This window comes from Burkholderia sp. HI4860 (assembly GCF_002223045.2).
Lineage (GTDB): Bacteria > Pseudomonadota > Gammaproteobacteria > Burkholderiales > Burkholderiaceae > Burkholderia.
The window spans coordinates 1122039-1179709 of sequence record NZ_NKFO02000003.1; the positions used below are offsets into that span (position 1 = coordinate 1122039).

General features: G+C 65.8%; 45 protein-coding genes (2 of these 45 cut by a window edge). 21 read left to right on the forward strand and 24 right to left on the reverse strand.

Going from position 1 to position 57671, the window contains the following annotated elements; translation table 11 throughout:
* The 4 genes in view from CFB34_RS20530 to CFB34_RS20545 are tightly spaced (at most 3 nt apart) and all read right to left on the reverse strand, a layout consistent with a single transcriptional unit that may run on beyond the window.
* Positions 1-1350 carry the 5' portion of a type I polyketide synthase gene (locus CFB34_RS20530; RefSeq protein WP_089439304.1) on the reverse strand. It extends 6264 nt beyond the left edge of the window, so only the first 1350 of its 7614 coding nucleotides appear in the window; it begins with the start codon at positions 1348-1350; its stop codon lies beyond the left edge, outside the window.
* Between the two features lie 3 nt (positions 1351-1353).
* Entirely contained in the window at positions 1354-2886 is a 1533-nt protein-coding gene (locus CFB34_RS20535; RefSeq protein ID WP_089439303.1) for an LTA synthase family protein, read from the reverse strand.
* Complete coding sequence (locus tag CFB34_RS20540; protein ID WP_089439302.1) at positions 2883-3674, reverse strand: SDR family NAD(P)-dependent oxidoreductase; 792 nt, start codon at positions 3672-3674, stop codon at positions 2883-2885. Before CFB34_RS20540 ends, CFB34_RS20535 begins: the two co-directional genes overlap by 4 nt.
* Positions 3667-4872 (reverse strand): capsular biosynthesis protein, encoded by a 1206-nt coding sequence (locus tag CFB34_RS20545; protein WP_089439301.1) that lies wholly within the window; start codon positions 4870-4872, stop codon positions 3667-3669. The genes CFB34_RS20540 and CFB34_RS20545 overlap by 8 nt, the downstream gene beginning before the upstream one ends.
* Positions 4873-5302: 430 nt before the next feature.
* Here CFB34_RS20545 and CFB34_RS20550 point away from each other — a divergent pair, with 430 nt between their 5' ends.
* From CFB34_RS20550 to CFB34_RS20565, 4 genes are all read left to right on the forward strand, one after another.
* Positions 5303-6454: a hypothetical protein gene (locus tag CFB34_RS20550; RefSeq protein ID WP_089440355.1), complete on the forward strand. Its 1152-nt coding sequence runs from the start codon at positions 5303-5305 to the stop codon at positions 6452-6454.
* A 12-nt stretch (positions 6455-6466) separates the two neighbouring features.
* Positions 6467-7258, forward strand: a complete 792-nt coding sequence (locus tag CFB34_RS20555) for an ABC transporter permease (RefSeq protein ID WP_071334883.1) — start codon at positions 6467-6469, stop codon at positions 7256-7258.
* Positions 7255-7911, forward strand: coding sequence for an ABC transporter ATP-binding protein (locus CFB34_RS20560; protein WP_089439300.1), 657 nt, complete (start codon positions 7255-7257; stop codon positions 7909-7911). Before CFB34_RS20555 ends, CFB34_RS20560 begins: the two co-directional genes overlap by 4 nt.
* Positions 7912-8086: 175 nt before the next feature.
* Positions 8087-9232 carry a glycosyltransferase family 1 protein gene (locus CFB34_RS20565; protein ID WP_089439299.1) on the forward strand — a complete coding sequence of 382 codons (1146 nt, stop codon included), beginning with the start codon at positions 8087-8089 and terminating at the stop codon, positions 9230-9232.
* Positions 9233-9253: 21 nt separating this feature from the next.
* On the opposite strand, the gene CFB34_RS20570 is transcribed toward CFB34_RS20565, so the two are convergent.
* The 6 genes from CFB34_RS20570 to CFB34_RS20595 form a co-directional block, all read right to left on the reverse strand.
* Positions 9254-11209, reverse strand: a complete 1956-nt coding sequence (locus CFB34_RS20570) for a GSCFA domain-containing protein (protein ID WP_179243616.1) — start codon at positions 11207-11209, stop codon at positions 9254-9256.
* 87 nt (positions 11210-11296) lie between these two features.
* Positions 11297-12196, reverse strand: a complete 900-nt coding sequence (locus CFB34_RS20575; RefSeq protein ID WP_089439298.1) for an NAD-dependent epimerase/dehydratase family protein — start codon at positions 12194-12196, stop codon at positions 11297-11299.
* 23 nt (positions 12197-12219) lie between these two features.
* Positions 12220-15240 (reverse strand): glycosyltransferase, encoded by a 3021-nt coding sequence (locus tag CFB34_RS20580; protein WP_179243615.1) that lies wholly within the window; start codon positions 15238-15240, stop codon positions 12220-12222.
* Between the two features lie 61 nt (positions 15241-15301).
* Positions 15302-16423: a glycosyltransferase family 1 protein gene (locus tag CFB34_RS20585; protein WP_089439296.1), complete on the reverse strand. Its 1122-nt coding sequence runs from the start codon at positions 16421-16423 to the stop codon at positions 15302-15304.
* A 106-nt stretch (positions 16424-16529) separates the two neighbouring features.
* Positions 16530-17567 carry a GDP-mannose 4,6-dehydratase gene (gmd, locus tag CFB34_RS20590; RefSeq protein ID WP_071333965.1) on the reverse strand — a complete coding sequence of 346 codons (1038 nt, stop codon included), beginning with the start codon at positions 17565-17567 and terminating at the stop codon, positions 16530-16532.
* Positions 17568-17778: 211 nt separating this feature from the next.
* The gene (locus CFB34_RS20595; protein ID WP_089439295.1) at positions 17779-18945 is read right to left on the reverse strand and encodes a polysaccharide biosynthesis/export family protein; all 1167 of its coding nucleotides are present in this window, start codon (positions 18943-18945) and stop codon (positions 17779-17781) included.
* 531 nt (positions 18946-19476) lie between these two features.
* Here CFB34_RS20595 and CFB34_RS20600 point away from each other — a divergent pair.
* The 4 genes from CFB34_RS20600 to CFB34_RS20615 all read left to right on the forward strand — a co-directional run bounded on the left by CFB34_RS20600 (position 19477) and on the right by CFB34_RS20615 (position 25119).
* A complete protein-coding gene (locus CFB34_RS20600; protein WP_089439294.1) occupies positions 19477-20625 on the forward strand; it encodes a glycosyltransferase family 1 protein in 1149 nt (382 codons plus the stop codon).
* The gene (locus CFB34_RS20605; protein ID WP_089439293.1) at positions 20626-22596 is read left to right on the forward strand and encodes a capsular biosynthesis protein; all 1971 of its coding nucleotides are present in this window, start codon (positions 20626-20628) and stop codon (positions 22594-22596) included. It abuts the gene before it with no gap.
* An 83-nt stretch (positions 22597-22679) separates the two neighbouring features.
* Positions 22680-24107, forward strand: a complete 1428-nt coding sequence (locus tag CFB34_RS20610; protein ID WP_089439292.1) for a mannose-1-phosphate guanylyltransferase/mannose-6-phosphate isomerase — start codon at positions 22680-22682, stop codon at positions 24105-24107.
* A gap of 199 nt (positions 24108-24306) precedes the next feature.
* Positions 24307-25119 (forward strand): mechanosensitive ion channel family protein, encoded by an 813-nt coding sequence (locus CFB34_RS20615; protein ID WP_089439291.1) that lies wholly within the window; start codon positions 24307-24309, stop codon positions 25117-25119.
* A gap of 80 nt (positions 25120-25199) precedes the next feature.
* Here the strand turns inward: CFB34_RS20615 and CFB34_RS20620 are convergent, their stop codons facing one another.
* Positions 25200-25883, reverse strand: coding sequence for a DedA family protein (locus CFB34_RS20620; protein ID WP_006484968.1), 684 nt, complete (start codon positions 25881-25883; stop codon positions 25200-25202).
* Between the two features lie 174 nt (positions 25884-26057).
* Between CFB34_RS20620 and mutL the strand changes: the two genes are divergently transcribed.
* Both mutL and miaA read left to right on the forward strand, forming a co-directional pair.
* On the forward strand, positions 26058-28049 hold the full coding sequence (mutL, locus tag CFB34_RS20625; RefSeq protein WP_089439290.1) for a DNA mismatch repair endonuclease MutL: 1992 nt from the start codon (positions 26058-26060) through the stop codon (positions 28047-28049).
* Positions 28046-29026: a tRNA (adenosine(37)-N6)-dimethylallyltransferase MiaA gene (miaA, locus tag CFB34_RS20630; protein WP_089439289.1), complete on the forward strand. Its 981-nt coding sequence runs from the start codon at positions 28046-28048 to the stop codon at positions 29024-29026. Before mutL ends, miaA begins: the two co-directional genes overlap by 4 nt.
* Before the next feature lie 5 nt (positions 29027-29031).
* On the opposite strand, the gene tetR is transcribed toward miaA, so the two are convergent.
* Positions 29032-29664: a tetracycline resistance transcriptional repressor TetR gene (gene tetR, locus CFB34_RS20635; protein WP_089439288.1), complete on the reverse strand. Its 633-nt coding sequence runs from the start codon at positions 29662-29664 to the stop codon at positions 29032-29034.
* A gap of 63 nt (positions 29665-29727) precedes the next feature.
* Here tetR and tet point away from each other — a divergent pair, with 63 nt between their 5' ends.
* A complete protein-coding gene (gene tet, locus CFB34_RS20640; RefSeq protein WP_089439287.1) occupies positions 29728-30921 on the forward strand; it encodes a Tet(A)/Tet(B)/Tet(C) family tetracycline efflux MFS transporter in 1194 nt (397 codons plus the stop codon).
* Between the two features lie 22 nt (positions 30922-30943).
* Here tet and CFB34_RS20645 read toward each other — a convergent pair whose 3' ends face one another.
* Together CFB34_RS20645 and purM are read right to left on the reverse strand one after the other, a co-directional pair.
* A complete protein-coding gene (locus CFB34_RS20645) occupies positions 30944-31339 on the reverse strand; it encodes an SgcJ/EcaC family oxidoreductase (RefSeq protein ID WP_089439286.1) in 396 nt (131 codons plus the stop codon).
* Positions 31340-31451: 112 nt separating this feature from the next.
* Positions 31452-32507, reverse strand: coding sequence for a phosphoribosylformylglycinamidine cyclo-ligase (gene purM / locus CFB34_RS20650; protein ID WP_089439285.1), 1056 nt, complete (start codon positions 32505-32507; stop codon positions 31452-31454).
* 250 nt (positions 32508-32757) lie between these two features.
* On the opposite strand from purM, the gene hda reads away from it, so the two are divergent.
* The 6 genes from hda to panB are packed head-to-tail and all read left to right on the forward strand — an operon-like array spanning position 32758 to position 37844.
* Positions 32758-33492, forward strand: a complete 735-nt coding sequence (gene hda, locus CFB34_RS20655) for a DnaA regulatory inactivator Hda (protein ID WP_218828625.1) — start codon at positions 32758-32760, stop codon at positions 33490-33492.
* Positions 33493-33503: 11 nt separating this feature from the next.
* The gene (locus CFB34_RS20660) at positions 33504-34181 is read left to right on the forward strand and encodes an HAD family hydrolase (protein WP_089424564.1); all 678 of its coding nucleotides are present in this window, start codon (positions 33504-33506) and stop codon (positions 34179-34181) included.
* A 5-nt stretch (positions 34182-34186) separates the two neighbouring features.
* Positions 34187-35722 (forward strand): polynucleotide adenylyltransferase PcnB, encoded by a 1536-nt coding sequence (pcnB, locus tag CFB34_RS20665; protein ID WP_089439283.1) that lies wholly within the window; start codon positions 34187-34189, stop codon positions 35720-35722.
* A gap of 35 nt (positions 35723-35757) precedes the next feature.
* A complete protein-coding gene (gene folK, locus CFB34_RS20670) occupies positions 35758-36300 on the forward strand; it encodes a 2-amino-4-hydroxy-6-hydroxymethyldihydropteridine diphosphokinase (RefSeq protein WP_089439282.1) in 543 nt (180 codons plus the stop codon).
* A complete protein-coding gene (locus tag CFB34_RS20675) occupies positions 36297-36983 on the forward strand; it encodes a deoxynucleoside kinase (protein ID WP_089424561.1) in 687 nt (228 codons plus the stop codon). Before folK ends, CFB34_RS20675 begins: the two co-directional genes overlap by 4 nt.
* A gap of 45 nt (positions 36984-37028) precedes the next feature.
* Positions 37029-37844: a 3-methyl-2-oxobutanoate hydroxymethyltransferase gene (gene panB, locus CFB34_RS20680; protein ID WP_089439281.1), complete on the forward strand. Its 816-nt coding sequence runs from the start codon at positions 37029-37031 to the stop codon at positions 37842-37844.
* A gap of 120 nt (positions 37845-37964) precedes the next feature.
* Here panB and CFB34_RS20685 read toward each other — a convergent pair whose 3' ends face one another.
* From CFB34_RS20685 to grpE, 5 genes are all read right to left on the reverse strand, one after another.
* Complete coding sequence (locus CFB34_RS20685) at positions 37965-39908, reverse strand: bifunctional anthranilate synthase component I family protein/class IV aminotransferase (protein ID WP_089439280.1); 1944 nt, start codon at positions 39906-39908, stop codon at positions 37965-37967.
* Positions 39909-39921: 13 nt separating this feature from the next.
* Positions 39922-41058 (reverse strand): molecular chaperone DnaJ, encoded by a 1137-nt coding sequence (dnaJ, locus tag CFB34_RS20690; protein WP_089430628.1) that lies wholly within the window; start codon positions 41056-41058, stop codon positions 39922-39924.
* Positions 41059-41323: 265 nt separating this feature from the next.
* On the reverse strand, positions 41324-43276 hold the full coding sequence (gene dnaK / locus CFB34_RS20695; RefSeq protein ID WP_089439279.1) for a molecular chaperone DnaK: 1953 nt from the start codon (positions 43274-43276) through the stop codon (positions 41324-41326).
* 147 nt (positions 43277-43423) lie between these two features.
* Positions 43424-43834, reverse strand: a complete 411-nt coding sequence (locus CFB34_RS20700; protein ID WP_089439278.1) for a thioredoxin family protein — start codon at positions 43832-43834, stop codon at positions 43424-43426.
* A gap of 10 nt (positions 43835-43844) precedes the next feature.
* A complete protein-coding gene (grpE, locus tag CFB34_RS20705; protein ID WP_089424554.1) occupies positions 43845-44390 on the reverse strand; it encodes a nucleotide exchange factor GrpE in 546 nt (181 codons plus the stop codon).
* Between the two features lie 355 nt (positions 44391-44745).
* Between grpE and CFB34_RS20710 the strand changes: the two genes are divergently transcribed.
* Positions 44746-44907: a hypothetical protein gene (locus CFB34_RS20710; protein WP_006476841.1), complete on the forward strand. Its 162-nt coding sequence runs from the start codon at positions 44746-44748 to the stop codon at positions 44905-44907.
* Here the strand turns inward: CFB34_RS20710 and CFB34_RS20715 are convergent.
* From CFB34_RS20715 to hrcA, 3 genes are all read right to left on the reverse strand, one after another.
* Positions 44879-45286, reverse strand: coding sequence for an RNA-binding S4 domain-containing protein (locus CFB34_RS20715; RefSeq protein WP_089440353.1), 408 nt, complete (start codon positions 45284-45286; stop codon positions 44879-44881). The two genes, CFB34_RS20710 and CFB34_RS20715, sit on opposite strands and share 29 nt — an antisense overlap.
* A gap of 5 nt (positions 45287-45291) precedes the next feature.
* Positions 45292-46356, reverse strand: a complete 1065-nt coding sequence (hemH, locus tag CFB34_RS20720; protein ID WP_089439277.1) for a ferrochelatase — start codon at positions 46354-46356, stop codon at positions 45292-45294.
* A gap of 147 nt (positions 46357-46503) precedes the next feature.
* On the reverse strand, positions 46504-47526 hold the full coding sequence (gene hrcA, locus CFB34_RS20725) for a heat-inducible transcriptional repressor HrcA (RefSeq protein ID WP_031399637.1): 1023 nt from the start codon (positions 47524-47526) through the stop codon (positions 46504-46506).
* Between the two features lie 131 nt (positions 47527-47657).
* On the opposite strand from hrcA, the gene CFB34_RS20730 reads away from it, so the two are divergent.
* Positions 47658-48560 carry an NAD kinase gene (locus CFB34_RS20730; RefSeq protein ID WP_039361361.1) on the forward strand — a complete coding sequence of 301 codons (903 nt, stop codon included), beginning with the start codon at positions 47658-47660 and terminating at the stop codon, positions 48558-48560.
* Positions 48561-48579: 19 nt separating this feature from the next.
* A complete protein-coding gene (gene recN, locus CFB34_RS20735; RefSeq protein ID WP_089439276.1) occupies positions 48580-50229 on the forward strand; it encodes a DNA repair protein RecN in 1650 nt (549 codons plus the stop codon).
* A gap of 200 nt (positions 50230-50429) precedes the next feature.
* Here the strand turns inward: recN and CFB34_RS20740 are convergent, their stop codons facing one another.
* Positions 50430-52673 carry a carbohydrate-binding protein gene (locus CFB34_RS20740; protein WP_242808689.1) on the reverse strand — a complete coding sequence of 748 codons (2244 nt, stop codon included), beginning with the start codon at positions 52671-52673 and terminating at the stop codon, positions 50430-50432.
* A gap of 137 nt (positions 52674-52810) precedes the next feature.
* Positions 52811-55597 (reverse strand): bifunctional [glutamate--ammonia ligase]-adenylyl-L-tyrosine phosphorylase/[glutamate--ammonia-ligase] adenylyltransferase, encoded by a 2787-nt coding sequence (glnE, locus tag CFB34_RS20745; RefSeq protein ID WP_089440351.1) that lies wholly within the window; start codon positions 55595-55597, stop codon positions 52811-52813.
* A gap of 226 nt (positions 55598-55823) precedes the next feature.
* Between glnE and CFB34_RS20750 the strand changes: the two genes are divergently transcribed.
* Positions 55824-57671: the beginning of an AsmA-like C-terminal region-containing protein gene (locus CFB34_RS20750; RefSeq protein ID WP_089439275.1), read on the forward strand. 2352 nt of this gene lie beyond the right edge of the window; only the first 1848 of its 4200 coding nucleotides appear in the window; its start codon is at positions 55824-55826; its stop codon lies off the right edge, out of view.

Here is a 57671-nt window from a genome sequence, read left to right on the forward strand (position 1 = left end):
GAGCGGAGACAGTTGCGCTTGCGTCGGCTCGGGCGTGGCCGTCGACGCCTCGTTTGCGGCCGGCGCCTCGGTCAGCACGACGTGCGCGTTCGTTCCACCGAAGCCGAACGAGTTGACGCCGACTGTCAGCGGCGCGTCGCCCGCGTCAAGCGGCATGTAGCGATCGACGACGCGCAGACGCCCGCCGTCGAAATCGATCCCGGGATTGGGCGTAACGAAATGCAGCGAGCGCGGCACTGCGCGATGCTTCAGGCACAGCACCGCCTTCAACAGCCCGGCCATGCCGGATGCCGTTTCGAGATGGCCGATGTTGGTCTTGACCGAACCAATGAGCAACGGACGATCCGCCGGGCGCTCGCCCGACACGACGTCGATCAGCGCGCGCGCCTCGATCGGATCGCCGACTGCCGTGCCGGTGCCATGCGCCTCGAGATACGCGAGCGACTGCGGATCGATGCCGGCGCGCGCGTACACGCTGCGCAGCAGCGACGCCTGCGCGGCCGCGCCCGGCACACTGATGCCGCCCGGCGAATGACCGACCGAATTCACGCCGGAGCCGGCGATCACCGCATGGATCGTGTCGCCATCGGCGAGCGCGCGATCGAGCGGCTTGAGCAGCACGAATGCGCCGCCTTCCGAGCGGACATAGCCGTCGCCGGTCGCATCGAACGCGCGGCAACGGCCGCGCGGCGACAGCATCGACGCCTTGGAGAAGCTGACGAAACCGAATGGGTGCAGCAGCAGGTTGACGCCGCCCGCGAGCGCCGTCTCGGCTTCGCCGGATTGCAGCGCCTTGACAGCCTGGTGGAGCGCGACGAGCGATGACGAGCAGGCCGTGTCGACGGACATGCTGGGGCCGCGCAGATCGAACAGGTAGGACACGCGGTTCGACGCGATGCTCAGGGTGTTGCCGGTTGCCGAATATGGATCGATCACGTTCAGATCGTCCATGTTGCGGTTGCCGTAGTCCATGCTGGCGGCACCGACGAAGACGCCGCAGTTGCTGCCGCGCATGTCGGCCGGGCGCACGCCCGCGTCTTCGAATGCTTCCCACGCGAGTTCGAGCAGGAGGCGCTGCTGGGGGTCCATCTGGGCCGCTTCGCGCGGCGAAATGCCGAAGAACGCGGCGTCGAAGCCGGCGACGTTGTCCAGGACGCCGGCCGAGAACGTGTAGCTCTTGCCCGGGTCGCGCTTGGACGGGTGCTGGTAGAAATCGGTGCCGAAACGGTCGGCGGGGATTTCGGTCACTGCGTCGCGTTCGTCGCGCAGCAGTTGCCAGAAGTCGCCAAGGTTGTTGGCGCTCCCGGGAAACCGACAAGCTATCCCAACTATTGCAATCTTACTGTTCATCTTTTATGTCGCTTTCTCGGATGCGCACGGCTGTTGCGTGCGGTTTCCGTCGTCTTGTACCACGCGCAACAGTGCCGGCCCCAGCTCTTCGGCGGCCAAGTTCCGGCATTCGGGAGTAACTGTGCCGTAATTTCGCCAAATAAAGTAATCGCTGCGTTGCGGCGTAACGCCCAACTTCCGGAAAACATGGGGCAGAGCGGGAACGTGATCGCCGTAAAAACAAACGACCGTTTCACGCTTGCTGGTGCGCAGATAATCAATCAGGCGCCCGATCATCGCGTCCGCATTTTCAATGTGCCGCAGATACGCGGTCAGGTCGCGCCAGGATGCGTCCTCGCCGAGAGTATGCCGTGAAGACGATTCTCCAGGCAAAACCTGCTCCAGATGCAGCGGCCCGTGGTTTTCCATGGTCATCGCGAAAATGAAGCGCGGGCGGACATCGTCCGCCGCCTCGAGTTCTGTGATGATCGATTCCGACACCGCGGTGTCCGCCACGTACGGGCCGGCACGGGACGCCGACGCAAAATGGCGGATATCGAGAAAACGCGTGAAGCCGAGTAACGGAAATACCCGGTGGCGCCCGAAGAAATCGGCGTAATAGGGATGAATCGCGACTGTGTCGTAACCGCAACGGTCGAACCAGGATGCGAGTGAAGCGACTTTATTTCTTACGAATGCGTAAGGATAGAAGCGCGCATACCCGAGCGAAAAGGATTCCGTGCCGGTCAGTACCGCGAATTCCGTTCGCATGGTGTTTGCCCCCCACGCAGGCACCGTCATCTCGCCTTGCCAGGCCGCCTCGCGACGCACGTCGTCGAAGCGCCTGAAGAGCCGCGGGTCGACCGCCTTTCCGAGCCGGCGCGCGTCGAAGAACGATTCGCTCTGGATCACGATCACGTCAGGGTATCGCGCAGGCTTGCCCGTTGCGAACGGCCCCGCCGCCACGACCTCGCGGAACCGCCGGAACGTCGCGGGACGCATGCCGTTGAGCAGATAGCCAACGAACACGGCAAAGAAGCCGTGTCGACGCTGGTCGGCGTCGGGATCGAGTGTCAGCGGCACACGGGCAGCCACGAGCACGGCCAGCATGAACGACAGTCCGGCCGTGAGCCAGACCAGCACACGGGAGCCGGCTAGCACGGGGCGCTCGACGACGAAGCCCGCGATCACGAGCACGATGCCGGCACCGATCGCGACAACCTTGCCTGCGCTCAGGAACGGCAGGTAAAGACGGGGATGCGAGAACAACTGGCTGAAAAGGCTCAGATCGGTAAATACGAATGGCTCCCGCAGCGACTCGTACTTCGCATTGCTGACCGCGGCGACCAGGCCAACAAGCGCGAGCGCCGCGCAGGCCGAAAATAGTGGCCGCGACGTCACGGCGAACACAAAGTCGAACAGGAAGACTACGGAAAGAATGTGAAGCACTGACGACAGCAGCGGCCGCCGCAGCGGCGCGCGCGGGACGGCGATCGCATCGACTGCAAACGACAGCGCAACGGCGGCCGCCAGAGTCACGGCAAGACGCGCGCTCAATTGACCCGGTCCTTCGACGGCAGATAGGACAGGCGGTCGAGGATCGCGTCGGCGAGTGCGACAGGCAGCAACGGCAGGAGGCGCATGCCGAACGCGAGCAACCCGGGAAATGCGATCTCGTTTCGGCCCGCATCGAGCCGTCGGCGGATGTAAGCGGCCGAACGCTCGGCGCTCCAGAGGAACGGCTTGTCTCCGGGAAACACGTCGCTCATCGCCGTCTTCACGAAACCGGGCAGAATGACCGTGACACCCACACCATCACGCGCGAGCAGCGGGCGCACGGAATCGCCATAGGCCTTGATCGCTGCCTTGCTCGCGCAATAGGCCGGCGAGATCGCCATGCCGCGCAACGCGGCGATCGAACTGACCATCGCGATCCGACCGCGCTTGCGCGCGCGCATCCGGTCGACAACCGGCAGGACGGTATGCAATGCGCCGTAGAGATTGGTGTCGATGACGCGGGCCGTTCGTTCCAGGCCTTCCCAGTCGCTCACATCGGAGATCGTGCTGGCCACGCCGGCGTTCGCGATCAAGAGGTCGATCGGGTGACGGGTGTCGAAATCGGTCAACCAGGCGGCAATCGACGCCGCATCGCGTACGTCGATCGTGCCCGTGTGGACCCTGGCGCCGCGCGCCCGGCAGGCGGACGCCGTTACATCGACCTCGGTGGGGTTGCGGCCAACGATACCGAGCGTTGTGCCGGGCTGCGCATAGGCGAGCGCCAGCGCACGGCCGAGGCCGGCACTCGCGCCGGTGATGACGATGCTGGACGGCAGTTGATCAGGCATCCGCGCGATCCAGGCGCTCGACCGCTCCCGCGACCGCCATCTCGATGCCGGTTCGGGTGTAGAAATCGCCGTTGATTTGCGTGTGATGCATCACGTAGTCGAGGAAAGCCTGGTACAGCACGCTGTCAGGCGGCCCGGCGTCGCGCCAGAATGCGTCGAGCCCGCCCTGCCACGTCAGCCCCGGCATATCGTAGATCGCCGTGCCAAGGGCGATCAGAGGCCGCCGATGGTGCAGCGCGGACAGCCCAACCGTACTGTTGACCACGACGACGCCACGCGCGTGCTCGAGCAGCGTCGGCAGATGACCTGCGTCGACAAACCTCAGACGGGCTTCGATCCCGAGTTCCGCTGCACGTTGACGCACATGACGACGATAGTCGATCAGCCCCGTATCGAGCGGGTGATTCTTGATGACGAGATGCATGTCCTCCCGTGCATTCCGGGTGAATGACGCGAGTACCTGGTCAATTGCGGCCAGCACGCCATCGAATGGCGAGTGAGCGACGATCTGGGCATCGGAATTCAATTGTAGTGGGAACAGGTAGTACGGATGCCTTGCCACCAGCAATTCGTCCGTGACCTGCGCCGCTTCGCTCGCGTAGCGCCGCTTGCTCAGCATGCGGCTCGCCAGCCCCAAGTATTCGACCAGCCCATTGCGCGGCCGATGGCTGCGGTAATGCGGGAAGCGGGCCGCATAAAGCGTATTGGCGACGCGATAGCTGATATCGTGAAACGCGCGCTCGTAGAGGTTGTAGCCGGTCGGCTGACCCGGCTCGCTCGACGGCGTGCTGACGCGCCGGTCGAGATACCACGACGGATCACGCGGCAACCGGGAGCGGCCGTTGACACCATGTCGCTCGAGCGTCAGCCAGTGCGGCCGGATATAGCCTTCTTCGAACACGTGCACGTTCAGCCCGCCGGCCTGCGCTATGTCATGCATGGGTCGATGAATGTCGCGGCAGTCTCCAAACATGATGACGTCCGAAATATCCTTTGAACGCACGATCTGCGCGTACCAGTCAGGCAAGCCCGCCGGCTCGCCACGGTAATCCAGCGCCGCGTTCGCGCCGCCATACAGGAGATCGCCGCCGCAGAAATTGACCCGGTGCGTCGCATGCCCACGCCCGCGCAGCGCGCCGGACAAACGACTGAAAAAAGGTGAAGCCGTGCCCTGCAATACAAGAAACGAGCGAGACATCGAATGTCGACCGACAAAACGAGCCCCGCCGAGCATGTCGACGGGTCGACTCGAACTCGGCCCAGGCTCTCCATTGAATAACAGCGGGCACTGTCAGCCGCTCCGGGAGACGCGAATATAGCATTGAGGACGCAATAAATACAGACCGTGCCAAATAGCCACAAGTTGGCGGATTTCGCATCGGATCGTTATAATCAGCGGCCCCGGGCACTTTAAGCCGCCCGACGGAATCCTGCCGGCGCGATGCGCGCCAATTCCTAACTAATTCCTTACCCGGTGGGCCGTGCAGCCTCCCCACGAAGGCTGCAAAAAATACTGCCGTGGAATAATTGCTTGTCATGCTTGACCGACATTCTGCTCTTTTGTCATAAATTCGCCACAGTATTTTTGTGGAGTTCAAAGAGCCAATCAGTCTGGATGAGAGAAGTTGGTGGAAAACGTATCAGGTAGCACGGCGACATCGCCCGCGCAGCGGCCTGGAAAACTCGGTGCGCGGATCAAGAAGATCAATCGGCTGTTCGCCGCGACGGTTATCCTCCCGACGGCCATTGCAACACTTTACTTCGGCCTGATTGCATCCGACGTCTACGTTTCGGAATCGCGCTTCGTCGTCCGTTCCGCGTCGCGCCAGACGCAGACGAGCATGGTCAGTGCGCTCCTGCAAGGCACGACCTTCGGGAAGGCGCAGGACGACACCTATTCCGTAATCGACTACATCCAGTCCCGCGACGCGTTGCGGGAACTGAACCAGCACAACTACATCGTCGACGCATACTCACAGCGCGGCGATTTCGTCAGTCGCTTCCACAGCTGGATCGACAACAGCTTCGAATCGCTGTGGAAATACTACGGCCAGCACGTCGTGACGGTCGACTTCGATTCGGCATCGGCGATCACGACGCTACAGGTGCGCGCCTACACGGCGCAGGACGCGGCCAGAATCAACTCGACGCTGCTCGACATCAGCGAACACCTGGTGAACCGTATGAACGAGCGGGCGGCCACCGACACCGTTCAGTTCGCGCAGGCCCAGGTCGAACTCGCCACCGCGAAGGCCAAGGACGCGGCAGCGGCGATGGCGACCTATCGCAATTCGCACACGGTCTTCGATCCCGACAAGCAGTCGGCGCTGCAGTTGCAACAGGTCACCTTGCTGCAGAACCAGATGCTCGCGGCGCGTTCGCAACTGCTGCAGCTCCTCGCGATCTCGCCGCAGAACCCGCAGATTCCGGTCCTGAAGACCAACATCGCGGCGCTCGAAGCACAAATCAAGGATGCCACCGGCAATGTCGCGGGCGGCAAGGGCTCGCTGTCCGACAAGGCTGCCGCATACGCACGCCTGCAACTGGATTCGCAATTCGCCGACAAGCAGCTCGGGTCCGCCATGTCGGCCCTCGAGAATGCGCGCGCGGAAGCCCAGCGGAAGCAGTTGTATCTCGAGCGGCTCGTCCAGCCGAACACGCCCGACGTGGCGATCGAACCGAAACGCCTCAAGCGGATTTTCGAGGTATTCGCTGTCGGCATGATTGTCTGGGGTGTGCTGAGCCTGCTGCTGGCAGGCGTACGCGAGCACCACGACTGATCGGAGCGCACGGTGACACACGACACACCGCTCTACCGCTCGTTCCAGATTCAATGTCGCGTGGTTGGCGCGTTGCTGATGCGCGAGATTCTGACGCGCTATGGCCGACACAATCTCGGGTTCCTGTGGGTTTTTCTGGAGCCGATGTCATTTACGCTGGGCGTGACCGCGCTTTGGACGGCAACCAAGGCCACCCACGGCCTCGATCTGCCGATCACGGCATTCGCGGTCACCGGCTATTCGACCATCCTGCTTTGGCGGAACTGCGCGAACCGCTGCGCCCTTGCCATCGAACCGAATCAGAGCCTGCTCTACCACCGCAACGTGCGGGTAATCGATTTCTTCATCGCGCGCCTGCTGGTCGAGATATCCGGTGCGACGATGTCGTTTCTGTTCCTGTCGATCTTTTTCATCATGTTCGGCATGATGGATCCGCCTCACGACATCTCGCTAGTGTTGGGCGGGTGGATCTTCCTCGTCATACTGGGCTCGGGTCTCGGCCTCACGATCGGCGCACTCAGCGAGCGCAGCGAAACGATCGACCGTCTCTGGCATACCGTCGCCTACCTGCTGTTTCCGCTGTCCGGCGCGGCCTTCATGGTCCAATGGTTGCCTCCCGCCGCGCAGAAGATCGTGCTGTGGATTCCGATGGTGCACGGCTCGGAAATGCTTCGTGCAGGTTACTTCGGCTCACTCGTGAAACCCCATTACGATGTCACGTACATGGTGATCTCGGATCTTGTCCTGCTGCTGATCGGGCTGTGGCTCGTGCGTGATACCAGCCTGCGAGTGGAACCAGAATGATCGAACTCACTAACGTCATCAAGACTTACCACACGCGCCAAGGCAGACGCACGGTCCTGGATCGTATCAACCTGCGGGTCGACAAGGGTCAGAAGCTGGGGATCCTCGGCCGCAACGGCGCCGGCAAATCGACGATGATCCGCATGATCAGCGGTGCCGAGTTGCCGACGTCCGGCCGGGTGGCGCGCGCCATGAGCGTGTCCTGGCCGCTCGCATTCGGCGGCGCATTCCAGGGCAGCCTGACCGGCATGGACAATCTGCGCTTCATCTGCCGCGTCTATGGCGCCGACGCGGCGCAGGCGGAACCATTCGTTCAGGAGTTCTCGGAATTGGGCTACTACCTGCGCGAGCCCGTCAAAACCTACTCGGCGGGGATGCGCGCGCGGCTGGCTTTCGCGATCTCGATGGCCATCGAATTTGATTGTTTCCTGATCGACGAGATCATCGCCGTCGGGGACAGTCGGTTCCACGAGAAATGCCACCACGAACTGTTCGAGCGACGCCGCGACCGCTCGCTGATCATCGTCAGCCACGATGCAGGCTACATCCGGCAGCACTGCGATCATGCGGCGGTCCTCGTAGAGGGCAAGCTGCATACTTTCGACGCGATCGACGACGCCTACTCGTTTTACCAGAATACGATTCATCAATGACGGTCGGATCGCTCCGATAACGCAAGACGTGCGCGCAATTCGCCCCTCCCTGCTGGTTCGCCTGCAATGCAACCTGGCGACGAAACTTCCGTCGCTGCTGATGGCCATAACGCGTCGCTACCTGCGAGGGCGCGCAGTACATAGGGCTGCACCGGATGCACATCGCACACGCCAGTTGCTGATCGATGTCTCGATCATTGCGCGACATGATGCAGGCACGGGTATCCAGCGCGCCGTACGCTCGCTATCACAGGAACTCCTGAAAGCGCCGCCGCCCGGATTCGACGTGCGTTTCATTCATGCGACGCGCAAGCGCTCCTATCGCTACGCGCATGCGTACACGGCAGCACTGACCGGTGCGGCAGTAGCCGATACATCCGACGAGTTGGACGCCCGGCCGGGCGATCTATTCATCGGCCTGGATCTCGCGAGCCGCATCCTGCCGGCGCGGCGCACCGATCTCGTCGCGCTGCAATTACGCGGCGTGCGGTGCGCATTCGTCGTCTACGACCTACTGCCCGCCACACATCCGTCCTGGTTCACCAAACGCTCATCGACGGCCTTCCGCAAATGGCTCGCAAGCCTTGCGTTGCACGCCGATGCGCTGTTCTGCATTTCCGACGCCGTCGCCCAAAGCACCCGTACGTGGTTTCGCACCCACTACCGGCTGCCGGCCGGCACGCCCGCCGTCGATTGGTTTCATCTTGGCGCCAATTTCGATGCATGCCCTGACGAACCGGCACGGCCAGCGCGCGCGATATCGCCCGCTGAGCCCGTGACATTGCTGATGGTGGGAACGATCGAGCCACGCAAGGGGCACGCACTCGCGCTCGGCGCACTCGAGATCCTGTGGGCGCGCGGGATACCCGTCAGGCTGGTTGTCGTGGGCAGAGAGGGCTGGCGTGCAGATGACATCGTCGAGCGCCTGCATCATTGCGAGCAGATCGGTCGTCCGCTGACCTGGCTGCGAGACAGCAACGACGCGATGCTGGAACAACAATATCGTGACGCGCACGGTGTGCTGATGGCATCCGAAGCCGAGGGATTCGGCCTGCCGCTCGTCGAGGCCGCTCGTTACGGACTGCCCGTACTGGCGCGCAATCTCCCGGTCTTTCGAGAGATCGCGGGATTGAACGTCGAATATTTCGATTCGGTAACCGCGACCGCGTTCGCGGACGAGTTGGCGGGATGGGTGGAAAAGGTTCGGGCCGGCATTGCGCCCGACAGCCGGCAGATCCGGCCGCTGACGTGGCGCGAAAGCGCCGCATGCTTTAGTGAGCTGATCAGCGGCCTCGATCACATGGAACCGCTCACGCACTGAGCGCGCGAGCGGTTCCATGTGTCAGCCAACCTGGAAGTTGGCAATCGCCTCCTCGTCGCACACGATGTTTGCGAGCTCGCGATGCGCGCGAATCGCTGCGTCGGATTTCGCATCGTCGGACGTCATGTAGTGACTCAGGAAGAGGCGCATGACATGCGCCACGCCCGTCTCCGTCACTGAGCGGAGATCCTCCTCGAAGTAAGCGCCCCGCGTGTACGCCCCCGTAATGATCTCGTAGGACGGGAAATACTCAACGTGCGCATTCGCCGCACGGATCTCATCGGCCGCCACCCGCAACACGGACTTGCTGTAGGTGGTCGACGTCAGCACATGTCGCGGCTCGAAAGTTGCGATCAAAGGAACTGGAGATACCGTCAGGATCACCTTGGCGGCCGGATTGATCACCCGCAGCAGATCGAGGAACGCCTGCACGTCCGCAACCACTTCGCCAGCGGTGAAGTTGACAAACTCGTAGCGTTCGGGATCCATGCTGCCGCCCGCAACGCCTGGCGCAAGCGGATAAACCGCGCCGTCCTCTTTCGAGCGCCAGCCTTCAGTCAGGCCGAGCGTGAAGACGAGCACATCCATCTGTTCGAACATCGCCCTGACAGCCGCGAAGTGCACGTCCCTCGCACGCACCAATTCATCGAGGTCGGCGAATCCGTCCGGCTCGATTTGCGGTCGGAAGGGATCGACCAGACGCCCATCGTCGCGAGTCCAGTAATGCTCCGCCGGAACGAAATCGCCGTTGATACGCTGGATCAACTGCAGAAGCTGACGCGCAGTATAGACATTCCCATAGCGCGCGGAGAATACGCCGAAATTGCGTGCATGGGCCTGCGAAGCGTCGAGCTCCGGCGGCGCCGTCTCACTGACAAGATAATTGAAGCCGTTCGCGCTCAGGGTTCGCGCGATGTGCTGGGCAAAGCAGCTGCCGGCGGTTGCCACCTTCTGCTCACGCGCAACCGTGAAGCGCGGAAGCGAAACCGGATCGACATCCTGCATCGCCGGCTCGGCGACCGCACGTTTCCAGAAATGGAAGTCCGGCAGGCCGCGATAAGGATTACCCTTCCCCGCTGCGTGCTTGACGCGCCCCTGCGGTTCGATCCGCTCCCCGCTCGCGGTGAAGCCGAGCAGGCGGTCGTACTCTTCGAGACGGAAATTCAGCGGCTCGAGCGTATCGCGCTGGAACTCCGCGTAATGGGCCACCGATCCCTCAACGAACTGCCGCAGGCTGATCGTGCCGTGCGGCTCATGGCGCTTGAACGCATAGTCACCCGACAAACCCAGCGACTCGGCAATCTCGGGATATATCGGCCAGACAGGCATCGTGCGCAAGTCGTCGACCACATAGCGCGCGGCGTTGCGACTTTGAATCTCGATGCCGAGCTTGGTGAGCAGATCCGCGGAGACATCCGCAATCACATGAATCGACGGATGGTTGAACGAGTACATGAAACAACCGGACTTGGACCAGTTGTCGATGCGCTCCGAGAGCGGCAGGCCAATTTCGTCGGCCTCCTGAAGAAAGGCCGCCTTCGCCGTAGGCCATGCATCCAGATAGCCGAGCCGCGAGAACGTCTCGTGCCCGAACGATGCAACGATCTCGTCGACCGACAACCCGCGCACATAGCCATGCAGCACGATCGCCGAATTGTAGTGAGCCATCGGCGTGTAGACCGTATCGACCTTGCCGTCGTGCCGGATTCCGCGAACGTACGTCATGTCCGGATGAAAAGCCGGGAACGCGAAGCTCGGGAAATAGTGAACCTTGTGCGCATATTCGGGTGCGATATGCGGCTCGATCATTTTCTGCGCCAGCACGACATCGTAGTCACGCAGAAGATCGCTCAGTTGCACACTACCGTCCCAGAGCTTGGTGATCACGACAAACTCGATGTCCAGCGTCGCATTCATCGCCATCAGGCACTTCGACAGACCTTCACCCTGGCAATTCGAAACAATCGCGATTTTCATATCGGAAATTCACTTGTCATGTGTTCAGAATTCGCGTGTCACGCGAGCGCCCGTGTCGCCACGCGCCACCCGCAACTGCACATGCCATTAGCGCAAACCTTCCTCGGTTGCCGCAACGAGCATCTCGCGCATCACGTCCGTAATCGGCTGCAACGGCCGGCGATCCGGCAGCAGACGATCGAGCTTCTCAGTGCTACCGAGCAGGCGGAACACCTCGTTGGCACGCATGAATTCCGGCGCGGCAACGACTTCGATCTTGTGTCCGCAGATGTCCGCAATCACGTCGAGCAATTCCTGCACCGACGTCCCGCGCCCCGAACAGATATTGACCACTTCACCGTACGACGCGTCCTGCCCGATCAGGCTGGCCAGTATGTCACAACATGAATGAACGTCGATGTAGTCGCGCACCGGCTCGAGACGGCCGAGCCGGATCGACGGCTCGCGCCGCGCGAAATGCCGGACCAGCTTCGGTACGATGAAGGAGCTGCTCTGCCCGACGCCGATCAGGTTGAATGGGCGCGCGATCGTGATGTCGTGCCGATCGCCGAAATTGCTGACGACCCGCTCGCACGCGAACTTGCTGATGCCGTAGTGACTGACCGGTAAAGGCGCCAGATCTTCCGACAGCAGGCTGGTCTTCTGATTGCCGTAGACACCCGCCGTGCTGACGAATATGAACCGGCGCCGGCTGCCGAGCGAATCGACCGCCTGCATCAGGTTCTCCGTACCGACGAGATTGGTCTCGTAGTATTCGAGCGTTGCGCCCTGCGTCACCGATGACAGTGCCGCGAGATGAATCACGACATCCGGATCGGCCGCGCGCACCACTTCGTGCACCCGATCGCGATCGCGCAGGTCGCATACCTCGGCACCGTCGCCGCCACGCGTCGTGGTTCCGACGACCGTGTGCCCCAGTTCCCTTAGTTGATGGACGAGATGCCGTCCGACGAAACCTGTTGCGCCCGTCACCAAAATTGAAGCCATCGTGACCCTCTCTCTCCGATTCGTTATGCCGACCGCGTCAGCGTCGATGCCGCCGCCGATCGTGCTTCATTGGCCCGCACCTTTTCGGCGTGGGCTTCGTACAACGCGTCGAGCAGCATTTCTGTCGACTGTTTCCAGGTGCGCGGCTTCCAGTCGCGCCTGATGTGCATTTCCCGCTTCGCCACGGCTTCGGGATGCGTGATGTAGTAACCAATACGATCCGCCCACGCGAACGTATCCAGCGGGTCGACATACTCGACTAGGTCGCGCCCCGTCTCGCGCAACGGATCGACGTCCGCCGTCAGGCAGAACTTGCCGTAGCTGAGGCTCTCGGGCAACGTCAGGCTCCATCCCTCGTAGAACGACGGAAGCAGCGTGAATCGGCAATGCCGGTACAGCACATCGAGCTCCTCGTCGGTCGGGCTGATCAGCAGGATACGGTCCTTCATCCGCGCATCCGCGCGGAGAATCGTCAGGAAATCAGTGGATTTCCAGCCCTCCTTGCCGATGAACACGAGTTTCGGCAGATTGGTCTGGCCACGCGCATACAGCGTCACGTAGGCCTTGTACAACGTCTCGTGATTCTTGCGCGGCTGAATGGTTCCGACAGTCATGATGAAATCGCGGCCCACGCCAAGCCGGTCGAGCACTGCCTGATCCTCCACGTTCGTGCCGCGATGCTCAACATTGATGTCCGAGCCGAACTCCATGTAGTCGCTTCGCGGCGTCTTCCAGCCGTTCTGCTTCTGGATCGCGATGCCATCGCGCCGGGCGGTCTGGCCACCGTAGACGATGTGGTCGAAGTTCTGCGACGCGAATTCCACGAAGCGGTGATAGCCCTCGCAGGTCTCGGGCTGGTGCAGGTGCGGTACGAGCAGCGGCGTCAGGTCGTAGATCAGTTGGGAGGCGACGACCGCATTTCCTTGCCGGCTGGCGCGCGCCGCGGCGCTCATCAGCTTCTGCTCCCATTCGATGCCGGCGAAGAACACGATCGAGTTGTCCGGGAATTCGTGAATGATCGCCGGGTGACCTTCATATGCGCCATGCGACGCCCGGAACGGGCTGCGATAACCAGTGCCGTCAGCCTCGTGCTTGTGCCAGAAATCGTGGAAGCTCTTGTACGCGACCGTCAGATCCGAATCGTTGAACAGCCACAGCAGCATGTCGTGCGGAATCTCGAACATGTGGCCATGATCGTGCGCGAAGAAGTGCGTATTCGGTGCCAATTCACGCAGATAGCGAGCGAACGTGAGCTCGGCGCGAATGATGCCGTTGACGCCCCCCTGCCAATGGAGATACGTCAGCGTCAGATCCATCCAGATTTCGGGCTCCCGACGCGTCGGCACGGCAGTCGCCACGAAGCGCTTCACGTGCTGGTGAATCGCCTGCGCGGTGTCCTTCCACGTCGTGATGGTCCAGTCTTCCGCGATACGACGCTCGTAGCGATGCAGCGCAGCGTCGTCGGTGGCGTAATGCAGGATCTTGTCGGCCCACGAGCGCGCATCCCACGGCGATGCGTAATCGATCAGGTCGCGACCGATTTCCCGCAGCGGCGGCGTATCGGCGGACAGGCAGAACTTGCCCTGGCTCAGGCTTTCCGGCAGCGTCAGGCTCCAGCCCTCATAGAGGCTCGGCAGGACAGTGAAGCGGCAATGCTTGTAGAGCGCCGCGAGTTGGCTATCGGTCGGAGACAGTCGCAGCACCTTGCCCACCAGACGGGGATCGCGGTCGATCGAATCGACGAGATCAGCCACCTGCCCAAGCTGCCGCCCGCAGATGACCAGTTGCGGGGTGTCTTCCGGCCGCTCGGCGAGCGCCATCAGATAAGCACGGTACAGCGTATCGTGGTTCTTGCGCGGCTCGATCGAACCCACCGTGATGATGAACGGACCGGTAATGCCGACTTCCTCGAGGAGCTTGGCGTCCTGCGACGAATCGGTCGACTTCATGATGTCCGAACCGAACTTGACGGCCTCGCCAGGCGGCGACGGCCAATTCATTTCCGCCTGAAGCGCACGCGTGTCCTTCTTCGCCGTTTCACCGCCGAACAGCGTGAAGTCGGCGGTCTCCGAGATCCACTTGATGTAGCCCTCGAACTTGTTCTGGCCGATCTCCGAGTACAGATGGCGCGTCTCCGGACGCAACAGGATGATGTCGTATATCAGGTAGACCACGAAGATGTGCGGGAACGCCGCCTTCACCTTCGAGAAATAGGCTTCCTTCTGGCTGTCCATCCAGCCCACGCTGACCACGACGTCTCCTGCGCAATACGGATGGTGGAGCGTGCGCGGGTCGGGCAGGTCAACCTGCACGCTGCGCGCTGTCGACGGCTGGCCGGCTGCCTTGCCGGACTGATAGCGGTCGAAGAACTTCATGTACGCGTCAATGACGTTCGGAGCATCGAATAGCCACGCAAGCTGCTCGTCCGGAATCTCGACGAACCCGTTACCCTTTTGCATCGAGAAGCGCACGTTCGGGTCGGTCTTCTTCAGGCCCCAGGCAATTTCAAGTTCGGCGCGCACGATGCCGACCACGCCGCCCGTCCATTCCATCGACGTCGTCAGGTCGAACCAGAACACCGGCTGGTTGCGCGGCGTCGCGCGCGTGGGGCCGCGACGGCCGGAATCAACGACCGCGGGGGGCGGGGCGACCGGCGCAGCAGGGGCAGGCGTCTGCACCGGAGAAGCCGCGAGAGCAGGCGATGCGACGCCCGTTCTTGCCGGTGCCGGACGCGAGCGAAACAGTCGCAGCAGGGACTTCATCGGCGCGCGAGCCGCCAGATAGCGCGCGACGAACGCGTCGAGCCCTTCCATTTGCACGCGGTGCTGCTGCCCCTCCGCCGACAGATGCAGATCCGCGATCACGCGCGCCTTGCCGTCTGCGCGACCGAGCAGCCCGAGGTAATGCTGGCGGCCGCCCGCATCCGGCGCGCGCCCCAGCAAGGTCCGATAGGCGCGATCGACGAATGCTTCTCCGTCGAGAGCAAGGAGTTGCTCAACAGTCGCCCAGTTCGGCGTGTGGATGTCGTGGTGGTGATTGCTCATGTTGTAATTGAAAATGTCTGTTCCGGAAGCGGCTCTGCCGCGCCCGCATGTCGACGCGCATTCACTGCGCCAGTTTCCTACAAAGCGCCAACGTCCGATCTCCGCACGTGGACCAGCGATGCCGCGAAGCGACTTCGAGCCCTCGGCCGATCGCATCGGCACGCCACTCATCGTCGATCAGCACGCGCTCGATGCCGTCCAGCAGTTCGTCGTCGTGATCGGGTTCGACGAGCCATGCGGCCCCGCCCGCCACTTCCGGTAGCGACGTGCTGTTCGACGTCAGCACCGGCGTTCCGCTCGCGAGGGCCTCGAGAACAGGCAAGCCGAAGCCTTCGTAGACCGAAGGAAAGAAGAATGCGTGTGCACCGGCGTAGAGCGCCGGCAACGACGCTTCCGGAACAAAACCGAGGTAACGCAGCCACCCGGCCTGCTCCGCCTGCTCGATCTGGGCGAGCAACGCATCGTTGAGCCACCCCTTGCCGCCCGCCAATACCAGCGGAAATCGTTGCCTGAGCGACACCGGCAGCCGCCCGTAAGCGCGAATCAGTCGATCGACGCGCTTTCGCGGCTCGAGCGTCGACACGCACAGTGTATAGGTGCCCGCCCGCAAGCCGAACACGGCCAGCGCCGTCGTCAGCTCGTCCTCCGCATGTATGCGATACGCATCGCTGACACCGAGCTGGATGGCGGTGATGCGCTCGAGCGGCCAGCCGAAATAGGCCGCAACCTCATGACGGGTGGCCTCCGAATCGGTAATAAGATGCCGCGCGCGCGCAAGGGTCGACGCGAATCCCGTTTCGAAATGACGGATCCGCTCGATCGGATGGGTTTCCGGAAACTTGAACACCGAAAGGTCGTGCACCGTCACGACGCCGCTTTCCGCCGCCTCGGGAAGAAAATAATTGGGACCGTGACAGAAGTGGCTGCCGATCTCGCGCGCAAGACGCCAGCGCGCCAGCCTGCGCGAATGAAGCAGCTTTCCCCAGCCTGACTTCCCGGGCGTGCCTGCGAGGCCGCCTGGCCGTAGCAGCAGTGCCGGATCGTTGACCCAGCGCGTGCCGTGCAGGAAACGGACCGGCTGCTCGCACGATGTCGTGTGGTAGTGCCGGGCGAGTTCCCACGTGTAGCGACCGATGCCGGTCAGCGGATGAGCAATTGGATCAACGGATAGGATCAGCTTCACACAACGGTTCCATCTTTTTCCACGCCACCGACGGTGCACCGCCCCGCAGCGGGCAAACCGTCGCGGGGCGGTGCACGACGCGGGCCGCCGCCGGGGCGGCCCGCGTTCAGAACGACGCGCCTGCTTCGTTACGCCGAATATCCGCCTCCACCATCATCTGGCACAGTTCTTCGAGCGTCGTGCGCGGCTCCCAGCCCAGTTCCTCGCGTGCCTTGCGCGGATCGCCGATGAGCAGATCCACTTCAGCCGGACGATAGAACTTCGGATTAATGCGGACGAGTGTCTTGCCCGACGCGCGGTCGATACCGATTTCCTTTTCGTCGCGGCCTTCCCATACGAGGTCGTAGCCAGCCGCCTTGCCTGCCATCGTCGCGAAGTCACGCACAGTTTCGGTGCGATTGGTCGCGAGCACGTAGGTATCGGGCTGATCAGCCTGCAGCATGCGCCACATCCCTTCGACATACTCCTTGGCGAAGCCCCAGTCGCGCTTTGCATCGAGGTTGCCAAGTTCCAGCACGTCCTGCTTCCCGAGGCGAATGCGGGCCATGCTGTCCGTGATCTTACGCGTCACGAATTCACGGCCGCGCAGCGGGGATTCGTGGTTGAACAGAAGACCGCTGCAACCGAAGATGCCATAGCTCTCGCGATAATTCACCGTCATCCAGTGCGCGAACAGCTTGGCCACTCCATACGGGCTGCGCGGGTAGAACGGTGTGCTCTCAATCTGCGGAATCGCCTGCACCTTGCCGAACATCTCCGACGTGCTTGCCTGATAGAAACGGATGCCGGGGTTGACGATGCGGATGGCCTCCAGCAGGTTCAGCGCACCAACACCGGTAATGGATGCGGTCGTGTTCGGCTGCTCGAACGACACGCCGACGAAGCTCTGCGCGGCGAGGTTGTAGACTTCCGTCGCTTGGCTCGTCTGCAGCAGACGGATATTCGCGCTGAGATCCGTGAGATCGTACTCAACGAGATGCAGATTCGGATGGCCCATGATCCCGACTTCTTCGATGCGCCAGAAATTCACCGAACTGGTCCGACGGTACGTGCCGTACACCGTGTACCCTTTCTCCAGCAACAGTTGCGCGAGATATGTTCCGTCTTGACCAGTGATGCCGGTAATAATTGCTGTTGCGCTCATCGATACTCTCAAAGATAGTCAGAAAAAGTCTCTGCTTTCAGTCGGGCTGGCTGATGGCCTCATTCCCGCGGCGATGCCGCCCGCCGTCACTGCACTACAAACGTCCGCTTGCCCCGGCATGTAGCCGGCCGCAAACGTCCAATCGCTCCGAAAATGGAAACGCCGGCGCGCGATGCGCGCGCCGCCTCGTGATGCCGTTCCGGCTACCCGCTTACCGGAAGGTTTGCACGCCAGTAATAATCGGATATGCCACCGAGAACACGACATTCAGGAATTTCTGCACTTCTGCGATCGGGGCATTCGAGACGTACAGCAGATCCTTGTTGTCCATCATGAAACTTTGCGCGACGAAGAACGAATTCGGATCGCGCAAATTGACCCGATAAACAACTGGCACCTTGCCGTCCACAGTCGTACGCACCGGCGAAATCGGCCAGTCAAGCGCACCGGCATCCTCCAGCCGGAAAATGAATACCCCCTGCGCATCGGAGCGCGAGTCCTGTAGCCCGCCCGCACGAGCGAGCGCCTGAGCAAGCGTGATCCCTTGCGCCTCGAAATTGATTTCCTCGTTCTTGCCTGTCGCACCGAGAGCCATGAAACTGTATGGCTGAAACAACGCAGTGACGACGTCGCCCGCATGCAGCGGAATGTTTTGTCTCGGATCCCTGATCACGGTTTCGAGCGGCATCGCCACGACCTTGCTGCCGCGCGTAACCTGGATCGTGACCTTGTCGATCGGCTGACGCACGCCACCTGCACCCGCCAGCGCATCGAGCAAGCGCTCTCCACGAGCAGTCAACGGCAAGCGGCTGCTGGTCGTCACGTCCCCGACGACCGTCGCGTACGACGTCGCGTTACGAGCCAGCTTGACCAGGACTTGCGGATCGTGGGCAATGTTCCGGAGCCGGGCCGCGATGTCCCGCTGCAGCTGCGCCGGCGTGCGTCCCACCGCCTTCAGCTGCCCTGCGAACGGCACGTTGATCGACCCATCGCCATCGATGGTCTGGTCCGGCAATACCGTCACTCGCGCGTTGCTCGGACCGCCCTTGACGTCCGTCTGCGCGGCGCCGAACAGAGTCGCGGGCGGCGCCTCCCAGATCGATACCTCGATCGTGTCGCCCACCCCCAACTGCTGCTGGAATTCGGTCCCGCTGCCCAGCACCGCCGCAAAACTCGACGTACCGCGCTCGGCGAACAACTTGCGGGCAATCTGATCCGTCACATCCACAATCTGGATGCCCTCCGGATTCGCGCTTCTCGCAGATTGATCAATCTGCGAACGACTCGGTCCGGACGTCGGAATACTCGAGCATCCGGCAAGCAAAGCCACACCTAGGACGCACCCTACCCAAAATGATCTGCTTGACGAAAGCTGCATGTATTGCAAAATCGAGATATGAATTTGCTGCGGATTGTCGCATGTTGTCGACCGGCGTGGCGCGTCTCCTGCAAAATATATGAGATACGCAACAACTGGAAGCGCCCGGCCCGATCATAGCAAACAGTCATTGCACTTCTGTGTCACGCACCTTTCTGGACGCCACGCCCCCCCCGACTCATATCGTATCGGGTAGCATCCAGCGAGAGTCAAAAGCCCTCAATTAGCAAATGCCGCGAATTAAAGCAGGCGCAAGCCAGCCTCGGCAAAAGCCGCTTCTCGGGCGTTTTATCAGTACCGCACAAGACTTCCGGCGGACATCAGACAAGCAAAGCCGCGACGGTGACTTCCCGCGCTTTTTACGTTTGCTTATCGAAGGCCGTTCTTATTTCAAAATAGAGATAAGAATTTTCCAAGAATTGTCGCATGTTGTCAGCTAGAATGGAGCATCTCAAAAAAATTATGGGATAAGACGCTGGCTCCGGCACGCGGCCGTCCACACTCTTACAAAAGACCATTGCACTTCTTTCTGTGTCACCGATCTTTCTCGACGTTACCCGCCTTCTGACTCGCCTCCGTGCTGGACAGCATCCAACGGGAGTTGATCGCGTCGGCTTGGCTTACGTCGAGAATTATGGTGATCGTGCACGCGCGGTTCTCAGCGAACGTGGCTTCTCCGTTGTTTTATCGGTATCGGAGTCTCGGCGATTATTCGAGCAACTGCTCTCGGGATCCACGCGCCCTCCAGCACTCCCGGCTCTCGTGCTACGTGCATGCGCCAGCGGCGCCGGCTTCGGCAAGATGTCCGGCATCCTGCTTCATACCAGTCACAACGGCATGGAGTATCCGCGCTATTACACGACCATGAAACGGCGCGGAATTGGCCCGGTATTCATGGTCCACGACCTGATTCCGCTTACGCATGCCGAATATTGCCGCCCCGGCGTCGAAGCGACGCATCGCGTCCGCATCCATACTGCGTTCAGGCATGCGAGCGGCCTGATCGCCAACTCGCAGGCCACACTAGATTCGATCATTGACGAGGCCCAACGATCAGGCTTGCCGTCGCCGCCATGCACGGTAGCGCCCCTCGCGCCGGGCCCCATTCCGCGGCGAAGCGCACCGCGCCCGCTCGAGTCCCGCTACTTCGTGATGCTCGGCACGATCGAGCCGCGCAAGAATCATTGGCTGATCCTGCATGTATGGCGCCGGCTAGTCGAACGGTTCAGCAGTGCCGCGCCCAAGCTCGTGATCATCGGGCGCCGCGGCTGGGAATGCGAGAACGTCGTGGACATGCTGGAGCGCAGCCGTCCGCTGCGTGACGCAGTCATCGAAGAATCGAACTGCCCTGACGAGCGACTGAGCGCATGGCTCGAGCACGCGGAGGCGCTGCTTTTTCCTTCTTTCGTCGAAGGCTACGGCATGCCTTTGATCGAAGCTCTCGACCAGCGGATTCCCGTGATCGCGAGCGACTTGCCCGTCTTTCACGAGATCGCCGGCGATCTACCCGACTATCTGGATCCGCTTGACGGCATCGGCTGGTTCGAACGCATCGTAGCCTATACCGTGCCCGACAGTACGGAGCGCGCAGCGCAACTCGCCCGGCTCGGCCGGTTTCGCGCGCCGACCTGGGCCGATCATTTCGCCCGTGTCGACGCATTTCTGGGTTCGCTCAAGTAGATGACGTCCACGTTGCCCGCCTCCGTTCCGGCAGCCATGCCGACCGACGTGCGCTCGTCCGGTGCCGCCGCGTCCGCGGCCTCGGGATACGCCGCGGCATCCGGCCGCGCCATGCCGCTGCACCTTGGTCGCACCGGGCAGCACGGCCCGATCTGGGCAACATCCCGTCGCGGCCACGCCGCGCTGTCGTGGTTCGAGCTCCCATCCGGCGGCAAAGACGCGCTGATCGCGGCCATCGATGCTGCGTTGCGAAGCCGCACTGCCCCCGTACCTGTCGGCGATGTCGCACGCCTGATGGCGCGCGTCGTGGACGTCGGGGCAACCGGCGGACGACACCGACATGCGCCCTGCCCGTCGGCACTGCTGGCGCCGCGCGCTCGCGCCCGCGTGCTGCTGATCGACGAACGTGCCCGGGCACCGCGTGTCGGCGGCGGTGTCGCGCATCGCCGCGACACCGCGTTCGACGGGATGGTCGCCGCCGCGCGGACAGCCCATCCCGACGCGGAATTCTGGTTGGCGCGCTCGAGCGACGGCGGCACCGGTCGCTGGCTGTCGACTGCCGCCCGCTCGCTGCCGCCCGGACTGCACACGGCGCCCGGCGATGGCGCGTTGCCTGCCATGTTGCGTCACATCGACCACGTCTACGTGCTCGACGCATCGGAAGGCATGCTTGCACTGCTCGCGAATCGACGCGTGCATGTATTCGGTAATCCGTACTATGCGGGCTGGGGCCTGACCAGCGACGCAGCCGCCCTGCCCGGACGCACTGCACGCCCCGACATCGCCACGCTGTTCAGTTGCGTCTACCTGCAGTTCGCCCGTTATCGCGATCCGGTCACGCATCGATCCGGCTCGCTCGATGCGTTGCTCGACCTGGTCGAGCTTCAGCGCACGGTGCGAGGCCGCTATGCCGATCTTCAAGCGGTCGCCTGCGTCGGCATTCAATGGTGGAAGCGCGGATTCGTCACGCCGTTCGCTACGGCGGGCGGCGGTACGGTGCGCTGGCCGGGCACTGCGGCGGACGTGGCGACGCACGAACATGCTCTGTTCTGGGGGGCACGCGACAGTACGGGGCTGCCTCCAGGTATCGATACGGTGAGGATCGAGGACGGTTTTCTGCACTCGCACGGACTGGGTTCGGACATGATCGCTCCGCGTAGCCAGATCGTCGATCGCACCAGCCTCTACTTCGACGCCAGTCGGCCCAGCGACCTGACTGCGATCCTGAACGACACGGATTTCGACGACGCGGAACTCGCGCGCGCAGCCGCGTTGCGTCACCAGATCGTGGCCGCCGGCTTGACGAAGTACAACCTGGGACGCCGCCCTCCTACCTGGCAAGCACCGCAAGGCGCGACCGTGGCACTGGTCATAGGCCAGGTCGCCGACGATGCGTCGATTCGCCTCGGCACCGGCGCAATCCAGACGGCGGACGCCCTCCTCGAGACCGTACGGAAGAAGCGCCCACACGCCTATATCGTCTACAAGCCGCATCCCGACGTCCTGTCGGGTAACCGGCGCGGGCTCGTAGACGCAGACGGCCTGGCCGATGTCGTTGATCGCGATGCCGATCTGCTGTCGCTCATCGAAGTCGCGAACGAGGTCCACACGCTGTCGTCGCTCGCGGGCTTCGATGCGTTGCTACGCGGCAAACCGGTCTCCACTTACGGCCTGCCGTTCTATGCGGGCTGGGGACTGACCGACGATGCCATCACCCCGCAGCCGTGGCGCCGGCGCATGTTGACGCTGGACATGCTGATCGCCGGCGCCCTGATCCGCTATCCGCTGTACTGGGACTGGCAGCTCCGGCTCTACACCACCCCGGAAGCCGTCGCGACACAACTTGCACCCGGCGCACGGCGGGCATCGGGTCGCCTCCAGGGTGACCGGCTGCGGCCGCTCCAGAAAGCCGGCCGCTGGATCAGCAACGTGCTGCAGCATTTCCTGTGGCGTGCACGGGAGCGCACATGAGCTGATCCACGCCCCGCAACAGTGCGGCATGCATGTCGATTCGAATCCATCTTACGTTCGTCAAGAGTTAGGGAGTTACCACGATGCACATCTGTCCAGTCATCCTGTGCGGCGGCAGCGGCACCCGCCTTTGGCCCATGTCGCGCGGCGGCTATCCGAAGCAGTACCTCAAGTTGACCAGCGAAAACACGCTGGTCCAGCAAACCGCGCTGCGCCTGCGCAATCTCCCGGGTGCATCGGCGCCCATCATCGTCACCAACAACGACCAGCGTTTCCTGGTTGCTGAACAACTCCGTCAGGTCGACATCACGCCGTCGTCGATCGTGCTCGAGCCGGTCGGCCGCAACACCGCGCCCGCGATTGCGATCGCCGCGCTGCTCGCGCTGCACGATTCGCCCGATGCGTTGCTGCTGGTGCTGCCGTCGGACCACGTCATCCTCAACGAGCCGGCATTCATCGCAGCGGCCAATGAAGCGAGGCTGATCGCGGCCGACAAGCATCTCGTCACGTTCGGCGTCACGCCGACCGAAGCGCACACCGGTTTCGGCTACATCCGCCGCGGTACGGCCATTGCCGACGGCAAGCAGGTCTACAAGGTCGATGCATTCGTCGAAAAGCCCGACGCGCCGACTGCCGAGAGCTTCGTCGCCGAGGGCAACTACTACTGGAACAGCGGCATGTTCATGCTGAAGGCGTCCACGTACATCGAGGAACTGCATCGTCACGCGCCCGAGATCGCCCGCCAGGCCGAACTCGCGTTCGCATCGTCCCGGCGCGACAACGACTTCCTCCGCCTCGACGCGGACGCATTCGCGGCCATCCCCAACGTGTCGATCGACTATGCGGTAATGGAGAAGACCGAACGTGCCGCCGTCGTCACGGCCGCCGACCTCGGCTGGAACGACATCGGCTCGTGGAGCGCGCTCGCGGAAATCGCGGATGCCGACGAAAAGGGCAACGCGCTGATCGGCGATATCTTTACCGACGCTGTTGAGAACTCGTACATTCGTGCCGAACACCGGATGGTTGCCGCGATCGGCCTCGACAACATCGTCATCGTGGAAACGGCCGACGCCGTGCTGGTCGCGCATCGCGACAAAGCCCAGGACGTCAAGAAGATCGTCGAGTGGCTGAACGAGTCGGGGCGGCACGAGTCGGTCACGCACCGCCGCGTCGTCCGCCCGTGGGGCTCCTACGAGGGCATCGACCAGGGTGACCGCTTCCAGGTCAAGCGCATCATCGTGAACCCCGGCGCGCAGTTGAGCCTGCAGATGCACCACCATCGTGCCGAACACTGGATCGTCGTGAAGGGCACGGCAATGGTCACGAATGGCGACAAGGAAATCATGCTGACCGAGAACCAGTCGACCTACATCCCGCTCGGCGCGACCCACCGATTGACGAACCCGGGCAAGATCCCGCTCGAACTGATCGAAGTCCAGTCGGGCGCATATCTCGGCGAAGACGACATCGTCCGCTTCGAAGACACGTACGGCCGCGCAGCGAAGTAAACACGGCAACTTCCGGGTCACGTGCCGCAACCGCCGTCGATCCGATACCCCAGACGGGCAGCACGCACACGCGTCCTGCCCGTTTTTCATTACGTCAACCAATGTCAGCCCGGTTGCCCGCCCCTCCCACCTCAGGTTATAAAAGCGCCACCCATCCGGTGCATGCGCCGCCCTTTCTACCCCTGACTTCGGAGAACGCATGATCGATCTCGCCACAGCCCAGCAATTCCTGATGACCCGCGGTCTCGACTTCGGCCTCAACCTCCTCGCCGCGATCGTGTTGTGGTTCATCGGCCGCTGGGCGATCCGCATCGGCACGCGCCTGCTCGGCAAGGTAGTGCGCCGCAGCGGCAAGGTCGACCCGACACTGACCGACTACCTGACCTCCGTCGTCGGCGTGCTGCTGACGATCCTGCTGATCCTCGCGATCCTGCAGATCTTCGGCGTACAGACGACCTCGTTCGCCGCCCTGCTCGCCGGCCTCGGCCTTGCGATCGGTACCGCCTGGGGCGGCCTGCTCGCGCATTTCGCCGCCGGCGTGTTCATGCAGGTGCTGCGCCCGTTCAAGATCGGCGACGTGATCAGTGCAGGCGGCGTCACGGGCACGGTGAAGGAGCTCGGCCTGTTCGGCACGACGATCGTCACCGCCGACAACATCGTGACGATCGTCGGCAACAACAAGATCTTCTCGGACAACATCGCAAACTACAGTGCCACGCCGCACCGCCGCGTCGACCTGACCGCGAAGATCGCGAACAGCGTCGATGCGGTCGACGCGATCAACCGCCTGAAGACGTCGATCCAGCAGATCCCGAACGTGCTGACCACCCCGGCGCCGGACGTCGGTGTGCTGCAGTTCACGCCGGAAGGCCCGCTGCTGTTCGTGCGCCCGTCCACGGCACCCGAGCACTACTGGCAGGTGTATTGCGACACCAACCGCGTGATCCTCGAGACGTTCCGCGACGCGCAATACCCGACGCCCGAAACCCCGATCTCGCATCGCAACGCGTAACGGCGGCACCGGACGAAAAAAAAGCGTGGCACCCGCCACGCTTTTTTTACTGCACCGAGATGAGAACGAAACGCTCCCGCTCAACGCCCGCCCGCCTTCGGCACATTATCCGACTGCTTCCCGCGCACCAGCTTCCACACCGCGCCAAGCGCGACCGGCACGACCGCCGCCCCGATCCCGACCAGCACGATCACGTTCAGGTACTGGCGAATGAACGGGATGTTGCCAAAGAAATAGCCGAGCAGCACGAGCAGCAGCACCCACACCAGCGCACCGATCACGTTGAAGAGCTGGAAACGCGCGGCGCTCATCGACGATGCCCCCGCCACGAAAGGCGCGAACGTCCGCACGACCGGAATGAAGCGTGCGAGCACGATCGTCTTGCCGCCGTGCTTGTCGTAGAACGAATGGGTCTTCTGCAGCGCGGCGCGATCGAGGAAGCGCTCGAGCACCGGGATATGCGTATTGAACACCTTCGGGCCGATCCAGCGGCCGATCATGTAATTGACCGTGTTGCCGCTGATCGCCGCGACGAGCAGCAGCACGATCAGCAAGCCGACATTCATCTCGCCCGTCGCCGCGAACGCGCCGCCGATGAACAGCAGCGAATCGCCGGGCAGGAACGGGAACACGACGAGCCCCGTCTCGCAGAACACGATCAGGAACAGCACGAGGTAGACCCACGCGCCGTACTGCCGGATGAAATCGCCGAGGAAAGCGTCGATATGCAGGACAAGGTTGACGAAATGAAGCAGCGTATCCAAATGCGATTCCTCGAAGGCGATAGGGCCGGAACGGCCGAAAAAGGCTGAAGCGCCCGCCGGTCAAGGCCGGAGGGTGTTACGGACCCATGATACCGAAACTACCTTAAGGCTCCGTGAAAAAACGTAACCGCCAGTCGCCCCGGCACGCAATCGCCGCCTCGCTATAATTCGGCCATGTCCGATATCACCGAAACGGCCGCGGGCGCCGCGCCCGCCCCTGCTCCGCGCCCGCTGCGCGCGATCCAGCCCCTGCCCGACCAGCTGATCAGCCAGATCGCCGCCGGCGAGGTCGTCGAACGTCCGGCGTCGGTCGTCAAGGAGCTGCTCGAAAACGCGATGGACGCCGGTGCCAGCACGCTGCGCATCGTGCTGGAAGAAGGCGGCGTCAAGCGCATCTCGATCACCGACGACGGCTGCGGGATTCCGCCGGACGAGCTGGCACTCGCGCTGATGCGCCATGCGACCAGCAAGATCCGCTCGCTCGAGGAGCTCGAAGCGGTCGCGACGCTCGGGTTCCGCGGCGAAGCGCTCGCGTCGATCGCGTCGGTCGCCGAGATGTCGATCACGAGCCGGACGGCCGATGCCGCGCACGCGATGAAGATCGACGCGCAGACGGGCGTGCTGTCGCCGGCCGCCGGCGCGACCGGCACGACGATCGAGGTGCGCGAGCTGTACTTCAACACGCCCGCGCGCCGCAAGTTCCTGAAGAGCGAGCAGACGGAGTTCGGCCACTGCCTGGAAATGATTCGCCGCGCGGCGCTCGCGCGGCCGGACATCGCGATCTCGGTGCTGCACAACGGCAAGGCGGTCGAACACTGGAACGCGACCGAGCCGGCGCAGCGCGTCGCGAAGATCCTCGGCGACAGCTTCGCGACCGCGCACCTGCCGCTCGACGAGCAGGCCGGCCCGCTCGCGGTCTACGGCTGCGCCGGCCTGCCGACCGCAAGCCGCGGTCGCGCCGACCAGCAATACTTCTTCGTCAACGGCCGCTTCGTACGCGACAAACTGCTGACGCACGCGGTACGCGCGGCCTACGAGGACGTGCTGCACGGCGACCGCTACCCGTCGTATGTGCTGTTTCTGGACCTTCCGCCCGAAGCCGTCGACGTGAACGTGCACCCGTCGAAGATCGAGGTGCGCTTCCGCGATTCGCGTTCGATCCACCAGTACGTGTTCCATGCGGTCCAGCGCGCGCTGGCGCGCCACGCGGGCGCGTCGCCGGAAACCACGGCGGGCGGCCATGCCGCGCAACTCTCACCGGCGCCGCGCGGGCCCGCTTCGTTCCTGGACACACCGCTCGGCCAGAGCCGGGGCGACGCAGCCGGCAGCGGCGGTAGCGGCTTCTCGTCGCCATCGTCGTCCTCGTCATCGGGCAACACGTGGATGCGTCAGGCGCGGATGACCCAGGGCACGCTGCCCGTCGCGCAGCCGCTCGCGCTCTATGACGCGCTGTTCGGCCGCAAGGACACCGGCGCGGGCACGCCGGACGGCACGACGACCCTCGCCCGTGATTCGGCCGACGCGCCGGTCGCACCGCTGTCGGGCTTCACCGCGTCGCCGATCGCCGCGACCACGCACGACGAGCAGCCACTCGGCTTCGCGCTGGGCCAGATCCACGGCATCTACGTGCTCGCACAGAACGCACACGGCCTCGTGATCGTCGACATGCACGCGGCGCACGAGCGGATCCTGTACGAACAGTTCAAGAACGCGCTTGCCGACCGCTCGGTCGCGGTGCAGGCGCTGCTGCTGCCGATCTCGATGACGGCCACGCCGGTCGAGATCGGTACGGTCGAGGAAGAGCGCGACACGCTCGAATCGCTCGGCTTCGACCTGGCGGTGCTGTCGCCGACGACGCTCGCGATCCGCGCGGTCCCAGCGCTGCTGAAGGATGCCGACCTGCAGTCGCTCGCGCGCGCGGTGCTCGCCGACCTGCACGCGTTCGGCGGCTCGCGCGTGCTCACCGAGCGCCAGCACGAACTGCTCGGCACGCTCGCGTGCCACCACGCGGTGCGCGCGAACCGGCGCCTGACGCTCGACGAGATGAACGCGCTGCTACGGCAGATGGAAGCGACCGAACGCGCGGACCAGTGCAATCACGGCCGGCCGACGTGGTATCAGCTCACGCTGAACGACCTCGACCGCCTCTTCATGCGCGGACAATGAGCGCGGCACCGCACGCCCACCCCAGCCCGACGACGATCGCCTGCCTGCTCGGCCCCACCGCATCGGGCAAGACGGCCGCGGCGCTGGCGCTCGCCGCGCGTCGGCCGATCGAGATCGTCAGCGTCGATTCGGCGCTCGTCTACCGCGACATGGATATCGGCACCGCGAAACCGTCGCGCGACGAGCGCGCGAGCGTGCCGCATCATCTGATCGATATCATCGATCCGGCCGACGCGTATTCGGCCGCGAGCTTCCGCGCGGACACGCTGCGCCTGATCGGCGAGATCGCCGCGCGCGGCCGCACGCCGCTGCTCGCGGGCGGTACGATGCTGTACTACAAGGCGCTGACGCAGGGGCTCAACGACCTGCCGGGCGCCGATCCGGACGTGCGCGCGACGCTCGATGCCGACGCCGAGCGCGATGGCTGGCCCGCGCTGCACGCGCGGCTCGCGCAGGTCGATCCCGACACGGCCGCGCGGCTCGCGCCGAACGATTCGCAACGGATCCAGCGTGCGCTCGAAGTGTTCATGCTGAGCGGGCAGCCGATGTCGGTGCTGCTTGCCGCGCCGCGCCGCACCGACGATGCAGCCGCCGCTTACCGCTTCGTGCCGGTCGCGCTCGAACCATCGGATCGCGCGGTACTGCACAAGCGGATCGCGCAGCGCTTCGACGCAATGCTGGACGCGGGCTTCATCGACGAAGTCGAGCGGCTGCGCCGTCGCGAGGATCTCCATCCCGACCTGCCGTCGATGCGCTGCGTCGGCTACCGGCAGGCATGGGAATTCCTCGACGGCGATACCGATTACCGGACGATGCGCGACAAGGGCATCTTCGCGACGCGCCAGCTCTGCAAGCGCCAGATCACCTGGCTGCGCGCGATGCCGGAGCGGATCGTCGTCGACTGCATCGCGCCGGACTCGACGGCACGCGCACTCGACGCGCTCGAACGCGTGCTCGACGGCCGCACGCCGGGCTGACCGCGTCAGCCGCGCTCGCGCGCTGCCAGGCGCGCGCGGGCGCCGTCGACGATCAACGCAACACCACGCTCGAACGCCTCGTCGCCGCTGCGCTCGCGCAGCGCGGCCCAGCCCTTCGCGAGCAGCGGATACTCGGCTTCGTCCGGCAGCGGCGCACCGGCGTCGCCGTCCGGTTCCGCCTGCTCTTCCAGCACCCATCCGACCACGAAGCGGCCCAGCGCATACATCACGTCGACCGCCTCGTCCGGCGCGAAACCCGCGTCGCCGAGCAGCGCGACCTTGCGCTCGATCGAGCCGAAGTGCAGCGCGCGCGGCCGCGTACCGGCATGCAGGCGCGCGCCGTCGCGATAGGCCAGCAGCGCGCGCCGGAAACTGCGCGCATTGTCCAAAAGCCACGCATCCCACGCTTCGCCCGGCCGCGGCAGCGACGCATCGTGACGCTCGAGCATGATCGCCTCGGCCATCGCATCGAGCAGTTCGCCCTTGTTCTTGAAATGCCAGTAAAGCGTCGGCGACTGCACGCCGAGCCGCTCGGCGAGCTTTCGCGTCGACAGCCCGTCGATGCCGACTTCGTCGAGCAGCTCGAGCGCCGCGCGCAACACCGTGTCGCGCGTCAGCCGCGCCCCTGTGTCCTTCATCTCTATCACCGATAGGGAAAGTTATGGAATAATTGTCACTCTATCACCGATAGAGTTACGCTCTTGAATCCGTCCCTGATTGCCATCCTGGCCACGGTCCTGCTCGACGCGATCGGCGTCGGGATCGTGATGCCGATCCTGCCCGGGCTGCTGCGCTCGCTCGCCGACGCAGGCAGCACCGATACCCACTACGGGATCCTGCTCGCGCTGTACGCGTTCGCGCAGTTCCTGTGCGCCCCGCTGCTCGGCGCGCTGAGCGACCGCTTCGGCCGCCGGCCCGTGCTGCTCGTGTCGCTCGCGGGCGCCGCGCTCGACTACCTGCTGATGGCGCTCGCGCCGACCCTCGCGTGGCTTTACGTGGGGCGGCTGATCGCAGGCATCACCGGCGCGAACGTCGCGGTCGCGACTGCCTACGTCACCGACGTCACCGCCGAACCCGATCGCGCACGACGCTTCGGCCAGCTCGGCGCGATGATGGGCATCGGCTTCATCGCGGGCCCGCTGATCGGCGGCCTGCTCGGCGCGCTACACCTGCGTGCACCGTTCGTCGCGGCCGCCGTGCTCAATGCGCTCAACCTCGTACTGGTCTGGCGTGCGCTGCCGGAATCGCGGCCGCCTTCGGCCCGCGAAGGCCACGCGGTTGGCGCGCTCAATCCGTTCGCCAGCCTGCGCCGGCTGACCGGCGCGCCCGCGCTCGCCCCGCTGATCGGCATTTACGTGATCGTGGCGCTGGTGTCGCAGGCGCCCGCAACACTGTGGATCCTGTACGGCCAGGAGCATTTCGGCTGGTCGACGCCGATCGCGGGGCTGTCGCTGGCAGGCTACGGCGCGTGTCACGCACTCGCGCAGGCCTTCGCGATCGGGCCGCTGATCGCGCGGCTCGGCGAGCGCCGCGCGCTGGCTCTGGGCCTCGCAGGCGACGCGCTCGGGCTCGTGGCGATCGCGTTCGCGACCGCCGCGTGGGTGCCGTTCGCGCTGCTGCCGCTGTTTGCGGCAGGCGGCATGACGCTGCCGGCCCTGCAGGCGATGCTCGCGCGACAGGTCGACGATGCGCGCCAGGGTGAACTGCAAGGCGCGCTTGCGAGCGTGGCGAGCCTGATCGGCGTCGCGGGGCCGCTGGTCGTCACCGCGACCTATGCGGCGACACGCGCGACGTGGCCGGGGCTCGTCTGGGCCGCGGCCGCACTGCTTTATCTGCTCGTCCCGCCGTTGCTGGCCGGTGCGCGGCCGGCGGGCGCGGCACGGCCGTCCGCATGAGCGTCGGCGCGCCCCGTCGCGCTCACTGCGCGAGCGTCACCAGATTCGCGTCGCGCACGAGCTGCCAGCGGCCGTCGGCCTTGCGGAAGATCGTCAGCGTATGGCCCGACCGACGGATTGTCTCGCCCCCCGGCGGGGTCGCCTCGATCTCGATGAAATTGCGCATGTACGCCCAGTCGCCCAGCACGCGCAGCTCGTCGATCCGGTAACGGCCGTCGATCTTCGGCGCGTTGCCGCCCCCGGCGTTCGCGTCGCGCGACGCGGCCGCAAACGCCGCCTTGTCGAACGGCGGCTTGCCGGCCACCATGAAGATCGCGTCGTCGGCGATCAGGTCGAGCACCGTCGCCAGGTCGCCACGCCGGCTCGACACGAACCAGTTGTCCACGAGCTCGCGGATCGCGTGTTCGTCTTCGGTCATCGTCGTCCCTCCTTCATCGGCGCGCGTCCGAACGCGACGCCACGCCCGAAAAAAAAGCCGCCCGGATCGACTCCGGGCGGCTTTCCTTGCTGCATCTGCTGCAGGCAGTGCGTCAGACCACGACCGTCTGCGCCTCGCCTTCGCGGGTCGCACGCACGGTGCCGATCTTCCACACCTGTTCGCCGGCGGCGGTCAGGTCGGCGATCGCTGCGTCGGCATCAGCCGCCGACACGATCACGGCCATGCCGATGCCGCAGTTGAACACGCGGTGCATTTCCGCATCGGCGACACCGCCGTGCTCCTGCAGCCACTTGAACAGCGGCGGCAGCGGCCATGCGTTCTGGTCGAGCTCGGCGGTGAGGCCTTCGCGCAGCACGCGCGGAATGTTCTCGACGAGACCGCCGCCCGTGATGTGCGCCATGCCCTTCACCGACAGCTTCTGCATCAGCGCGAGCAGCGGCTTCACGTAGATGCGCGTCGGCGCCATCAGCGCGTCGGCCAGTGAACGGCCGTGGAAATCGGCCGACAGGTCGGGGTTCGCGCGCTCGATGATCTTGCGCACGAGCGAGAAGCCGTTCGAGTGGATGCCGCTCGATGCGAGGCCCAGCACCACGTCGCCCTCGGCGATCGTGCTGCCGTCGATGATCTTGCTCTTCTCGACCGCGCCGACCGCGAAGCCGGCCAGGTCGTATTCGCCGTCCGGGTACATGCCCGGCATTTCGGCCGTTTCACCGCCGATCAGCGCGCAGCCCGACAGTTCGCAACCCTGCGCGATGCCCTTGACGACCGTTGCGGCGGTGTCGACGTCGAGCTTGCCGCACGCGAAGTAGTCGAGGAAGAACAGCGGCTCGGCGCCCTGCACGAGGATGTCGTTCACGCTCATCGCGACGAGATCCTGGCCGACGGTATCGTGTTTGTTCAGATGAAACGCCAGCTTGAGCTTGGTGCCCACGCCGTCGGTGCCCGACACCAGCACGGGCTCCTTGTACTTCTTCGGCACTTCGAACAGCGCGCCGAACCCGCCGATGCCGCCGAGCACACCGTCGCGCAGGGTTTTCTTCGCAAAAGGCTTGATCTTGTCGATGAGTGCGTCGCCCGCGTCGATGTCGACACCTGCGTCGCGATAGGACAGACCCCGAGCGTCGGGAGCGGATTTCGGAGGATTCATGGGGGAATGCGAGAAGGTCGGTAAAATGCGATTTTACCCGAAGCCGGCCCGTTGGCCGGAATTCCCAGCACCGAATCGTCAGGGATTGCATCTTGGTCAACACGTCCCCGTTTTCATCGCCGAGCAAACCGCGCCGAAACCGGCGTGGCGCCGTGCGTGCGGCCGCGCGTGAAGCCCGTGAAGACGCAAGCCCCGGCGCGTGCCCGGCGTACGGCGCGCGTATTTTCAACCGACCCGCATTGTGACTGTTGTGTCTCGTCAACTGACGCTCGATCTCGGCACGCCGCCGCCCGCCACGTTCGACAACTTCATCATGAACGAGGAGAACGACGAGCTCATCTCGCGCCTGCAGAAGCTCGACCTCGCGCTCGCGGCGGGCCCCGTGCCGGACCGGTCGTTCTATATCTGGGGCGAGCCCGGCTGCGGCCGCACCCATCTGCTGCAGGCGCTCGTGAGCGACGCGTCGTACAGCTATGCGCGCTACCTGACGCCGCAGAGCCCGCTCGGCGCGTTCACGTTCGACCCGCGCATCGGCATCTACGCGATCGACGACTGCGACCGGATGAGCGACACGCAGCAGGTCGCGCTGTTCAACCTGTTCAACGAAGTGCGCGCGCACCCGTCGAGCGCGTTCGTCGCGGCGGGCCCCGCGGCGCCGCTCGCGCTCGACGTGCGCGAGGATCTCCGCACGCGCCTCGGCTGGGGGCTCGTGTTCCACCTGTCGCCGCCGTCCGATGCCGGCAAGATCGCCGTGCTCAAGCTCGCGGCGAAGGAGCGCGGGATCGCGCTCACCGACGACATCGCCGCCTACCTGCTGACCCATTTCCGCCGCGACATGCCGAGCCTGATGGCGCTGCTCGACGCGCTCGACCGCTTTTCGCTCGAGCAGAAACGCGCCGTCACGCTGCCGTTGCTGCGCCGCATGCTGGCGCGTCCCGGCGACGACATCACCCCACCGGGCACGGGCCCGAACCGCTTCGAGTAAAATGCGCTTCCATGACTAATCTGGCACTCTTTGACCTCGATCACACGCTGATCCCGACCGATAGCGACCACGAATGGGGCCGCTTCATGGTGAAGCTCGGCATCGTCGACGCGGAAAGCTTCTCGCGTCAGAACGATCAGTTCTTCGCCGACTACAAGGCCGGCAAGCTCGACATCCACGCGTACCTCACGGCGATGATCACGCCGCTCGCGAAGTATTCGCGCGCGCAGCTGGCCGAATGGCACGATCAGTACATGCACGAGGTGATCCGCCCCGCCATGACGCCCGCCGCGCTCGAGCTCGTGCGCAAGCACCTCGATGCGGGCGACCTGTGCTGCGTCGTGACGGCGACCAACGAATTCATCACGCGCCCGATCGCGTCCGCGTTCGGTGTCGACACGCTGATCGCCTGCGAGGTCGAAACGACCGACGGGCATCCCGATTCGCCGTACACGGGCCGGCCGACCGGCACGCCGAGCTATCGCGAAGGCAAGATCGTGCGGACCGAAGCGTGGCTCGCGTCGCTCGGCAAGCAATGGAGCGACTTCCCGCACACCTATTTCTACAGCGACTCGCACAACGACATCCCGTTGCTCGAGAAAGTCACCGACCCGATCGCGACCAACCCTGACGACACGCTGCGTGCGCATGCAAGCAACCGCGGCTGGCGCATCCTCGATCTCTTCTGAACGTCGTGATCAAAAAATTCATCCGCAAGCTGCTCGGCCAGGACGAAACCGAGCAAACCTCTCCCGCAACGGCCCCGGCCGACGAAGCGGCCCCTGCTACCCCGCGCGCCCCGAAGGGCGCCCGCGGCGGCGCGAAGAAACCGCGCAGCAACCATGAACCGACCGTCGTGCCGGCCAGCGTGCACGGCATCAACCCGGCGCTGATCTCGAAGAATGCCGTGCGCGTGACCGACACGCTGCAGCAGGCGGGCTTCCGTGCGTTCATCGTCGGCGGTGCGGTACGCGACCTGCTGCTCGGCATCGCGCCGAAGGACTTCGACGTCGCGACCGATGCCACGCCGACCGAAGTGCAGCGCCTGTTCCGCCGCGCACGCCTGATCGGGCGCCGCTTCCAGATCGTCCACGTGCAGTTCGGCCAGGAGCTGATCGAGGTGTCGACGTTCCGCGCGCTGGTCGACGCGCCGCCCGAGGCGGCCGCTGCCGAGCCGCCGAAGCGCCTGAAGCGCGACGAACTCGATCGCCGCACGCACGCGGTGGACGCGAGCGGCCGCGTGCTGCGCGACAACGTGTGGGGCGAGCAGCACGAAGACGCCGCGCGCCGCGACTTCACGATCAACGCGATGTACTACGACCCGTCGACGCAGACGGTGCTCGACTACCACGACGGGATGGCCGACGTGCGCGCCCGCCTGTTGCGGATGATCGGCGATCCGGCCACGCGCTTCCGCGAGGATCCGGTGCGGATGCTGCGCGTCGTGCGCTTCGCAGCCAAGCTCGGTTTCGAGATCGAGCCGCATACGCGCGAACCGATCAACGCGCTCGCCGACCTGATCAACAACGTGCCGGCCGCGCGCCTGTTCGACGAAATGCTGAAGCTGCTGCTGTCGGGCCACGCGCTCGCGTGCCTGCAGCGGCTGCGCAAGGAAGGCCTGCACCACGGGCTGCTGCCGCTGCTCGACGTCGTGCTCGAACAGCCGCAGGGCGAGAAGTTCATCACGCTCGCGCTGAACAACACCGATGCACGCGTGCGCGCCGGCAAGACGGTATCACCCGGCTTCCTGTTCGCGACGCTGCTGTGGCACGACATGCGCCAGCGCTTCGAGCAATACACGGCGGAAGGCGAAATCCCGGTGCCGGCGCTCCATCGCGCGATGGACGACGTGCTCGACATGCAGACCGAGAAACTCGCGATCCACAAGCGTTACTCGGCCGACATGCGCGAGATCTGGGGCCTGCAGCTGCGTCTCGAGAAACGCTCGGGCCGCAGCGCGATGCGGCTGCTGGAACACCAAAGGTTTAGAGCGGGGTATGATTTCCTCCTGTTACGCTGCGAATCCGGCGAGCTCGATGCGGAAGTCGGACAGTGGTGGACGGATTTCATCGAAGGCGACGCGGCCGCTCGCGAGGCATTGCTCACGCAGGGCGGCACGAAGGAAAAATCGCCCCGCAAGCGGCGCCGCCGCGGCGGCGTGCGAAACCGCAAGCCGGGTGAAGGTGCCGCCGAGCCGGCACCGGACGCCTCGGGCGGTTCCGACGACTGACGCGCTCGCCGGCGAACGACGTAGGAAGTGATGCCATGACGGTTGCATATATCGGACTGGGGGCGAATCTCGGCGATGCGCGCCAGACCCTGAAGGACGCGGTGGTGTGCCTTGCGCAGCAGCGCACCATCTCGATCCTCGGCAAATCGAGCCTGTATCGCACGGCGCCCTTCGAAGCGGGCGGCGACGACTACTACAACTGCGTCGTCAAGCTCGACACGACGCTGTCGGCCCGCGAGCTGCTCGCGCTGTGCCAGAAGATCGAACATCACTTCGGCCGCGAGCGCCCGTATCGCAATGCGCCGCGCACGCTCGATCTCGACATCCTGCTGTTCGGCGACGATTCGATCGACGAGCCCGACCTGATCGTCCCGCACCCGCGCCTCACCGACCGTGCGTTCGCGCTCGTGCCGCTCGTCGAGATCGAGCCGGCACTCGACATCCCCGCGCGCGGCCGGGCCGACGCGTTCCTCGCCGCCGTCGCGGACCAGCGCGTCGAGAAGGTGCAGACCTGCCAGTGCCTGATGCAGAAGGCGCTCGCTGCCAGCGCAGACGCCGACAAGAACCGCTGCCGATGACCCCGACTCCCCTCACCGTCACCGCGCCCGACCTGCGCGCCCCGCATCGCTATCTCGTGATCGAAGGCCCGATCGGCGTCGGCAAGACGACGCTCGCGCGCCTGCTCGGCGAACGCTGGTCGATGCAGACGCTGCTCGAGCGCCCGCAGGACAACCCGTTCCTCGAACGCTTCTATCGCGACACCGCACGCTACGCGCTGCCCGTGCAGCTGTCGTTCGCGCTGCAGCGCGCGCAGCAGGCACGCGAGCTGATCGGCGCGCTCGACACGGGCCGCCCGGTCATCGCCGATTTCATGCCGCAGAAGAACGACATCTTCGCGCGGCTGAACCTGCCGGAAGACGAGTGGCAGCTCTACCGCTCGGTCGCGACGCACGTGGACGTGCCGCAGGCGCCGTCGCCCGACCTCGTCGTCTACCTGCAGGCGAGCCCCGAAGTGCTGTTCTCGCGCATCCAGAAGCGCGGGCTGCCGATGGAGCTGCAGATCAGCGATGCGTACCTGCGCTCGCTCGTCGACGCGTACAACGAATTCTTCTACCACTACGATCGCACCCCGGTGCTGACGGTCGCCGCCGAACACCTGAACCCGCTGGATTCCCCCGAAGATCTCGCCCTGCTGGTCGAGCGCATCGAGACGATGCGCGGCCGCAAGGAATTCTTCGTCAAGGGCGAGACGACGCGCTGACGCGTCCTCGCCTGTCGTTCCACCCCCATTCGAACCGGATTTCCCATGACCTATCTCCAGGAATCGAGCCGGCCTGCCGTCACGGTGCCCAAGCTGCAGGCAATGCGCGACGCCGGCGAGAAGATCGCGATGCTCACCTGCTACGACGCGAGCTTTGCCGCACTGCTCGACCGTTCGGGCGTCGACGTGCTGCTGATCGGCGATTCGCTCGGCAACGTGCTGCAGGGTCACACGACCACGCTGCCCGTGTCGCTCGACGACATCGCGTATCACACCGCCTGTGTCGCCCGGGCGCAGCCGCGCGCGCTGATCATGGCCGACCTGCCGTTCGGCACGTACGGCACGCCGGCCGAGGCATTCGCCAGCAGCGTGAAGCTGATGCGCGCCGGTGCGCAGATGGTCAAGCTCGAAGGCGGCGAATGGCTCGCCGAGACGGTCCGCTTCCTCGTCGAGCGCGCGGTGCCCGTGTGTGCGCACGTGGGCCTCACGCCGCAGTCGGTGCATGCGTTCGGCGGCTTCAAGGTGCAAGGCAAGACCGAAGCCGGTGCGGCGCAACTGCTGCGCGACGCGCGTGCGGTCGAAGCGGCCGGGGCGCAGGTCGTCCTGCTCGAAGCCGTGCCGACACTGATCGGGTCCGAGGCCACGCAGATGCTGCGCGTGCCGACGATCGGCATCGGTGCAGGCGCCGACTGCTCGGGCCAGGTGCTCGTGCTGCACGACATGCTCGGCGTGTTCCCCGGCAAGCGGCCGCGCTTCGTGAAGGATTTCATGCAGGGCGAGCCGAACATCCAGGCGGCCGTCGAAGCGTATGTGCGCGCGGTGAAGGACGGTTCGTTCCCCGGCCCCGAGCATTCGTTCTGACGTCCGGCGCGGTGCCGGCGATGCGTTCGCCGGCGCCTCGATGAAAAAAACGCGACGCCCTTTGCGGGGCGCCGCGTTTTTTCTTTCTCACGCTGCCGGCAGCGGTCGATTATCCGCCGGTTACTTCAGTACCGCGTCGAGCGCGCCGCGCAGCGCATTGGTCAGCAGCAGCGCCCCCGCACGCGCGAGATCGTCGCGAGTCACGACCCGCTCGGTCGCGCCGAACGCACGATCGTCGAGCAGCACGCCACGCATCACGCCCGGCAGCACGCCGGACTCGAGCGGCGGCGTCACCCACTGGCCATCGAGCTTCACGAACAGGTTCGAGCGCCCGCCTTCCGTCACCTCGCCGCGCTCGTTGACGAACAGCATGTCGAAGCCGCCGAGCGCCTCCGCCGCCTGCCACGCGCGATCGTATTCGGCGCGGCGCGTGGTCTTGTGCAGCAGCAGCGCATCGCCCGCACGGGTCGGCGCGAAGCCGTGCGCGGGCGCCAGCAGCACGCCGACCGGCCCCGCCGGCAGCGGCTTGAGCGGCGCCGTGATGATCTCGATCGTGCCGTCCTTCGCGATCACGAGCTTCATCCGGTACGCGCCGTCGCCGTCGAGCGCCGCGCAGCGCGCGTCGATCTCGCGACGTAACGCATCGGCGTCGAAGCGGAAGCCGAACGCATCCGCGCTACGCTGCAGCCGCGCGAGATGGCGATCGAGATGCCGGATGCCGTCCGCACGCGTGGCGGCCGTCGTTTCGAACAGCTGGAAGCCGGGATCGGCGTCCGTCAGGAATCGCGCTTTCAATTCGCACTCCGCATATTCGTCGGCCGCGACGCTGTCAAGCACGATGCCCGCGCCAACGCCCATCGTGCCGCGACGCCGGGCTGCAATCACCGTAGCCGGATGACGTGCTTCGGCAGCCGTCGCACCTTCGCAGTCAGCGCCTTCACTGGCAGCACCTTCGCCGGCCGCGTCGAGCGTCAGCGTACGGATCGCGACCGACAGGCAGAAATCGCCGCAACCGGCCAGGCGATCGCCCGGCGCGTCGGAATCGGCGCGTTGCTTCGCAGCGTCAAGCCAGCCGATCGCGCCCGTATAAAGCCCGCGCGGCGTCGACTCGATCGCGTCGATCAGTTCCATCGTCTTGTGCTTCGGCGCGCCCGTGATCGATCCGCACGGAAACAGCGCCCGCAGCATCTGCGCGAACGTCGTCCCGTCGCGCCAGCCGGCCTCGACCGTCGACGTCATCTGCCACACCGACGCATACGGCTCGACGGAGAACAGCGCCGGCACGCGGACCGTGCCGGTGCGCGCGATCCGCGACACGTCGTTGCGCAGCAGGTCGACGATCATCACGTTTTCCGCGCGGTTCTTCGGGTCGTTCGCGAGGAACGAGGCCGCCGCCGCATCGTCGCGAGGGTCGGCCGAACGCGGTGCCGTGCCCTTCATCGGCCGCGCGCGCAGCACGTCGCCGTGCTTCTCGACGAACAGCTCGGGCGAGCACGACACGACCCACGGACCGTCGGGCAACGCGATCAGCGCGCCGTAGCGCACCGGCTGGCGCGCACGCAGCCGCCGGTACAGCGCGAGCGGCGTGCCGAACACGTCGAAGTTCAGCCGGTACGTGTAGTTGACCTGATACGAATCGCCCGCACGCAGCGCGTCGTGCACCGCGGCGATCGCCGCGTCGAACGCATCGCGCGACACGCTCTTTTCGACGTGCGCGACGCCCGCGATCGACGGCGTGCCGCCGCCGTCCTGCTGCGCGAGCCACGCGTCGACTTCGTCGCGCGACAGGCGCTCGCAGCGCGCATACAGCAAAAAGCGCAGCGGGGCGGGGCCCGACTGCGCTCGTTGCAGGTTGCGTCCGAATTCGTAGTCGCCGACGACGACCGCATGCAGCCCGTCGCGCAGATCCTGCGCCACCGCCGCATCGACCTCGTCGAGCCGAGCCGGATCCGTGCACACGCGTTCGCGCACGAACCCCGAATACAAACGACTCGACCGCGCAAGCGCGGTCGAGTCGCAATCGTCCAAGAGCGCGAACGACGCGCTCTCGTTGCCTTCAGTCATGCTGTTACTCGAGTTACTCGAAGAAGCTCTTCACACGATCGAACCAGCTCTTGCTCTGCGGGCTGTGACGCGCGCCGCCCTCGGCCAGCGATTTCTCGAACTGCTTGAGCAGGTCGCGCTGGTTGTCGGTCAGCTTCACCGGCGTCTCGACCTGCACGTGGACGTACAGATCGCCCGCGATGCTCGAACGCAGCCCCTTGATGCCCTTGCCGCGCAGGCGGAACGTCTTGCCCGACTGCGTGCCTTCCGGCACCGGGAACGACGCACGGCCGGCCAGCGTCGGCACCTCGATCTCGCCGCCGAGTGCAGCGGTCGTGAACGGGATCGGCATCTGGCAATGGAGATCGTCGCCGTCGCGCTCGAACACCGAGTGCGGCTTGATGTGGATCTCGACGTACAGGTCGCCCGGCGGCCCGCCGTTGATGCCCGGCTCGCCGTTGCCGGCCGAGCGGATCCGCATCCCGTCGTCGATTCCGGCCGGGATCTTCACCTCGAGCGTCTTGGTTTCCTTCACCTTGCCCGACCCGTGGCAATGCACGCACGGCTCGGGGATGTAGGTGCCCGTGCCATGGCACTTCGGGCAGGTCTGCTGGATGCTGAAGAAGCCCTGCGACATGCGCACCGTGCCCTGGCCGTGACAGGTCGGGCAGGTTTCCGGCTTCGTGCCGGGCTTCGCGCCCGACCCGTGGCAGACCTCGCACGACACCCAGCTCGGCACGCGGATCTGCGTGTCGTAGCCGTGTGCGGCCTGCTCGAGCGTGATTTCCATGCTGTAGCGCAGGTCGGCGCCGCGATACACCTGCGGGCCGCCACGGCCGCCGCGCGCGGCGCCGCCCGCTGCCTGGCCGAAGATATCGCCGAAGATGTCGCCGAACGCGTCCGCGAAGCCGCCGAAGCCCTGTGCGCCCGCACCGCCCATGTTCGGATCGACGCCCGCGTGGCCGTACTGGTCGTACGCTGCCCGCTTCTGGCCGTCCGACAGCATTTCATAGGCTTCCTTCACCTCCTTGAAATGCTCTTCCGCATCCTTGCTGTCCGGATTGCGGTCAGGGTGATACTTCATCGCAAGCTTGCGATACGCCTTCTTGATTTCGTCGTCGCTCGCATTCTTCGCGACGCCCAGAACCTCGTAGTAATCCCGTTTCGCCATATCGATTCACTGTGCCGCCACGCATCGCGCACACGGCGGCTCCTTTCGCCTGCAGTAAAGTCTCTCGACTCGTCTGGCGCTGCGCCCGCCGCGGACGGCTCGTGCAGCACCCGCCAAAAAACAAATGTGCCCGGAGGGCCGCGAAGCCCGCCAGGCGTGGAGTCGATCCGGCCATCCGGAAGGAAAGACAGACCGCTTGTCAGCCAACCCGTCAGCCGCGCCGCGCGCGGGTTGCGCGCGGCGTGCGGCACCGGGGCAACCCGGCTTAGTCCTTCTTCACTTCCTTGAACTCGGCGTCGACGACATCGTCGGCAGCCTGCTGTGCCCCGCCCGCGTGGGCCGCGCCTTCCGCTGCACCCGCTGCGCCGGCCGCCCCTGCTTGCTGGGCCTGCATGTCGGCGTACATCTTTTCGCCGAGCTTCTGCGACACCTTGCCGAGCTCCTCGACCTTCGCGTCGATCGCAGCCTTGTCGGCCGACGTGTCCTTCAGCACTTCCTCGAGCGACTTCAGCGACGCTTCGATGGCTTCCTTCTCGCCCGCGTCCAGCTTGTCGCCGTACTCGGTCAGCGCCTTCTTCGTGCTGTGGACCAGCGCGTCGCCCTGGTTGCGCGAATCAGCCAGCTCGCGCAGCTTGTGATCTTCCGCTGCGTTCGCTTCCGCGTCCTTGATCATCTGGTCGATTTCAGCCTCGGACAGACCCGAGTTCGCCTTGATCGTGATCTTGTTTTCCTTGCCGGTCGCCTTGTCCTTCGCGCCGACGTGCAGGATGCCGTTCGCGTCGATGTCGAAGGTCACTTCGATCTGCGGCACGCCGCGCGGTGCCGGCGGGATGCCTTCGAGGTTGAACTCGCCGAGCAGCTTGTTGCCGGCTGCCATTTCGCGTTCGCCCTGGAACACCTTGATCGTCACGGCGCCCTGGTTGTCGTCCGCCGTCGAGTACACCTGTGCGTGCTTCGTCGGGATCGTCGTGTTCTTGCTGATCATCTTCGTCATCACGCCGCCGAGCGTCTCGATGCCGAGCGACAGCGGGGTCACGTCGAGCAGCAGCACGTCCTTGCGGTCACCCGACAGGACCTGGCCCTGGATCGCCGCGCCGACTGCGACGGCTTCGTCCGGGTTCACGTCACGGCGCGGATCCTTGCCGAAGAATTCCTTCACCTTCTCAAGCACCTTCGGCATGCGCGTCTGGCCGCCGACCAGGATCACGTCGTCGATGTCCGACACCTTGACGCCTGCGTCCTTGATCGCGATACGGCACGGTTCGATCGTGCGCTCGACGAGGTCTTCCACCAGCGCTTCCAGCTTCGCGCGGGTGATCTTCAGGTTCAAGTGCTTCGGGCCCGATGCGTCAGCCGTGATGTACGGCAGGTTGATTTCGGTCTGCTGGCTCGACGACAGCTCGATCTTCGCCTTTTCAGCGGCTTCCTTCAGGCGCTGCAGCGCGAGCACGTCCTTCGACAGGTCGACGCCCTGCTCCTTCTTGAACTCGCCGATGATGTAATCGATGATGCGCTGGTCGAAGTCTTCGCCGCCGAGGAACGTGTCGCCGTTGGTCGACAGCACTTCGAACTGCATTTCGCCGTCGACGTCCGCGATTTCGATGATCGACACGTCGAACGTACCGCCGCCGAGGTCATACACGGCGATCTTGCGGTCGCCCTTCTCGGCCTTGTCGAGGCCGAACGCGAGCGCAGCCGCGGTCGGCTCGTTGATGATCCGCTTGACTTCGAGGCCCGCGATGCGGCCGGCATCCTTGGTTGCCTGGCGCTGGCTGTCGTTGAAGTACGCCGGCACCGTGATCACGGCTTCCGTGACCGGCTCGCCGAGGTAGTCTTCGGCCGTCTTCTTCATCTTGCGCAGCACTTCCGCCGACACTTGCGGCGGCGCGAGCTTCTCGCCGTGTGCCTCGACCCATGCATCGCCGTTGTCGGCCTTGATGATGGCGTACGGCATCAGCCCGATGTCCTTCTGGACTTCCTTCTCTTCGAAGCGGCGGCCGATCAGGCGCTTCACGGCGAACAGCGTGTTCTTCGGGTTGGTCACCGACTGGCGCTTGGCCGGTGCGCCGACCAGCACTTCGTTGTCGTCCATGTAGGCGATGATCGACGGCGTGGTGCGCGTGCCTTCCGAGTTCTCGATGACCTTGACCTGGTTGCCTTCCATGATGGCGACGCACGAGTTCGTGGTGCCGAGGTCAATACCGATGATCTTTCCCATTTTTCCTAATCTCCAGAAATGCTTGTTTGCTGCGCAAAAACCTGCGTTTTGGGGCGGTTTCGCGCGCCAGAATTCAACTCTGTTCCCGAAATGCGTCCGTCCGGTTCGTTTTCAAGACCCGACGTGCGATGCGGATATTAAATTTTTTCAATCGCCGCCGGCTAGCGGATCGCCGCCTGCCGCCGCGACTTTCGCGCGCGCCGCCGACACCGCTGCCTGGAACTGCGCGAGGCCATGCCAGCCCGTCGCGCGGCCGAGCCGCTTGCCGCGGTGGAAGAAGAACCACGTCGGCACGCCGTGCAGCCCGAAGCGGCGCCCCAGCTGGGGGTGTTCGTACACGTTGCAATGGAACCACTTCAGGTCCAGCGCGCGAATCGCGTCGGGCTGGGCGAGCATCGCCTTCTTCGCGATCTCGCAGTTGAAGCAGTCGACGCCCCAGAAGAACACCACCGCGAGCGCATCGCCCGCGCCGTCGAGCGCCGCGTCGAACGTGCCGGCGTCCAGCGCCTGCATGTCGAACGCGTCGAACGCGGCCGGATCGACGCCGGCTGGCAGCATCGCGACGGCCTTACTTCGGCTGCGCGACGGTGACGAGCGCCGGACGCAGCACGCGGTCGGCGATCATGTAGCCCTTTTGCAGCACGGTGACGACGGTATTCGGCTCCTGATCGGCCGGCACCATCGAAATGGCCTGGTGCTGGTGCGGATCGAATTTCTCGCCGACCGGGTTCAGCGCGACGACGCGGCCCTTCTCGAGCGCGCTCGTCAGCTGGCGCAGCGTCAGTTCGACGCCCTCGCGCACCTTCGCGATGTCGCCGGACGTATCGTTGACGGCCGCTTCCAGGCTGTCCAGCACGGGCAGCAGGTGCTCCGCAAAGCTCTCGATCGCGAACTTGTGCGCCTTCGAGACGTCGTCCTGCGCGCGGCGGCGGACGTTCTCGGTTTCGGCCTTCGCCCGCAGGAAGCTCTCCTGCAGCTCGGCGACCTTGGCTTGAGCCTCCGCGAGCGCCGCGTCGGCTGCTTCGGCGGCGGGAGCGGCGCCTTGCGCCGCCTGCTTCTCGCTGCCGATCTCTTCGGCCGATTGGGATGCCGGGTTCTCTTGCGTGTTTTCCATGTCGCTGAAAGTCGATTAGAGGTTGAAGCCAAATCGGCAACCGCCGGACCGTATATCCGGCGGCACCGCACATTGCTGGTGCAAATAAGGGTGAAAACGACGATTTCAAGAGGGTTATTCGCCGGCATTCTCCAATACCGCGAAACAACCGCGCGTCACGCCGGGGCATCGGCCGCATAGTCCGCCACATCGGGCGAAACGGCCGGTAACAACGCTTACCTGGCAAGTACTAGCTTGGCACAGGCCAGCTGCACTACACTCCACTCAAGCGTCGGAAAAGCGTGTTTACCCCTAGCTGACTGACGCCTGACATCCACCTGGCGCCGTTTTCACCCTTCTTCCCGAGGGGAGTACCATGAAACTGACGTTTGCGATCTCGGTGGTCGCGCTGGTACTCATTGCCGGCACCACCACCATCTGCCTGTCGGGAGCCGTCACCGACCGCACGACCGAATACGGAAGCGCGCGGGCGACGTTCGACCAGATGTTCAGCTCCCACCAGAAAATCTGTCGATGATGCGCCGGTCGCGCTTCGTCGGCCGGCCGTGCAATTCGGCTGCCGGCTCGCGATACGTGCGGCGCCGCTCCAGTTCGGCGAGCCGCGCGGCCCGCCCCGCTTCCGTTTCCGCGTAGAGCGTCTGCGCGACGCTCGCCGGCCCGCGCACGTCGCACACGCCGAGCACGGCAATGTGCCAGACGATGCCGTCGATCGCAATCTCGACCTCGTCGCCCACGCGCACTTCCTTCGCCGGCTTGACCGCCGCGCCGCCAATCTTCACGTGCCCCTTGTCGACCGCATCGGTCGCGAGCGAGCGCGTCTTGAAGAACCGGGCCACCCACAGCCATTTGTCGACGCGCAGCTTCGCGCCCGGTTCGGTCGAAATCTTGTAATTCATCGCGCTCAACTCACCGTTTCGGGCTGCGCGGCCCTGACCGGCCAGCCCTGCAGATTCTCGGCGACGATCTCGCCGAGCGCACCGATCCACGCGGATGCGCCATTCAGGCACGGAATCCGGTGGAACGCCTTGCCGCCGCCGGCGAGGAACTCGTCACGCACTTCCATGCCGATCTCCTCGATCGTCTCCAGGCAGTCGGCCGTGAAACCGGGACAGAACACGTCGGCCCGCCGCACGCCGGCCTCGCCGAACTCGCGCAGCGTCGGCGCGGTGTAAGGCTGCAGCCATTCGGCCTTGCCGAAACGCGACTGGAACGTGACGCGGCATTCGGTGGTCGACAGCCCGAGCGCGGCCATCAGCAGCGCGCCCGTCTGCTGGCACTGGTCGTGATAGGGATCGCCGAGGTCGAGCGTGCGCTTCGGCACGCCGTGAAAGCTCAGCACGAGCTTGTCGCCGGCCGCGAAGTCGGGCCGGCCGTGCTGCGCCCAATACTGGCGCACCTGCTCGGCCAGCGCGTGGATATAGGCCGGATGGTCGGCGTAGTGCCGCACGGTGCGCACCTCGGGCTGGTTGCGCATGCGCGCGAGCGCGTCGAAGGCGGCATCGAACGCCGTGGCCGTGGTCGACGCCGAGTACTGCGGATACATCGGCATCAGCAGCACGCGCTCGACGCCCGCCCGCTTGAACTGCGCGAGCGCGTGCGAGATGTTCGGGCTGCCGTAGCGCATCGCATAGTCGACCTGCACGTGATAGCCGTTCGACACGAGCAGGTGCCGCACGCTGTCGGTCTGGCGCTCGGTGTACACGCGCAGCGGCGAGCCCTCGGGCATCCAGACGGCCGCGTATTTCTTCGCGGACGCACGGCCGCGCAGCGGCAGGATCACCGCGCGCAGCAGCACCTGCCAGACGGCCTGCGGAATCTCGACGACCCGCGGATCCGACAGGAATTCGGCCAGGTAGCGCCGCACCGCGCGCGGTGTCGGGGCGTCGGGCGTGCCGAGATTGATCAGCAACACACCGATGCGATGGGCAGCCGCGGTGGTCGAAGGCGGCTCAAGATCGAAACGCATGGGCAATGACGTGCTCGGGGCACGGAACCGGACGGCTCTCAATTATAGCGGCCCGCTCCGCGCCGGTCGGCTGGCCGTTCGGCCGACTACCGGCACACGCGGTGCCGCGGCACGATGACGGGGCAGGATCGGGCAGGCGACGGCAGGCTACTGCTGGCTCAGCGTGAGCGACAGCAGGCGCGCGGTGATGTCGACGATCGGTATCACGCGGTTGTACGCCATGCGGGTCGGGCCGATCACGCCGAGCGTGCCGACGATCTGCCCGTTCACCTCGTAAGGCGCGGTGACGACGCTCATTTCCTCGATCGGCACGAGCGTCGATTCGCCGCCAATGAAGATCTGCACGCCTTGGGCGTGGCTCGACACGTCGAGCAGTTGCAGGAGGCCCGTCTTTTGGTCGAATACGTCGAACAGCTTGCGCAGCCGCGCCATGTCGGACGAGAGATCCGCCACTTCGAGCAGGTTGCGCTCGCCGGAAATCAGCACGGTGTCCTCGGTGTCCGGCACCTCGGTGCTGGCCGTCACGGCGGCATGCATCAGCGCGGTCATGTCGCCGCGCAACTGGTCGATCTCGTCGCGCAGGCGGCGGCGCACCTCGTCGAACGACAGGCCGGCGAAGTGCGCGTTGATGTAGTTGGACGCCTCGGTCAGTTGCGACGGCGAGTAATCGCGCGGCGTCGCGAGCATCCGGTTCTGCACGTCGCCCTCGGGCGTGACGATGATCAGCAGGATGCGCTTGTCCGACAGGCGCATGAACTCGATCTGCTTGAACACGTGGCTGCGGCGCGGCGTCAGCACCACGCCCGCGAACTGCGACAGGTTCGACAGCACGCTCGCGGCGGCCGCCACGACCCGCTGCTGCGGCTCGCCGGCCTGCAGCGTGTTCTGCACCTGTCGCGCGACGGCTTCGGCGTCGATCGGCGCCTCGACCGTCAGCATGGTGTCGACGAACAGCCGGTAGCCGCGCGGCGTCGGCACGCGGCCGGCCGACGTGTGCGGGCTCGACACGAGGCCGAGCTCCTCCAGGTCGGACATCACGTTGCGGATCGTCGCCGGGCTCAGCTCGAGCCCGGAGTAACGGGACAACGTGCGCGATCCGACTGGCTGACCGTCGGCGATATACCGTTCGATCAGGGTTTTCAGGAGGGTTCGTGCGCGAGGATCTAGCATGGTGGAAAATTTTAGCGCAACCGCGCGACCGCGGCGAGTGGCGTCGGCTGCCGTTGCGCGGGCCGGCCCGATCCGGCCCCGCCCGCGCACAGCCGGTTCTTTTCGTCAACGAGCTATGGTGTAATGCCGGCATGAAAACCGGTAATCAGTTCAACACTGTCGCGCTCGTCGGCCGGAGCAACACGCCGAACATCGCCGAGCCGCTCGCCACGCTGGCCGCCTGCGTCGCCAAGCGGGGCTTCGAGGTCGTCTTCGAAGCCGAGACCGCGCGCGAGATCGGCATCACCGGCTACCCGGCGCTGACCCCGGCCGAAATCGGGGCGCGCGCCGATGTGGCGGTCGTGCTGGGCGGCGACGGCACGATGCTCGGCATCGGCCGTCAGCTCGCGCCGTACAGGACACCGCTGATCGGGATCAACCATGGGCGGCTCGGCTTCATCACCGATATCGCGGCGGCCGACATGCAGGCGCTCGTCCCGGTGATCCTGTCGGGCAAGTTCGAGCGCGAGGAGCGCGCGCTGCTCGAGGCCCGGATCATGCGCGACGGCGAACCGATCTACCACGCGCTCGCCTTCAACGACGTCGTCGTGAACCGCAGCGGCTTCTCCGGGATGGTCGAGCTGCGCGCGTCGGTCGACGGCCGGTACATGTACAACCAGCGTTCGGACGGCCTGATCGTCGCCACGCCGACCGGCTCGACCGCTTACGCACTGTCGTCTGCCGGCCCGATCCTCCATCCGCAGCTGGCGGGCATCGTGCTCGTGCCGATCGCGCCGCACGCGCTGTCGAACCGGCCGATCGTGCTGCCCGACGATTCGAAAATCGCGATCCAGATCGTCGGCGGGCGCGACGTCAACGTGAACTTCGACATGCAGTCGTTCACCGCGCTCGAACTGAACGACACGATCGAGGTGCGCCGCTCGAAGCACACGGTGCCGTTCCTGCACCCGATCGGCTACAGTTACTACGCAACGCTGCGCAAGAAGCTGCACTGGAACGAACACGCCTCGAACGAAGACGACAAGGCGTCCTGACGCCGCTCTGCCCGACATCATGCTCCGCCACCTCTCGATCCGCGACTTCGTCATCGTCGCCGCGCTCGATCTCGAATTCGACAGCGGCTTTTCCGTCTTTTCCGGTGAAACCGGCGCCGGGAAATCGATCCTGATCGACGCCCTCGCCCTCGCGCTCGGCGAACGTGCCGACGCGAGCGTCGTGCGCACCGGCTGCAGCCGCGCCGACATCACCGCCGAATTCACGCCGCACGACCGCGTCGCGCGCTGGCTCGACGAACACGCGTTCGACACCGAGGACACCGTGATGCTGCGCCGCGTGATCGATGCGAACGGCCGGTCGCGCGCGTTCATCAACGGCACCAGCGCGACGCTCGCGCAGCTGCGCGAGCTCGGCGAAATGCTCGTCGACATCCACGGCCAGCATGCGCACCAGTTGCTGATGCGGCCCGATGCGCAGCGCGAGCTGTTCGATACGCACGCGGGGCTCGTCGCCGATGCCGCGAACGTCGCGCGCGCATGGCGCGTGTGGCGCGACGCGACGCAGGCGATCGACGCCGCAAAGGCGCATGAGCGCGAGCTGCAGCTCGAACGCGAAAAGCTCGCCTGGCAGCTCGCCGAACTCGACAAGCTCGCGCCGCAGCCCGGCGAATGGGACGAAGTCAGCAACGAGCACAAGCGCCTGTCGCATTCGGCGAACCTGATCGAAGGCGTGCGCGGTGCGCTCAACGCGCTGTCCGAGTCCGACGACGCGATGCTCGCGCAGCTGGGCGCGATCGTGTCGAAGCTGCGCAGCCTCGCCGACTACGACACCTCGCTCAGCGACGCGCTCGCGTCGCTCGAACCGGCCGAGATCCAGTTGCAGGAAGCCGTCTATTCGCTGCAGCACTATGCGCAGCGCGTCGATCTCGATCCCGAACGGCTCGCGCAGGTCGAAACGCGTCTCGATGCGCTGCACTCGACCGCCCGCAAGTTCCGCTTGCCGCCCGACACGCTGCACGAAGAACACGCGGCACGCCGCGCACAGCTCGCCGCACTCGATGCGGCGGCCGATCTCGGCGCGCTCGTGGCGGCGCAGGCCAAGGCGCGGGAAGCCTATCTCGCCGACGCCAAATACCTGTCCAAGGCACGCGCGCAGGCCGCCAAGGCGCTCGGCACGGCCGTCACGGCCGGCATGCAGGAACTGTCGATGGCGGGCGGGAGCTTCGAAGTCGCGCTCGTGCCGCTCGCCGACGGCGGCCCGCACGGGCTCGAGCAGGTCGAATTCCGGGTCGCCGGGCACCCCGGCGTGCCGCTGCGGCCGCTCGCGAAGGTGGCGTCGGGCGGCGAGCTCGCGCGGATCAGCCTCGCGCTCGCGGTGATCGCCAGCGCGGCAAGCCCGACGCCGACGCTGATCTTCGACGAAGTCGATACGGGGATCGGCGGCGGCGTCGCCGAAGTGGTCGGCCGCCTGCTGCACCAGCTCGGGCGCGATCGCCAGGTGCTGTGCGTAACGCACCTGCCGCAGGTCGCCGCGCGCGGTGATCATCACTACCAGGTCGCAAAAGGCGCCGACGACCGTGGCGGCACGGTGTCGACCGTCGTCGCGCTCGACCGCGCCAACCGCATCGAGGAAGTCGCGCGGATGCTCGGCGGGCTCGAGATCACGGCGACCACGCGCAAGCACGCGAAGGAAATGCTCGCCGCATAAGGCATCGGATACGCGAAACAGCACGCTCGGCCAACGTGAAAACGTAAAAAAGGCCGTTCCGGGTAATACCGGAGCGGCCTTTTGACGGGTTCCGACTTGTCCGACGCGCTTCGCGGCACGACGAACTTACCGGATGGCACCCGATCGAACGGCGTGCGGCACGCGCCAGCGCGGTCGCCCGCGCCGGCACCTCGCCGTGCCTACTTGCCCTTGCACGCCGCATGCATGTTCGCGACACCCTTCTCGCGCCATGCGCCCCACTCACCGCCCGTCCCCGGCACATCGCCGAGCACCCACCAGCCGTTGAGCCAGGTCTTGCCGGCGTGGCTGACCTCATGGCACGGCGTCGCGTAGGTCCTCTTCTTGTCCCAGGCCGGCGCGCCCGTGGCCACGTCGGCACGCACCGTCACGCCATGCGTCGCCACCGCACTGCGGTTCTGCGCATCCGTCACGGTCAGCTTCACGTCGTAGCGCTGCGCCTGCGTCGCCTTCGGCGCGACGAACGATGCATTCGCCCCCTGCTGGTCGATCGCGAGTCCTGCCGGCGCGGTCCACACATACTTCAGCCCCTTGCCGGTCGACGCCGCGCCGGACAACGCGACGGTCGCGCCACCGTCGACCGTCGCCGGCCCGCTGATCGCGGCCCGCGGCGGCGGGACGATTTCCTGCGCCTTCACCTTGACGACATGCGACGCCTGCGCCGTGTAGCCCTTGTCATTGGTCACGGTCAAATCGAAGGCGTAATCGCGGTCCCGTTCGAGCGCGGGGGCAACGAACTTCAGTTCCGCGCCGTTCGGTTTCGCATCGATGCCGGCCGGGGCCGTCCACGCATGGCGCAACTGCTCGCCGACCGACGACGCGCCCGACAACACGACCGTCGCGCCCGCGTTCGCCTGTTGCGGGCCGATGACGGCCGCCTGCGGCAGCAGCACCCCGTCGTTCTTCACCTCGACCACCGCGCCGTTCGGCCCGACCGACTTGACGGTGACGATCTTGCCCGACAGCGTGTCGTGCAACGCATGACCCGGCATCAGCGGTGCGTCCTTCATTCCCTGCGCACTGCCCGGCGTCGCATCGACCAGCGTATTGGCCAGCACATTGCCGGCTTGTGCGACGGTTCGCACGATCACGCCATTGACGAACGGGTCGTCGGACTTCCAGTTGTCGAAGCCGGGCTGCGGCTGGCGAAACTCGAGCCACAGCGTCGAGCCGTCGGCGCGCGCCAGACGGTACGCCTTCGCACCCGACGCTTTGCCCCACAGCGGCGCGAGCTGGTACGTGCCCTCGCCCTTGATCTCGGGTACGTCGGCTTCGGTCAGCCAGCCTCTGAACAACTGGTAGCTCGCCGGATACAAACGCCGGCCACCGCCGCCCATCGTGTCGGACGGATCGTCGACCCCGCCCGCGCGACACGCGCTGCCCACCTCGACCGTGCCGCCCGGCGTCGGGCAGTTGACGAGCGAGCCCGGATGCCGCGCGCCCAGGCTGTGACCGAATTCGTGGGACCACATCCAGTAACCCTGGCCGCTCGCGTTCGACAGGATCCAGTTGCCGGGCATCGCCGCCAGGCCGGCCCAGTCGCAACTGCTCATTTTCGGCAGTTCGACGAACAGGTAGTCGAACTTGTCCGGGTTCACACCGCGGGCGAACGCCGCGCTGCGCGCGGCCGCGCGCAGCGGGCCGGAATCGCAGCTGGCCGGGCGGTCGCCCAGGTTGACGCTGTCGAGCGTCTGACCGTGCAACGTCAGCTTGCCGTGGGACGCGACCTCGACATAACGCCGCAGCGACGAATAGTCGTCGCCGTCGCCGAACACCGCCTTGCGCACCACTTCGCTATCGGCCGGTTGGGAGTCGTTGAAGTGCGTGATCATCAGCAACGCCGACTTGTCGCCGAGCAGCGGGCGCTGCGACGGCGCGATCGAGGCGGACGACCGCCAGACCGACGCCGGCTGGCCGCGCAGGTTCTGCATCGCGACGCCGGCGCTCCCTTCCCGCGGCGCCAGCACTTCGCTCGACCGGCCGGTGTTGACCCGGTACCGGTTGCCGAACGACACACGGCCGTCGATACCGATGTCGGCCCGCCAGTCGCGCATCGTCTGGTCGCCCTCGCTGCAGACGCCGACCGACACGCGGCCCATGCCGTTGTCGCCGGTGGCCGAATGCAGGCACATCTTCGTGCCGCGCGCCGCGCTCGCGCCGGCGTTGATGATGCGCTGGAAGCCGTCGCGCGGCTCGAAGGTCCAGTCCTGCGCGGCGCTGCCGTCGCATGCCGCGAACACGGCCGCGTTGTCGGCCGGCTGCCAGGCCAGGCACTGGCCATCGCCGCGCGACAGGTTCTTCAGCGGGGTGGAAGCCGTTTCCGCTGCACCAGCGGAAACGGAGAACAGTCCAGCGACGGCCGCGGACAGCGCCGTCGTGGCAAGAGAGTAGCGGATAGGTTTCAAGATGAGTTGAGATCGCTGGTGGCGCACACGGCACCGGTTGAACGGAAAGCCGGATTCTTCCGATACCCGCCCTTGCGCTCAAACAATCTCAAACGAATCTCAATGCAGGCCGCCGCGGCGCGCGCGGCATGCCGCGGTCAGATTCCGCCGAACACCCGCTCCCACAGCGCCGTCACGGCCGCCCGCTCGTCGGCCACCACGGCCGGATCGACCCGCGCCTTCTCCATCCCGTCGAGCCGCAGCTTGTGCTGCAGCTTCCGGTACTTGCGGTACGCCGCCCCGACGCGCTCGGCCTCGTCCTCGCTCATCAGCCCGAAACGCGCGACCTCGCGCAGCAACGCGATGTTGCCCGTGTTGCGGATCAGCTCGGCATCGCTCGACGCGTGCAGCAGCACCCAGTACTGGACGATGAACTCGATGTCGACCATCCCGCCGCGATCGTGCTTCAGGTCGAACAGCTCGGTCTGGTTCGGGTGGCCGGCGAACACCTTGCCGCGCATGTCGACGATTTCCTTCGCGAGCACGCCGCCGTCACGCGGCGTCGTCAGCACCTGCTGGCGGATCGCCTCGAAGTCCGCGCCGATCTGCGCGTCGCCCGCGCTGTAGCGGGCCCGCGTCAGCGCCTGGTGCTCCCAGACCCACGCGGTATTCGCGGCGTCGCCCTCGCGCAGCTGGTAGCGGCGGAACGCGTCGAGATCGGTGACGAGCAGCCCGGCCTCGCCGTTCGGCCGCAGCCGCAGGTCGATGTCGAACAGCGCGCCCGCCCCGGTCGCCGTGGTGAGCCACGTGATCAGGCGCCGCGTGAAGGTCGTGTAGACGTCCGCCGAGCGCTCGTCGGCGTCGTCGTACAGGAAGATCAGGTCGAGATCCGATGCGTAGCCGAGCTCCTTGCCGCCCAGCTTGCCGTACGCGATCACCGCGAACTTCGGCACGTCGCGATGGCGCTTCGCGAGCTGCGACCAGACGACTTCGATCGTCACGTCGAGCACCGCGTCGGCCAGCTCGGACAGCCGGTCGCTCACGTGCTCGACCGACAGTTGCCCGGCGAGATCGATCAGCAGGATCCGGAACACCTCCGCGTGCTGCGCGTGCCGCAGCAGGTCCATCTGTTGCTCGGGGCCGTCGGCCGCGGCGAGGCGTGCGCGCAGTGCGTCCTTGAACGCGGGCCAGTCGAACGGGCTCGCGATCGCCTCGTCGTCGAGCAGCTCGTCGAGCAGTTGCGGATGGCGGATCAGGTAGCCGCCGCCCCAGCGCGTCGCCCCGAGCACCGACAGCACGCGGTCGAGCGCGGCCGGATATTCGGTCAGCAGCGCGAGATAGACACCGCGCCGGCTGACCGTCTCGAGCAGGTCGAACAGGCGCACGATCGTATCGTCGCGGCGCGCCGCGTCGATGTTCGGCGCGGCGTCGAGCGCCCGCTGCGCGACGCTGTCGAAGCGCTGCCGGCTCTTTTCCGGCAGGCCCGTGTAGCGCGACGACTGCCAGATCGCGCGCAACCGGGCGAGCACGGTAGCCGGATCCGTAAAGCCGAGGCCGTCGAGACGCGCGACCAGCGCGTCGTCCTCGCCGTCGTCGGCCAGCGCGCCGCTCCAGATCCACGCGGCGGCCGTGTCGTCGCCGGCCGCGCAGGGCGCGCCGCTCGCCTTGTCGGCAAAAATCTGGTCGAACTGCGCTTCGACGAAGGTGCGGTGGCCGTCCAGCACCGTCATCAGCGCCGCATAGTCGGCGAAGCCCAGCGACGCGGCCAGCGCCGCGCGTTCGTCCGGCTCGACCGGCATCGCGTGCGTCTGCGCGTCGTTGCGGTACTGCAGACGGTGCTCGAGCGTGCGCAGGAAGTTGTAGGCCTCGGTCAGGCGCGCGCGCACATCCTCGCCGATCAGCCCGCGCGCCTGCGCATGGCGCAGCACCGCAAGCGTCGGCCGCACGCGGAATTCCGCATCCTGGCCGCCGCGGATCAGCTGGAACACCTGCGCACTGAATTCGATCTCGCGGATCCCGCCGCGCCCGAGCTTGATGTCGTCGGCCTTGTCGGGCCGCATCGACGCGCGACGCGCGGCTTCCTGCCGGATCTGCTGGTGCAGCGAGCGGATCGCGCCGATCACGCCGAAGTCGAGGTAGCGGCGGTACACGAACGGCTTGACGAGCGACTCGAGCTGCGACGCCAGCCGTTGCGCCGCGTCGCTGTCGCCTTCCGACACGAGCCGCCCCTTGATCCACGCATAGCGCTCCCACTCGCGCCCCTGTACGTAGAAATACTCCTCGAGCATGCCGAGGCTGCAGACGAGCGGCCCCGAATCGCCGTTCGGACGCAGCCGCATGTCGACGCGAAACACATAGCCGTCGGCCGTGACTTCCGACAATACGCCGATCAGCCGCCGGCCGAGCCGCGTGAAATATTCCTGCGTGGACAGCGGCGAACGCGCGTCGCCGGTCGTCTCGCCGTCGTCCTCGTAGACGAAGATCAGGTCGATGTCCGACGACACGTTCAGCTCGCGGCCGCCGAGCTTGCCCATCCCGACCACGCCGAGCACGACGCGCTGGCCGTCGGCGCCGCGCGGCTCGCCGTACAGCATCTCGAGCTCGGCCGACAGCAGCGCGAGCGAGCGCTGCACGGCCACTTCCGCGAGATCGGTCATCGCGCCCGTCACCTCGGCGACGTCCGCCAGCCCGCGCAGGTCGCGCTCCGCTACCGCGCCGAATGCCTCGGCACGCAGTTGCCGCAGCGCGCGCTTCAGGTGCTCCTCGGTCGGCGCGGCGCCGGCCGGCGTTGCCAGCAGTTCGGTGAGGCGTGCGTCGAGCTGCGCGCGACCGAGCGGCGCGGCCGCCCACGCGGCGACCTGGTCGGCGAGCGCGGGTCGCGCGGCGGCCGCGCGGGCCAGGTAACGGGAATAGGACGTGCAGATCAGGGCGGAAGCGTCGGTCATCGAGAAGCGGGCCTGGCGGAACGGCCGGCCGGCACGGGAACGCACGCGCGCCCCGCTCCCGACCGGCTCCATGGACTCGGCGCGGCGTCGCGGGGCGGGTGCGCCCGTCGCGAAACCGCGCGCCGGAAAGCCCGTGCCGCGCTGCCGCAACGGCGCCCGGCACGAACCCGTGTGATACATTTCAACGTCAGTCTGCAAAACTACCATATCGCCGCCCGTCCGCCGCATGTCCGACCGTCAGGAATCCGCCGTAGCTGCGCCCGAAGCGGGACCTCCGAAGCACGATCACCCGGTCCTGCGTCGCGTGTTCAGGGTGACGCTGGCAGTCGGGATCGGCACCTACTTCGTCGCGTCCGGCGCGTTCCTCGGGCTGCGCTACGTCCTGCTGCCCCGCATCGACGAATTCCGCCCGCGCATCGAACGCGCGGTGTCCGACAAGCTCCACGCGCAGCTTTCAATCGGCAAGCTTTCCCCGAACTGGTCCGGCATGCAGCCGGGCGTCGAACTCACGAACCTGACGATCCGCGGCCATGACGGCAAGGTCGCGCTGTCGGTGCCGCATGCGACGGCCGCGCTGTCGTGGCTGTCGCTGCTGCGGCTGTCGCCCGCGCTGTCGAGCCTGATCGTCGACCAGCCCGACCTGGTCGTCGCGCGGGCGGCCGACGGCTCGCTGAGCATCGCGGGCGTCGGCGTGGCGACCACCCACGGCGGCAACGACACGTTCGGCACGTGGCTGCTGAAACAGGAAGCGATCGTGCTGCGCGGCGGTACGCTGCGCTGGCGCGACGCGCAGCATGACGCGCCGGAACTCGTGCTGTCGGGCATCCGGCTCGCGGTGCTCAACGACGGCCGCGTACACAAGGCCGCGCTGCAGGCGCCCGCGAACGGCACGCTGCTGCTCGGCCCGCTCGACTTCCGCGCACGCTTCAAGCACAAGCCGCTCGCGCCGGTCGGCAAGCCGTCGAACTGGACGGGCGACGCGTACCTGTCGACGGGCCCGGTCGACCTGCAGACGCTGGCGCGCTACCTCGACATGCCGCTCACGATCCACGCGGGCCGGATCGACAACGCGATCTGGGCCACCTTCAGCGACGGCCACCTGCATTCGGCGGGCGGCGACCTGCAGGGCGCGGACGTCGCGCTGCGCGTGCGCCCGACGCAGCCGCGGCTCGACGTGCCGACGGTCGGCTTCGGCTGGGACATGCAGCTGAACGCCGGCCACGACTACACGCTGCACCTGACGCGCTTCAACGCGGAGCTCGGCCAGCCGCCGCTGCCGGACGGCACGCCGCTTGCCCGCTCGCTCGCGCTGTCGACGCTGACGGCCCGCTACCGCGTGCCGACCGCGAACCAGGGGCAGTTGTTGAGCGTCGTCGGCGACCGCGTCGATCTCGGCATCCTCAGCGAATTCATTCGCGGGCTGCCGCTGCCGGCACGCCTGCGCAACGAGCTGATCAAGATCGATCCGCGCGGGATGGTGTCGAACTACCACATCGAGGTCGAGCGCGCGAAACCCGCGCACGCGGACCTCGCCGACGAGGAGCGGCGCATGGGCGCTGCGCCGATCGTGCGCTACCGCTTCCTCGGCGATCTCCAGGGCATCAGCTTCGCCGCGCAGGAACCGCCCCCCGGGCTCTCGCCGCGCGGCCACCCGCGCGCCGGCTGGCCGGGTGTCGAGAACCTGTGGGGCCGCGTCGACGCGAACGAGACGGGCGGCTCCGCGCATTTCGACACGGTCAACGCGGCTGTCACGGTGCCCGGCGAATTCGACGAGCCGCGCCTGACGTTCGACCGGCTGCGCGGCAATGCGAAATGGACGATCACGCCCGCGCCCGGCGAGAAACACGCGCGCGTCGACGTCTCGCTGCCCGACCTGTTCGTGTCGAACCCCGATGCCGAAATCGCGGTGTCGGGCTCGTACGCGAACCCCGGCCACGGCCGCGGCTCGCTCGACCTGCGCGCCGATTTCGCCCGCGCGTCGGTGGCGCGCATCCCGCGCTACCTGCCGACCGGGATGTCCGAACACCTGCGCGATTATCTCGGCCACGCGCTGCAGGACGGGCAGGTGGCCAAG

Bases quoted from the DNA above. Each gene is read 5' to 3' on its own strand.
- CFB34_RS20615 (WP_089439291.1), top strand. From the start codon at position 24,307: ATGATCGATCTCGCCACAGCCCAGCAATTCCTGATGACCCGCGGTCTC.
- folK (WP_089439282.1), top strand. From the start codon at position 35,758: ATGACGGTTGCATATATCGGACTGGGGGCGAATCTCGGCGATGCGCGC.
- recN (WP_089439276.1), top strand. From the start codon at position 48,580: ATGCTCCGCCACCTCTCGATCCGCGACTTCGTCATCGTCGCCGCGCTC.
- CFB34_RS20685 (WP_089439280.1), bottom strand. From the start codon at position 39,908: ATGACTGAAGGCAACGAGAGCGCGTCGTTCGCGCTCTTGGACGATTGC.
- CFB34_RS20645 (WP_089439286.1), bottom strand. From the start codon at position 31,339: ATGACCGAAGACGAACACGCGATCCGCGAGCTCGTGGACAACTGGTTC.
- dnaJ (WP_089430628.1), bottom strand. From the start codon at position 41,058: ATGGCGAAACGGGATTACTACGAGGTTCTGGGCGTCGCGAAGAATGCG.
- tetR (WP_089439288.1), bottom strand. From the start codon at position 29,664: ATGAAGGACACAGGGGCGCGGCTGACGCGCGACACGGTGTTGCGCGCG.
- miaA (WP_089439289.1), top strand. From the start codon at position 28,046: ATGAGCGCGGCACCGCACGCCCACCCCAGCCCGACGACGATCGCCTGC.
- hrcA (WP_031399637.1), bottom strand. From the start codon at position 47,526: ATGCTAGATCCTCGCGCACGAACCCTCCTGAAAACCCTGATCGAACGG.
- gmd (WP_071333965.1), bottom strand. From the start codon at position 17,567: ATGAGCGCAACAGCAATTATTACCGGCATCACTGGTCAAGACGGAACA.
- CFB34_RS20700 (WP_089439278.1), bottom strand. From the start codon at position 43,834: ATGCTGCCAGCCGGCGTCGATCCGGCCGCGTTCGACGCGTTCGACATG.
- mutL (WP_089439290.1), top strand. From the start codon at position 26,058: ATGTCCGATATCACCGAAACGGCCGCGGGCGCCGCGCCCGCCCCTGCT.
- glnE (WP_089440351.1), bottom strand. From the start codon at position 55,597: ATGACCGACGCTTCCGCCCTGATCTGCACGTCCTATTCCCGTTACCTG.
- CFB34_RS20710 (WP_006476841.1), top strand. From the start codon at position 44,746: ATGAAACTGACGTTTGCGATCTCGGTGGTCGCGCTGGTACTCATTGCC.
- CFB34_RS20540 (WP_089439302.1), bottom strand. From the start codon at position 3,674: ATGCCTGATCAACTGCCGTCCAGCATCGTCATCACCGGCGCGAGTGCC.
- CFB34_RS20545 (WP_089439301.1), bottom strand. From the start codon at position 4,872: ATGTCTCGCTCGTTTCTTGTATTGCAGGGCACGGCTTCACCTTTTTTC.
- grpE (WP_089424554.1), bottom strand. From the start codon at position 44,390: ATGGAAAACACGCAAGAGAACCCGGCATCCCAATCGGCCGAAGAGATC.
- CFB34_RS20715 (WP_089440353.1), bottom strand. From the start codon at position 45,286: ATGAATTACAAGATTTCGACCGAACCGGGCGCGAAGCTGCGCGTCGAC.
- CFB34_RS20675 (WP_089424561.1), top strand. From the start codon at position 36,297: ATGACCCCGACTCCCCTCACCGTCACCGCGCCCGACCTGCGCGCCCCG.
- CFB34_RS20730 (WP_039361361.1), top strand. From the start codon at position 47,658: ATGAAAACCGGTAATCAGTTCAACACTGTCGCGCTCGTCGGCCGGAGC.
- CFB34_RS20595 (WP_089439295.1), bottom strand. From the start codon at position 18,945: ATGCAGCTTTCGTCAAGCAGATCATTTTGGGTAGGGTGCGTCCTAGGT.
- CFB34_RS20560 (WP_089439300.1), top strand. From the start codon at position 7,255: ATGATCGAACTCACTAACGTCATCAAGACTTACCACACGCGCCAAGGC.
- panB (WP_089439281.1), top strand. From the start codon at position 37,029: ATGACCTATCTCCAGGAATCGAGCCGGCCTGCCGTCACGGTGCCCAAG.
- dnaK (WP_089439279.1), bottom strand. From the start codon at position 43,276: ATGGGAAAGATCATCGGTATTGACCTCGGCACCACGAACTCGTGCGTC.
- CFB34_RS20580 (WP_179243615.1), bottom strand. From the start codon at position 15,240: ATGAGCAATCACCACCACGACATCCACACGCCGAACTGGGCGACTGTT.
- hemH (WP_089439277.1), bottom strand. From the start codon at position 46,356: ATGCGTTTCGATCTTGAGCCGCCTTCGACCACCGCGGCTGCCCATCGC.
- CFB34_RS20570 (WP_179243616.1), bottom strand. From the start codon at position 11,209: ATGAAAATCGCGATTGTTTCGAATTGCCAGGGTGAAGGTCTGTCGAAG.
- purM (WP_089439285.1), bottom strand. From the start codon at position 32,507: ATGAATCCTCCGAAATCCGCTCCCGACGCTCGGGGTCTGTCCTATCGC.
- CFB34_RS20575 (WP_089439298.1), bottom strand. From the start codon at position 12,196: ATGGCTTCAATTTTGGTGACGGGCGCAACAGGTTTCGTCGGACGGCAT.
- CFB34_RS20605 (WP_089439293.1), top strand. From the start codon at position 20,626: ATGACGTCCACGTTGCCCGCCTCCGTTCCGGCAGCCATGCCGACCGAC.
- CFB34_RS20610 (WP_089439292.1), top strand. From the start codon at position 22,680: ATGCACATCTGTCCAGTCATCCTGTGCGGCGGCAGCGGCACCCGCCTT.
- CFB34_RS20660 (WP_089424564.1), top strand. From the start codon at position 33,504: ATGACTAATCTGGCACTCTTTGACCTCGATCACACGCTGATCCCGACC.